Source organism: Psychrobacter celer (genome assembly GCF_016107555.1).
Lineage (GTDB): Bacteria > Pseudomonadota > Gammaproteobacteria > Pseudomonadales > Moraxellaceae > Psychrobacter > Psychrobacter celer.
Map to the genome: position 1 here is coordinate 1 of NZ_JABASU010000006.1, position 57671 is coordinate 57671.

Consider the following 57671-nt stretch of genomic DNA (forward strand, 5'->3'; position numbering starts at 1 on the left):
TACCCGTCTGTCATTATGGACGCGCTTATCGGCATAAAAACTATCAAGACTTAGCGGCTTTTAGCTACTGTGCGGCTAAGCAAGAGAGGTACTATGGCTTTGAGGGACATTTGCTTGTTAATTTATCTGGCATGATTAAAGGCTTTACCGTTGCCCCTGCCAATGTTGATGAAAGAGCGGTTGCGCCTGATATTACTGACCATATCCATGGTTTGCTCGGCGCTGATAAAGGGTATATCAGCCCTAGTCTGACATCGTACTACGACGCTCAAGGAGTGGATTTACAAACGCCACTCAGAGCCAACATGAAAGAGGATAGACCCAAACCTGTGGTAAGACGGCTAATGAAAGCCCGCCGTATCGTTGAAACAGTCATTGGTCAGCTATCAGAACGATTTAATATACAAAGAGTGCGAGCAAGAGATTTATGGCATTTGTCTCATCGATTGATTCGTAAAATTCTGTCGCATAATCTGTGCTTTGTACTCAACAAAAAACTTGGTAATCCGCCTCTTCAGTTTGATTTGCTTATTTCAAGTTGAGAGTGGGGTCAATTAAGTAAATCCAAACCGTGTGTCATTCTAGGGCGTGTCCTCAATTCAATCGATAGCCATCTAAATGGGCTAAAAATGGCCAAACGGTGTCAAATAGCTGACTAATATCTCGATATTATCTGCGCTATTTTCCTTGTTTGACGGCAATTTATCTCATTTTTATCACCATTTTTAAAATGAGGACACGCCCTAAAACCGCGCCTTTACTGTCAGTGGTTTTTATAAAGTGGTGAGTGTGCTTTGCAAATTGTGACAGCAAACCGGCAAAAATTTGCTAGGCTATTTTAGGTTAGAGTATATCTTTGTCTCACATACAGCGATAAGCTTTAGGTAACGCAGCGATGGCTGATATTTGCTGTCGCTTTGATGCGAGCAGGCATCTCACCATGTTTGGCTGTCTTTTATAAGTGATTGACTGATATACGCCTTAAATAAAACATTGACACACATAGAGCGGCTAGAGTGACCATGAGCATACGTTTAAGATACGCACTGATGAGTGATACCAGCTGGCAGCAGATGGCAGAGTGGCAAACGCCAGACACGCCGTTTATGTCATTTGCTTTTTGGCAAGCGCTGGCAGCCACGGGCGCCATCGGTGAGCAGGCAGGCTGGCTGCCGATATATGTCTTGATCCATCAGGTCGATGAGGGTACAACACCGCCAAGCGCCGCTGACATCAAAAACAGCAAGGCACACTCTGACGGTGACAATAAGGCATTAGCGGCAAGCGACAAGGTATCCGTCACGCGTCCTATAGCGCTGCTGCCAGTCTTTATTAAGGGTCATCACCGCGGTGAGTTTGTGTTTGATCATGCTTGGGCAGAGGCCTACGCGCGCTATGGTGTCGACTACTATCCGCGGCTGGTCAGTAGCGTACCTTATACGCCGATTACCGGTCAGCGGTTTTGGCTGGCTGATGGCGAGCGCCTGTGTGCCGATATCATAAAGACCGCCCTAGCAGGTGTAGATGATATTGCTCAGCAAGTGGGGGCATCAAGCTGGCATGGACTGTTTGTCACGCCTGAGTTGGCCGATATTGCAGCAGCCGCCATGCCGACAGATAGCGAGGTCATGAGTGCACTGACGGCGCAAGAGCAGGGCGGCGCAGCGGTGGCCATCGACATACCGATACTGGAGCGTCAGGGCTGTCAGTTTTTGTGGCAAAACCAAGACTTATTAAAAAACGCGCAGCCATTTGCAGATTTTGAGGCATTTTTGGCAACATTAAGAGCCAAAAAGCGCAAGACCATCCGCGCTGAGCGCCGCAAGGTCACCGAGCAAGGCATCCGTTGTCAGCGTAAATGCGGGAATGCGATTTGTGAGGAGGACTGGCACGCTTTTTATCATTGCTATGTGATGACCTATGCGGTGCGCGGCCAGCAGCCTTATTTAACGTTAGATTTTTTTATGGCGTTGGCCGCGAGTATGCCTGAGCACCTGATGCTGGCTCAAGCGCGTGATGCGCATGGTGACATCATTGCCAGTAGTTTATTTTTGTATGATAAGCCCGATAGCAAAGACGCGACTTTATACGGTCGCTATTGGGGCGCGCTGGCGGACTATGATAGCTTGCATTTTGAGCTGTGCTATTATCAAGGCATCGAGTTTGCTATCGAGCAGGGTTTGAGCTATTTTGATCCAGGGACGCAAGGCGAGCATAAGCTGGTTCGCGGTTTTATACCGACGACGACCCATTCGTTGCACCGCGTTTATGATGGGCGGTTTGTGCCAGCCATTGCGGACTTTTGCCGTAGAGACAGAGAGCATATGGCCGAGTATCGCCGGCAAGCATTTGACGCCTTACCGTTTAATGCTGATAATATGCCCGCCGCTGATGCCAGTCGCTAGCGCTGCTCTCATCTATTTTTTTATCCGTCTTTTATCCGTCATCATTAGCCGCTTATTATGCCTAGTAACCACCTGTTTTGCCCTGTACCGCCACCCGCCGAGCTACACGCTTGGCTCAATGTCGAAGGCTCTTTGACTGCTGTACTAGAGGTAAAAGCTCGGCAGCCCTTGCGCGTTGAGCGCAGTTTTGAGGGCTATCGCGCGCTGACACTGGCACAAAAGCGCCAGCTGGGTATACGAGGCGCGCGGCTAAATCGGCCGATGCTGGCGTGGGTACGCGAGGTGTACCTATATGGCAATGATGAGCAGCCGTGGGTCGAGGCACAGAGCATCTTTCCGTTGCCCAGTCTCAAAGGCCGCGCCCGCCGTTTGCAGCAGCTCAAGAGTACGCCCATCGGTTATGTGTTATTTAAGCGCAGTCGCACGTTGCCCAATCAGCGTTTTATCTCGCATACGGCCAAAGGCTGGCAACGGCAAACGCGTTATGACTGGTATGGGCGGACGCTGCTGATCAGTGAGACGTTTTTGCCCGCGTTCAGCCAAAATAGACAATCACAGATAGGCTGCAACAGAGAACAGAAAAATTTATATCCAAGCACATAAATATATCGTGATAAATACTTTATTTTATTGGCTATTTATTTGCAGTATAAGGCCATTTAATTTGTTCAGCTTAGTGTGAGGTTTTTTTGCCCTCACCATACAAATTTTCATGTTACACTTAAACTTTAGCGATGATATCGACGCCTGCGTGTCGATTTGATTGTCGATATAGACACGTCAATGACAGGCCAATTGCCTGTGCTTGCCTGTTTTACCTCATTTTGCTACTCGCTTCTTTTCGATAAACACTACCATTAACGATAGCCACTACCTAGGACATTATTATGTTTAAAGATATTTCTATCAAAGAGTTTGATCCAGTACTTGCAGAAGCCATGGCCGCCGAAAGCGTGCGTCAAGAAAACCATATCGAGCTTATTGCCTCAGAAAACTACTGCTCACAAGCGGTTATGGAAGCACAAGGCACCGACCTAACCAACAAATACGCGGAAGGCTATCCAGGCAAGCGTTACTACGGCGGCTGTGAGCACGTCGATGTGATCGAGCAATTGGCCATCGACCGCGCAAAAGAGCTGTTTGGTGCAGAATACGTCAACGTCCAGCCGCACTCTGGTAGTCAAGCAAACTCTGCCGTATTTTTAGCGTTGCTAGAGGCCAATGACACCGTACTTGGCATGAGCCTAGACGCTGGTGGTCACTTGACTCACGGCGCGCACATCAACTTCTCAGGCCTGAACTACAACGCCGTACAGTATGGCCTCGTCGAAGGCACTGGCCTGATCGACTATGACCAAGTTGATGCTCTGGCTCGTGAGCACAAGCCAAAGATGATCATCGCAGGTTTTTCCGCGTATTCACAAGTCGTTGATTGGCAGCGTTTCCGTGATATCGCCGACGAAGTGGGCGCGTACTTGCTTGTCGATATGGCACACGTGGCGGGTCTGGTTGCAGGCGGCGTTTACCCAAGCCCAGTGCCCTTTGCCGATGTGGTCACCACCACCACGCACAAGACCCTACGTGGCCCGCGCTCAGGTATGATCTTGGCGCGTGATGAGACGCTGGCGAAAAAGCTAAACTCTGCTGTCTTCCCAGGCAACCAAGGTGGCCCGCTCATGCACGTCATCGCGGCAAAAGCGGTTTGCTTTAAAGAAGCGCTAGAAGACAACTTTAAAACCTATCAGCAGCAAGTGGTCAAAAACGCCCAAGCGATGGCAAAAGTCATCCAAGAGCGTGGTTATGAAATCATCTCTGGCGGTACTGAAAACCACTTGATGCTCATCAGCCTCGTCAAGCAAGAAATGACGGGTAAAGAAGCAGACAAATGGCTTGGTGATGCCCACATTACTGTGAACAAAAACGCCGTACCAAACGATCCAAAATCGCCATTTGTTACCTCTGGTATCCGTATCGGTACGCCAGCGATTACCACGCGCGGCTTTAACGAAGCACAAGCAGGCGAGTTGGCAGGCTGGATCTGTGACGTACTAGACAGCCGCGGTGACGAAAAAGTCGCTGCTGAAGTACGCGGCAAAGTAGAAGCTATCTGTAAAGAGTTACCAGTTTACGAAAAAAACCAGTAATTTTCGATTGCTTGATTTTTACAGTTAGGTTGAAAAAAACCGCTTAGCTTAATGGCTAGGCGGTTTTTTATTGCGCGGGCGTTTAGATTTATAACAATTTTAATTTGAACTGACTATACAAAGTTACCTGACACACCTTTTAGCCACCAAGCTGGTTTAAAGCCAATGCTAAGATGAGGCCAATGGTGGTGCTAATACCCGCCCAATGGTTGCTGCGTTTGAAGGCGGTCGGGAAGACCTCGGTGGCCAAAGAGGCAATGACTGCCCCTGCAGCAAAGCAATTGATCGCACTAATAACGGCGTCATCGACATTTTTTAGTAGTATCTTGCCCAAGATAGCCGCCAGTGATAATAAAGCTGCGGCCCCAACCCAAAGCATCAGCACTTTTTTGTTGCTGGCACCGTTGCGGCGCATTTCTTTGGCACCGCCTGCTGCTTCTGGCAGGTTCGATAACAAAATAGAGCCGGCCAGAGCCGCCACTTGCATGACGTTGCCGCTGATTAATGCCACACCCAGCGCTAAGTTTTCTGGGATGCCATCGAGAGTGATGGCCGCCAGCAGCCCCGAGCCGCCATCGGCATTGAGCTTTTCATCGAGTAGATAATCGACACTCGCAAATACCACTGCGCCCAACAGGGCAAAAGCTGCGGTAATCCAAACCCCGCTGTCAGTCACCGCCGGCTGCACCAGCTCGATGACCACTGATATCATCAGCGCGCCGCCAGCGACCGCCAATAAGTTCCCCTCAAGCCAGCTTGGCAAGCGGCCATAAAGCCCCCATAGTGCTCCGATAATCAGAGCACCGGATACCACAACAATCACTGCAAATATCAACATAGTATGCCTCATTATTTTTATAAGGTATTGATAACGGCTCATGGGTTTTGTGTCATTAGAAGTTGCGTAACGATAGGGTTAGGTACTGTTAGCGCTCTGCTTTTTTTATATTAAACGCCTAAAAAAGCCCCAAACGCCCAAAAAAGCCCCGATTATAAAAATAATCGAGGCTTATGAAGCGCAGTTCAGGTTAACTTTTGATTAAATAGCTTACATAAACGGCAGTTTGATAAATATCTGTAATATCGTGGCGTTGACGATATCGACAAAAAACGCGCCAACCATCGGCACAATCAAAAACGCTTTTGGCGAAGGCAAGTAACGATCAGTGACCGCCTGCATGTTGGCAATCGCCGTCGGCGTCGCACCCATACCAAACCCACAGTGCCCTGCTGATAACACCGCCGCGTCATAGTCTTTGCCCATGACCTTAAAGGTAATCAGGTAAACATAGATGATCATAATAGCGGTCTGCACCAATAGGATGATCAGCACAGGGCCTGCCAGATCAGTCAGCTGCCATAGCTTGAGAGACAGTAGCGCCATGGCCAAAAACAAGCTCAAAGAGGCGTTACCAAACACATCGATTGAGCGATCAAACATATCGAAGTTAAATAAAGTGGTGAGTACATTACGAATGATAACACCGCCTGCCAGCGCCCAAACGAAGGTAGGTAGCTCAAACCAAGTGTCGGCGGCCAGCAGCGTCATCACATCGGCAAACGCCAAAGCGGCGGCAAATAGCGCCAACGTCTCAATGGTCGAGGAGGCGGTGATAAAACGCATACTGTCAGGTCTTTCAAAGATTTCTTTGTTGCTATGGGCAGAGTCTTCATCATGTTTGGTGCTATATAGCGATTGCGCCCCAGCGACTTTTTCGATATCACTAGGGTTGGGGTTGGCAGGGGTTGGCTTGAGACCGAGGCGTCGAATCAGGCGGCGCGCCACAGGGCCACCGATGATACCGCCTGCGACCAGACCATAAGTGGCCACTGCGATACCAAGTGTGGTCGCACCCACCACGCCATAGTCTTCTTCTAAAGTAATACCCCAAGCGCCTGCGGTGCCATGTCCGCCCGTCAGAGCAATGGAACCTGTCACCAGCCCAAGCAGAGGATCGAGTCCTAACACGCTGGCCATAGCGACGCCCACGATGTCTTGTAGCACGATAAACACCGACACCACGATCGTAAAAATCAGCAGCGGCGTGCCACCAGCTTTTAGGCGACTAAAATCAGCACTGAGACCGATGGAGGCAAAAAACATCAGCATGGTCGCAGTTTGGAGCCCCTGATGAAAGTTGAAGGTATAGCCCCACACCGTATTGAGAATATAGACCACGATTGCCGCGACCAAGCCGCCAGCCACTGGTTCTGGAATATTAAAATCTTCTAAGAATTTAATCCTTTTGACCAAAAAGCGCCCCATTAGCAGCACTAAAGTGGCCAGTATCAGCGTGTAATAGCCGTTTAAGGTAATTTCCATACGTTAATCCTTTCTATAAAAATAAATTAACCTGAATTCGGGATAAATGTGGCTTTATCTCGAATTCAGGTTTGGTGATGATTTTTGGTTAAGCGGAGTCTGTCGGCGGTGTTATGACCCACAGTTGCGGCTTGCCAAACTCTTTATAGGCGTCCTCAATGATGCGTTGAAACATGGTAAAGTCTTTAGTCGTTATGTTGGTTACCATCGTCAAGTCCAGCACAAGCTTGGTCACATCGCTGTCGGTCAAGCAGTCCCAAGCGCTGTCCCAGTTGTGCGAAAAATAACTGGGAAAGTGGCACACTGCTGCCAGACTGCTTAGCAACGTGTGCTTGTTGAGTACGTCAGCGATAGGGATGACAGTTGCCTGCTGTAGCGCGTTATCGTGCTCGGCGCTGTCAGGATTGACATAATAAATGGCTTGGCTCATGTTATTTTGCTTCCAGTTTATGAAAGCTATCGTAGTGGTCCACGGTCAGATAGTAGATGGTGGGCGGATGACCGCCTGTGACGATACGCCTAGCACCGCGGTGCGATACGCCGGGTGTGGGCACAGTGTACTCACGGTAATAGCCTTGTGTCTGTATCGGTAGCCTGCCTTCACGGTTATAAAAAGTCGAGCCGTCTTTATGCGGATAAGGAAACGGCCCGCCTTGTCGAATCAGCGCGATGGTATGATCTATTTGCGCGTCACCGGTGATAGGGCTGGCGCTGTTAGCTGGCCGCGATAGGGCAGCCGAGTCGATACTCGGATCAGGCTTGGCACTATCGCGATACTCGGCGACCGCAGCACCTTCAGTGTGATCGACCAATGCCCCAGTATTTATATCAGCATTTATATCAGCGAAAAAATAAATCGCCGCGACAATCAGAGCCAACACACCAAATAACGTGGCACGTGGGCTGTTATTGTTTTGCTTGCCGCTTTGCATAAGGGCATCGTCCTTTAGGTGGGTTTATATCGTAAGCTCGGCTCAAAATCAACACCTTGCTCATGGCGGATATCAAGGTAATAACGCGGTAAGAGTATGCTAGGGCGCGTCCTCAACTCAATCGATAGCCATCTAATTGGGCTAAAAATGGTTAAATCTGGTCAAACGGTGTCAAATAGCTGACTAATATTTCAATATTATCTGCGCTATTTTCCTTGTTTGACGGCGACTTATCTCATTTTTGTCGCCATTTTTAAAATGAGGACACGCCCTAGATAGATAAAAGTTATTTTTTATTTGCTACCCCTGGCTGCTGAAAACCACACAGCAGCAATTTAATAAAAAACGCCAGCAACTTAGCTGACGTTTTTGGTGGATTATACGTGAAGTTAGGCGATGGATGATAGGTTTGCGTCCAATTCGCCTTTGATAAGTGGTCGATAAATATGTGATAAGTTACGCGCGCGTCTCGCCGTGACCATAGACGATCCATTTTTGTGAGGTCAGACCTTCGAGCCCTACAGGGCCGCGCGCGTGGATTTTGTCGGTTGAGATACCAATCTCAGCACCCAAGCCATACTCAAAACCATCGGCAAAACGGCTAGAAGCATTGATCATCACACTGGCCGAATCAACCTCACGGATAAAGCGCTGCGACTTGGTATAGTTGTCGGTGATGATAACGTCGGTATGATGGCTGCCATGGGTGTTGATATGTTCAATGGCCTCGTCGATACCAGATACCACCTTGACCGCCAAGATAGGGGCCAGATACTCGGTATCCCAATCCTCGCTAGTGGCTGCTGATAGATGACCTTGCAAGGTCGCATTGTCATTTAAGATGGCTTGTGCCTTATTATCAAGGCGCAGTTGCATGGCGTCATCCGCTTTTATGATGGCTTCGGCAATCTTTGGTAACAGCTCACTTGCGACATGCTCATCGACCAATAGTGTCTCCATGGTATTACAGGTGCCATAACGGTGGGTCTTGGCATTGACACTGACTTTAATCGCCGTTTCGGCATCGGCATCGCTATCGATAAAGGTATGGCAGTTACCATCTAAGTGCTTGATGACCGGTACTTTGGCATCGCGGCTGATGCGCTCGATCAAGCCTTTGCCGCCGCGAGGTACGATGACATCGACGTAGTCTGTCATGGTGATCAGCTCACCGACCGCCGCGCGATCCGTCGTTTGTAAGACCTGCACGCTGTGCTCAGATAGGCCGACCTTTTTTAGTCCTTGTAGGATACATTTGGCCAGTGCTTGATTGGACTCAAAAGCTTCAGAGCCACCGCGCAAGATGATGGCGTTACCTGATTTTAGCGCCAAAGAGGCGGCTTCTAAGGTGACGTTGGGGCGCGACTCATAAATCATACCGACCACACCGAGGGGGACGCGCATTTTGCCTAAATGAATACCAGAGGGGCGGTAGGTCATGTCAGTGACCTCACCGATAGGGTCAGGCAAGGCCGCCACGTCTTTTAGGCCTTGTAACATACCATCGAAGCGCGCGTCGTTTAGCTCAAGGCGATCTAGTAGCGCGGTGTCCAAGTCGTTTTTTTGACCCTTGTCCATATCGATTTTGTTGGCGGTCAAGATGTCTGATTTGGCGTTTTTTAGTACGTCATGAATCGCCATCAGCGCCGCGTTTTTATCGCCAGTATTGGCTGCCGCGAGGGCGCGTGAGGCGGCGCGCGCTTGCTTGCCGACCGTTTGCATGTAAGCGGTAACGTCTGTGGTAGTGGTTTGAGTCATAAATATGTCCTTATGGTTATCAGTGTCTGACAGGGCGATCAATGCCATAAATAATAAAAGCGCCTAGCAAGGCAAAAGTTTAACAAATATAGAAGGTTAAATGCTCAGATGGCATTGTGCTATTTAACATAGAGGAGATTGCGTCGATAGTAAAGACGATTTTGTGAACAGCGCCCGCTTGACCGCATCTATTTGTCGACTTTCAGCGGTGTGTCAGGGGCGGTTACATGATAGTTACCTGTTTTTAACACAATTGTGCTGTAACTACTAAGGTAGTCAAACGACATCGTTAGTATAGTGAAGGGTCAAGTAGGGGGCAGCCGAACGCCCATGCTCCTGTTAAATGAATCAATATACTCTGTATTAATGAGGAAGAATGACATGGCTATGCTCTATAAAATGGACAAAAACTGGCTAACTATTGGATTGGTGGCGGCCGCCTTGACACTCAGCGCTTGTGGCAAAAAAGACGATGCGCCGATGGAGACCGAGCCTGCTGTCGACGCACAAACCACAGTAGAGACCGAGGCGACGGGTGTTGCGACTGCAGAGTCTTCTGATGATGTGGCAGTGGCAAGTGCTGATACCAGTGTCGATGACGCAATGGCGGTAGGTGACAATGATGATGTCGCGGTGGCAACTGCTGACGATGCCGAAGTGCTGGATGGTACAGAGAGTTCAGAGCACATCTCGACTTATTAATCGGTCTGACTAGACAAGATAATTAGATAAGATGATAGATGGTGCCTGATGTTTTTTACAGATAAGTAGGCATCAAAACAAGTAGGCGTCAAAGGCGATAAGATAACAGCACGCCAAGCTTGCTAAAGTGATAAAATAGCGCCCAGTGCTGTCGATGCAGACTGGGCTTTTTTTATGTGGGTAAAGGGCGGCCAACGTGGTACACGGGCCAAACGCCTAGGTACCTGACATAGATAACATTTGCCTTTTTGCTGCGGAATAAGAGACAATGGCACATTTTTATTCGTGTTTTCACTCATATTTATTGGAAGTCTGCTAAACCATGCTTGATACTGCAAAAAATCCGACTCGGCCTATCGCCTTAGATTTACAAGATATCCATAAAAGCTACGGCTCATTAGCAGTGCTAAAAGGGGTGTCGCTCACCGCTTATGATGGTGATGTTATCTCGATTTTGGGTTCGTCCGGCTCAGGCAAATCTACGTTGCTGCGCTGTATTAACCTATTAGAGAAGCCCAATCAAGGTCGTATATTCATCGGTGATGAAGAGCTGATGCTAAAGCCTGCCAAATCAGGCGAGCTACAAGCGGCAGATATCAAGCAGTTAGAAAGCTTGCGCGCGCGCGTGGGTTTTGTCTTTCAAAACTTTAACTTGTGGCCGCACAAGACCATTTTGCAAAACATCATCGAAGGCCCGACGCAGGTCCTAAAAATCAAAAAAGACCAAGCCATCAGTGATGCCGAAAAACTGCTCGACAAGGTAGGGCTGCTTGACAAAAAAGACGCCTATCCGGCCAATCTCTCTGGTGGTCAGCGTCAGCGTGTCGCCATCGCCCGCGCGCTTGCCATGCAGCCGCAAGTACTGCTATTTGATGAGCCGACCTCGGCGCTCGATCCTGAGTTGGTCAATGAGGTGCTGGCGGTGATGCGCGAGCTGGCAGAGGAAGGGCGTACCATGCTCATTGTCACTCACGAAATGCGCTTTGCTCGTGAAGTCTCAAGTAAGGTGGTGTTTTTACACCAAGGCGTCGTCGAGGAGATTGGCACGCCTGAGCAAGTATTTGACAATCCTACCTCTGAGCGCGTTAAGGACTTTATGTCCTCTCACCGCCAAAACTAGCCACATGGCTGCTATGCACTGTATTACAAAACTAAGATAGCATTAAAAAATTAGGGCAGCGCGGCCGTTGCTGTCCTCAAGCGAGTTAACTAATTAACTAAGCCTGAAAATCACCTCTATAATAAAATCTAACGCTTGGACATGATTTTTAGTCATGGCTATGTGGTCATTAACATTGATGGTTTATTACCCAACAATAACAGTCCGTATGTAAAACGTTTGTTTTTGATATTTTACTCAGGTATTATCAGAAGGTTTATAGGCGGCTGTGCATGACGGCTGTCTGTCTATTCTGCTATCTATATTCTATATTGCTTGTCTGGCAGGGACGTCAGAGAACAAAATATCAGAACTCTATATCAAAAACTCATCAGAATTTAAGGAATGTATGATGTCGAATTCTCGCCTATTGTGGTCGTCGATGACCGTTACTGCAGCGTTGATGCTGAGCGCTTGTAGCCAACCAGCCAATGAAGCTGCTGATACCAATGCCGATGCACCGGCAGCAGAAACCGCTGGCAAGACCATTCGTATCGCTACCGAGGGCGCTTACCCTCCTTTTAACTATACCAATGCCGATGGCAGCTTGGGCGGGTTTGATATCGATGTGGCCAATGCGCTATGCGAGCAAATGCAGGCGGATTGTGAAATCGTCGCTCAAGAATGGGACGGTATTATTCCGGGGCTATTGGCACAAAAATACGATGCGGTAGTCGCAGGTATGTCTATCACCGCTGAGCGTCAAGAAAAAGTAGACTTTAGCGAGCCATACTTTGCCAATACCATGGTTTGGCTGACCAAAACCGATGGTAGCTTTGATCCGACCTCGATCAAAAACCTCACGCTCGGTGGTCAGCGCTCGACCACGCCTGGCGCTTATCTACAAGATAACTACGAAGGCAAAGACGGCAACACCGTGCAGTTGTACGACAACTACGACAACGCTTATTTGGACCTAAAATCAGGCCGTAGCGATGCGGTATTGGCCGAAAAAGTCTCAGCCAAATCTTGGCTGGCAGACAATACCGAAGGCTTTGGTATTGTAGGCGATGAAATTGACAATGACGATAATATTGCCATTGCCGTGCGCAAAGGCGACTCACTCAAAGAAGACTTTAACAAAGCTCTGAGCGAAATCCGTAGCAACGGTGAATTGGCGCGTCTTGAGCAGATAAATTTTGGTCAATAAGCTGTCGGGCGTGTCAGCAAACGAATACTAACCCGCCTTATAAACAAACAGTAATCCATAAGTCATGAGTGACAAACGGCTGGTAAATATATTAAGGAATAACCCTATGACAATTTCAATGACTCGCTCTATGAGCAAAAAAGCCCTTTGGCTTGCGCCACTAAGCGCGGCCATGCTAATGCTGGCAGGCTGTAACAATAGCTCGGCACCAGCAGACAGCGCCGAGGCAGATGCAGCAGACGCCCCGTTAAACATCAAAATCGCCACCGAATCGAGCTACAAGCCTTTTAGTTATACCGATGCTGATGGCAATCTGATCGGCTATGAGATTGAGCTGGTCGATGCCTTATGTGCGCAAATGAAAGCAGAATGTGAAGTCATCTCACAAGACTGGGATGGCTTGATTCCAGGGCTCAATGCACAAAAATTTGATGCCGCCATCGCGGGTATGTCTATCACCCCTGAGCGTAAAGAAGTGGTGGATTTTAGTGACCCTTACTTCCACAGCGGTATCATCTTGATCGGTAAAAAAGGCGATGACCTCGCTATCGATGCGCTAAAAGGCCAGCCGATCGCGTCTCAGCGCTCAACCGTTGCCTCACAGTATCTACAAGATGAGCACAGCGATGCGGATATCAAACTCTATGACACACAAGACAACGCGTATCTAGACCTTACCTCAGGTCGCGTGCGCGGTATGATGTCTGATAAAGTGACAGGTGTTGACTGGCTAAAAACAGAAGCTGGGCAAAACTACGAAGTCAAAGGCAATGAAATCAGCAGCGACGATGATGCGATGGGTATTGCTTTTCGTAAAGGCGATCCGCTAGTAGCGAAGTTCAACAAAGCCTTGTCTGAGCTAAAAGCCAACGGCACCTACGATCAAATCACGGGCAGCTATTTTGGCACCAGCTCAACCGCCGCTGCGCAAAAAGCCGTCGCCACAGAAGGTGTGGAAGAAGTGCTGGTCGTTGATGATGGCGATGTCGATGCCAATGCGGTCATCGCTGACCAAGAGCAAGCAGAAGCCGCAACGAACTAATCTTACCGCTCATCGCTATTTGGGCGCATAGGGTCATCTCTGTGACTACTGGCGTAGGGTAGCGATGGGTATTGTTTTTATCACAACTCTCAAGGATGATCATGAATAATCGTTTTGACCACCGCCGCGCCGTCGCCACTGTACCTGCCAAAAGCCCTATCAGCGTGCGACGTTGTTTAGCACCGTTTGTCGCAATAAGTGCGCTTGTTACGTTGGTCGGTTGTGGTACTGGCCAAAACGAAACCGCCTCTGATGACCCTCAAGACACAGCCGCCGCTGCTGCGACAGGTGAAGTGCTGCGTATCGGTACCGAAGGTGCTTATGCGCCGTTCAACTATACCAATGCTGATGGCAGTCTTGGCGGGTTTGATGTCGATATTGCCAATGCCATCTGCGCTGACATGCAGATGACGTGTGAGATCATGGCGCAAGACTGGGATGGCATCATTCCAGGACTCAAGGCGGGTAAGTACGATGCCATCGTCGCGGCGATGTCGGTCACGCCTGAGCGCGCCAAGCAGGTGGCATTTACCGAGCCATACTTTAGTAATGTGCTGGTGTTTTTGGCCAAAAAGGACAGCAGCTTTGATCCTACCAATAGCAGCGACATCAATGCGCACTCTATCGCCGCTCAGCGCTCGACCATCTCATCGCAGTGGCTGGAGAACGCCTATCCAAAGGCCGATATCAAGCTGTATGATACCTTGAGTAATGCCTTTTTGGATTTGGGCTCAGATCGCGTCGATGCCATGATCTCTGATAAACTGCCAGCACTAGAGTGGCTCGGCTCGCCATCAGGCAGCAATTATGCACTCAAAGGCGAGGAGATCGATATCAATGATAACTTTGCGATTGCCGTGCGTCCTAACGATGAAGACTTGCAAGCCAAAATCAATCAGTCGCTGGCCAATCTCAAGGCCAATGGCACTTATGATAAAATCAATGAAAAATACTTTGCCGTGCCTACCAGTGCAGCGGCAACGCCAGCAGTAGATGACGCAGCGCAGTAAGCTTGTCGCCACATGCTTGGTAAAGCCACAGGTCTGCTGAGATATTCTATGGCGTGGTTGTCTTTACAAGGTCATTATAAGACCATTTGCTATTAATTAGTCAGCACAAGGACATTGCCATTGGATTACCAGTGGCGATGTCTTTTTTGTTTTGGGCAGATCGGTGCTTTATGGTTGCAAAGAAAGGTCGATTTTTATCAAATCTATCTGATTTGTTTGCTATTTATCCCGATAAGTGTCTATTTAGGCAACGCTTTTACGTCTTAGTGTTAACATAGCGGCGAGCGAATATGATAAAATCAGCGCTCATTTCTACTGTGTCAATTACCGTCGCCATAGTCGTATGAATATCACGTCACTCTATGACGCAAAAAACCGCCCGTCTATGCGGTTTTTTATACGACTATCAGCCGCGCTCAGCTATTGATGCTGATTCTTTTAACTCATATTTTGCAACTTGCTAATATAAAGAGACTGAGTGGATAATTGTGTTTGATTTACAAGGATTTGGCGCGCTTTTATTAAGCGGCGCTACCGTCACCATAAAGCTTGCGTTGACTAGCCTAGTTATCGGTATGGCTTTGGGCTTGCTCGGCGCGACAGCAAAGATGTCCAATATATGGGTGCTGCGTAAGCTGGCGACTGTCTATACTGCCACGATGCGCGGCATACCTGAGCTGTTGTTGGTGCTGTTTATTTATTATGGCGGCTCCATACTGCTGATGAGCATCCTCAAAAAATTCGGCTATAACGATTATATCGAGATTAGCGCGTTTTGGGGCGGGGTCATGGCGCTCTCGATTGCTTTTGGTGCTTATGCGACCGAAATTTTTCGCATGTCGATTCAAGAGATTCCAGTCGGGCAACGCGAAGCCGCGCAAGCGATTGGTATGCGTCCGCTGCAGACTTTTTATCGTATCACCTTGCCGCAAGTGTGGCAGATTGCCTTGCCAGGTTTGGGTAATTTGTTTTTGGTACTGCTCAAAGACACAGCGCTGGTCTCGGTTGTGGGCCTTAAGGACATCATGTATCAGTCCTCGCGGGCTGCGCAGTCGACACAGCAGCCATTTACGTTTTATATGGCGGCGGCCATTATTTATTTGGGTCTGACCATGTTGATTACCGGTTTTATGATGTGGCTTGAGTGGCGTGCCAATCCAGCGGCGCGCTACGCCAAAAAAATCAGCCGTCAGTCAACACAACGTCAATCGACCATAGGGTAGAGGAGAGAGACTATGGATTGGAATTGGCAGGTCATCTTTGACCATATCCCTGATTTGATGGGTGGTGCGGTGCTGACCGTACAGCTGGTGGTGATATCAGGTATCATCGGATTGTTTTTTGGTCTGATTTTAGCGCTGCTACGCCTATCGAAAAATTGGGCAGTACAGATATTACCGTTTTTATATATTTTCTTTTTCCGTGGTACGCCGCTGCTGGTACAGATATTTTTGATTTATTATGGTCTGGGTCAGTTTGAGGCAGTGCGTGATTCGTTTTTATGGGAGCCGGTACTCAGTCAAGCTTACTGGTGTGCGATCATCGCCTTTACCATGAATACCAGTGCGTATTTGGCAGAGATCATTCGCGGTGCGATTCAGGCCATTCCCGTAGGCGAGCTAGAAGCTGCGGATGCGCTGGGTATGTCGAAGTGGCAAAAGCTGACCCGCGTGACACTGCCGCGCGCCTTTGGTATCGTCATCCCTGCTTATAGTAATGAAGTCATCTTTATGCTAAAGGGTAGTGCGCTGGCCTCGACCATCGCTTTGATGGATATCACAGGGGTGGCGCGGACGATCAGTGCGCGAACCTATACCTTGATGGAGCTGTTTTTTGCAGCAGGTGTCATTTATCTGCTATTAACGTGGGTGATCTTGTTTAGTTTTAGAATGTTTGAAAAACGTATGAATCGCCATGCCAGCTATGTACCACCCGATGTGGTGACCAATACCATCCCTTAAGGATATCAGTCAGCATCGCCACTTTTGATGTTTGTGAATAACTTGCTATGAGAGCCGAGTATGAGTCAATCGCCCCATATGTCGCTGGTCAATGCCATCGCCGCCAATGCCAATAATGATGAGAGCATGACCGATGCCAATCAAAGCCTGCGCGCGCCGATTGGTAAAGTGGTTTGTGTCGGTCGTAATTACGCAGCGCATGCTCGCGAGCTGGGCAATGAGGTACCTACCTCGCCGATGCTGTTTATGAAGCCCGCCTCTTCCGTGGTGTCTATCCGCCAAGGCGTGGTCCGTCCAGATCCGGCAGTATTTGGCGACACGCACTATGAGACTGAGCTGTGTATCCAGCTGGCAACAGACTTATCTGCTGCGACGATGGAGGAAGCAGCGCAAGCCATCGGTGCGGTGACGGTGGGGCTGGATCTGACTTTGCGCGATTTGCAGTCTGAGCTAAAAGCAAAAGGCCATCCATGGGAGCGCGCCAAATGCTTCGATGGCGCTTGTGTGCTGGCTGACTGGCTCGATCCCCAAGCGTTTGGCGACTTTCGCAATGTCGCCTATCAGCTGTATATCAATGATAGCCTCAAGCAAGACGGCGATACTGCTTTGATGCTGTTTCCGGTATATGAGCTGCTGGTCAATATCAGTCATGCCTTTAGCTTACAGGCAGGCGATGTGATTATGACGGGTACGCCAAGTGGTGTTGGGGTGTTACACGCTGGTGATACGCTGACCCTAAAGCTTGGCGCGCATGAGTGGCAGGCAGAAGTACACTAGGACATTGCCTAGCTAGTGCGTACTTTATCTAATAAGATTGTCTAAAAAATCCCAAGTGACCGTTTGGGATTTTTTTATTGGCGCTGTTTTTTATGAAAATGACTTTTGTGGGAGTGGTTTTTATGACAATGGCTTTTATAAGAGTGTTTTAGGAAGCTATTTGATGAGCATGGTTGACGCTTATCACTGTAACAACTTGGCAGCCTTTGGTGGGTCGCTGAGTGATAATTTAGCAGTTATTGTCAACGTACTGTCATAAATGCTCGGTAGACTTGAGCGTAACTTATATCGTTGTGGTGGATTTGATAAAGCCGCAACCCATCCTTTACGCCACTCTAGCCAAATAGCAAGGTGACTGAACATGACGTTATTGAACAAACCACTCGCTCATGAAGCCGTAGAAGATTCAAACACGAGCAATAATATCGAATTTCAAACCATCATCAATCGACGTATGCATCGTCGCCATATCTTAAAAGGCGGTACAGGGCTGACGGCGGCGGCGTTTTTTGGGGCGCTGCCTTTGGTTGGCTGTAGTGACGACGATGACGACAGCCCATCTCGCCTGCCCAGCGACGATGACCAAGCCGCCATCCCAGCACAAGGAAATCTCAAACGTCCCGACACCCTAAAATTCACTGCAGTGGCGCATTCGACAGCCGATACCATGAGTGTGGCGGAAGGCTATCAGGCAGAGATGATATTGCCACTAGGGACACCGCTGATGTCTGGTATCGCCGACTGGAAGGACAACCGTGAGCAGTCCGCTGAGTCGTTTGAGTGGCGTATGGGCGACAACCATGATGGCATGTGGTTTTTTGGCAAAAAAGGCAATACCTACGATGCCAAAGCCTCTAAAAACGGCCTGCTGGTCATGAACCATGAGTATGTCAATAGCAGCGAGCTTAGTCCATTTGGTTATCATGTCATCTCGGATAACAATGCGGCACCCATTTATCAAAACCGTCGTCTGGCCAGTGATGTGCGCCGCGAGGTCAACTGCCACGGGGTCGCTGTCGTTGAGATGACGCGCCGTGCCGATGGATTGGGTTATGAGATGGTCAAGGATTCAAAATACAATCGCCGTATCACCAGCAGTACGCCCGCCCAGCTGACGGGTCCTGTGGCAGGCTCTGATTTGGTCAAGACAAAGTTTGATCCAACAGGGTTGCAGACGCGTGGCATCAACAACAATTGCGGCGCAGGACTGTCGCCGTGGGGTACCTATCTGACGACAGAAGAAAATTTCTTGGGCGTATTTGCGCGTGGTCAAGACGCCGAGCAGCTAAGCACAAGTCATAACTACGGGCGTGAGCGCTATGGGGCCAGCGAAAACTTCTCTGGCTGGGAGTATCTGTGGCATACGCCTTATGCCAAAGATGAAATCATAGCTGATGAGTTTGCCCGCTGGGATATGACCGCGACAGGCACTGATGCTACTGAGGATTATCGCAATGGCTTTAATACCTTTGGTTACATCACCGAAATCGATCCTTTTGATCGGCACTCAGCACCGCAAAAACGCACGGCACTCGGTCGTTTTGCACACGAAAACTGTGCGTATGCGCCCGTCGAGTCAGGTAAACCTGTGGTGTTTTATATGGGGGATGATGCGCGCGGCGAGTATATTTATAAGTTTGTCTCAAAGGCACGATGGTCCAATGCAGATATCGGCGGCGGCCTCAAAGCTGGCGACAAATACCTAAATGAAGGCACGCTGTATGTGGCGGTGTTTCACGAAGACGGTCGCGGCGAGTGGCGGCCACTGGTCCATGGACAAAATGGACTTGATGCGAGCAATGCTGATCTGCCATTTGCTGGGCAAGATGAGGTGTTGGTCTTTGCGCGCGCTGCTGCCGATGCCTTGGGTGCGACCAAGATGGATCGACCAGAGTGGGTGTCGGTGAGCCCCATGACAGGCGAGGTGTATGTGACCTTGACCAACAACAAATATCGCGGCGAGCGTGAGGATCAGCCTCTCTCAGCAGCCAACCCGCGTAGCTATCAAGTCAATGGCAAACCAAGTGGTAATGACAACGGTCATATCATTCGCTGGGCCGAAGCAGGCGGTGACCATGCCGCAACCAGTTTTGAGTGGGATATCTACTTGTTTGCCGCGCCCAATGAGCTGGCGGCAGAAAACTTATCGCAATTAAACAAAAACAATGACTTGTCATCGCCTGATGGCCTGTACTTTGATCCGCGCGGGGTATTATGGATTCAGACCGATGATGGCGCGTATACCGATACCAGCAGTTGTATGCTATTGGCCGCGTTGCCTGGTCAGGTCAGCGATGGCACGCTGATCACCACATCTGCAGGCCAGCAAACCCGCGTCGGAATGCCCGCCCGTGATGACAATATCAAACGTTTTTTTGTCGGTCCCGAAGGCTGTGAGGTGACAGGCATCACCATGACGCCAGATTTTAAAACGTTATTTATCAACATTCAGCATCCTGGCAACACATGGGGCGCGGTGGCTGGAGGTAGTACGCCGCGCTCGGCCACCGTGATGATTACTCGCGAAGATGGCGATGTCATATTGGCAGAATCGTTTACTTAGAGCGCTTGGATGACTCGGCTGCGGTAGTGAAATGGCTGAAATAGTGAACGGCTGCGATGGTAAAGCGGCGGCACGGTGATTACAGATACGGATAGTGATGTTAGCTAAAACCGCAAGCGCTGGCTTGGGGTTTTTTTCTGTGAGTAGCGGCAGATGTCACGACGTTTTATCGTAAAGCGGCTACCAGTTACATCATTTTTTTCTATTGCAAGCGTTTACAGGCTAGTATATAAATATCTTTTGACCAAATGTGTCCATTTTATGAACGCACTAACGAGTAACACTATGGACAGTGTAGAGATTATTTATAAAGACAGCATGAGGCCTGATAGCTCAGATGAAGCAGGTCATGAGCTGGCCGCGCATTTTGCCTCAGAGACTGCCGCCACAGACCACACAGTAGCGCCGCATAGCGACCTGTATGAGCAAATCGATCAGCTAGCCGCCATCGATATCGACGAAATCATCAAACTGCAAGCCGATGATGCCAACGCCGTGACGACACATCCTGTGCTGTATGCCGATTTTTTTGAAGGGCTTGCGCAGCTGGCGACGATGGGCGTGGTGGAGGTGACAGAGATTGTGGAAGCCATTCACCGCGAGGTGATTTTACGCCCTTTGGGACGGTTTAATGAAAACCACCTTAACAATTGGCAACGGGGTATCACGGGGCGTATATATGGCACCATACGCCAAGTCATGCTACTGGTGGGCAACAATCTGGCCACGGTGCTGCGTATCTACAAAACCATGAGGCGCCAAAAAAACACTCAGCCGTTGCCCGACACCCTAAAAAAACTGGTCAATGTGCTAAACGGCGTGATGGGTGATCATCTGATCAATCATAAAAACGCACTGGCCATACCGATGCAGCTCTATGATAGCAATGGTGATACGCAGTTAGCGACGCTCTCAGGGCGAGTGGTGATCTTATGTCATGGCTTATGTATGAGTCATCTCAGTTGGCAATCCGCAGCAGGCAATCATTTGGGGGAGGCCATCGCGCGCAGTCAGCCTGAAGCGACAGTGCTGTACCTTGATTATAATACGGGGCGGCGTATCTCGCGCAGTGGCCGTAAGCTGTGTCAGTTACTACAAGACTTGATCGAGCAGCATCCCAATATCAGTCAGATCGATCTGGTCGGTCACAGTATGGGCGGCTTGGTCGCTCGCAGTGCGCTGTTTTATGGCGAGCAAGACCATCTGGCTTGGGTCAAGCGGGCCGGCAATCTCATCACCCTCGGCTCACCGCACCACGGCGCGGTGCTAGAGCGTATCGGTCATCATGTACAGGATATCATCGCCAAGCTGCCGTTTGCAGGCTCGCTTGCCAAGTTGGGCGAGATGCGTAGCGCAGGTATCATTGATCTGCGTCACGGTAGTATTCGTGATGTAGACTGGCGGGCGCTGGAGGGCCGTAGTGTGCTGCCGCAAGACTTTCGGCATCCTGCGCGCTTGCCAAGTGGTATCAAGACGTATTTTGTCGCCAGTGCATTGGTCGAGACCCATTATGACTCGAAGATGACACACCTGCTGGGCGATGGTCTGGTCTCTGTCGCCTCAGCGCTTGGAGAAGATGATGCCGAACATGCTTTGTTTGTCCCTGAGGGGCATAAAGCACTGTTTTATGGCGTCAGTCATATGAATCTGATTCATAGTAGACGGGTGCGCGAGCAAGTAGTGGCGTGGCTGTTAGCTAATGGCCGCAGTGACTACGCCGAGCAGCCGCGGATATATTCTTATCCCAAAAGTCTGGGACTGATGGTATAAAGGTAGGTTAGGCTAGATTGCCTTTGCTAAGCACAGCATCATAAAAAAAGGCCCTCACACTTTATATTGAGGGCTTTTTATTGAGAGGTGTTTTACCAGATACCGCCTATTTAGCAAAGATAGCGGTCACATCGTCTTTATCAAACGGATAGATCTCACCGCAAAAACCGCAGTCCATCTCAAACGTCCCGCCTTGCTCTTCGACGATATCTAACGCTTCTGCTTCACCGATTTGCTCGATGGCTGTCTCGCACTTTTCGCGTGAGCAAGTACAGCCAAATGATAGCGCCACAGGCTCAGGTGCCACGATGTTTTCTTCATGATACAAGCGGTATAAAATCTCGCTGGTATCGAGTGTGGTCAGCTCTTCTGCTTTTAGCGTACGCGTGAGGACGTTTAAGCGCGGCCATAGGTCATCATCGATGCCGGCATCTTGGTTTTGCTCGACTTCGTAGGTTTCCTCAGCGGTACGTGGCAACATTTGTACCAAAATACCCCCAGCTTGTAGGCCGTCTGATGCTAAGTTGATCAGCGTTGGAATCTGCGCGGACTGTTTTTGATAGTGCGCCAAGCAGTCTGCCAAATTGTCATGACTACGCTCGACGATACCTTGATAAGAGTCGCCGCCGTCAGGCTGAATATTGATAAACAATACGCCTTGGCCCATCGCGCCAAGCTCCGCAAAAGCGTCTTTGGCTGTGGTCATGCTCTCCCACGCTTGTGCTTGCGCGTCGGTGTCGGCCTTCCAGCTGGCAAGCGCGCGGATGATGCCGTCTTGGTCACACTCCGCCATCGCCCAATTGAGCAGGCTCTCAGGGTCTGAGGACTGCAGCTGGATAGACAAACGACCGTTGATTTTGACAGTGCTGATCAGCAAGCTTGCCGCCGTCATCATCTCACCCAATAAGCGTTTAATCGCTTCAGGATAGGGCTTTTGGGCAATCGTGGTCGCATAGCTGCGCGATAGACGCACCACATCACCGCGTACAGGCGAGTCTTCAATAAAAAAGCGCTGGCGAATGTCGTTGTAGCTGGTGGTTTGGGTGTCAGTATTTGGTGCTTGAGTATCTTGAGTCATAACTGGCTTATGTCATTGAGAAGTTGCTAACTTTATGGGGATTGTTGCGTATTTATCAATCTTATCAATTACCCCTGATGGCCGTCGCGGGTTAGATAGGTAATCGCCAAAGACCATCATTCTATATTTTGCACAAAAAAGTTTATCGCCCGTTGCAATTTTGTTGTACAGTAACATTAAGTTGCATTGTGATAAACAATAGCAATAACGACAAGGGTGCATGACAACCAGTCAGTCGATAGGGGGTGATTTATAAACCCTTTATCGTCCAAGCACTCGTTTAATTTAGTGATAATGTGATAAAAAGGATGTATCTCATGAGCTATCTATCTTCCAAACCTCTCTCTAAGGGCTTGACCCTAGCGGCCTTTATGGCGTTTGGCCTCGCTGGGTGTAATAACAGCAACCAAGCGACCAGTGAGACAGCGCCTGCCGATGAGGCGGGTACCGCGACCAGTGCAGTAAACGGCACGCTACAAAAAATCAAAGACTCAGGCACCATCGTGGTCGGTCACCGTGACTCTTCTATTCCTTTTTCTTATATCGCGGACGACCCAAATCAGCCGATAGGCTATGCCCACGACCTAGAGATGAAAGTCGTCGAGGCCGTCAAACAAAGGCTCAATATGCCTGATCTTAATGTCCGCTATAACCTTATTACCTCGCAGACGCGTATTCCCTTGGTACAAAACGGTACTGTGGACTTTGAGTGTGGCTCAACCACCAACAACGAAGAGCGCCAAAAGCAAGTGGCCTTCTCCAATGGCTTCTTTGAGATTGGGACGCGTCTGTTAACCAAAAAAGACTCCGGTATCAATGACTTTGCCGACTTAAAAGGCAAGACGCTAGTCACCACCGCTGGCACGACATCAGAGCGCTATATCCGTCAATATAATGACGACAATCAGATGGACATCAACATCATCTCAGCAAAAGATCATGGCGAGGCGTTTTTGATGTTAGAAAACGGCCGCGCTGACGCCTTTATGATGGATGATGTGCTGCTCGCTGGTGAAAAAGCCAAAGCCAAAAACCCAGATGAATGGGTTATCGTCGGTGAGCCGCAATCGTTTGAGATCTATGGCTGTATGATGCGTAAAGACGACCCTGAGTTTAAAGCGGTGGTCGATGAAGCCTTGGTCAATGTCTTTAGCTCAGGCGAGATCAATAGCATTTATGATAAGTGGTTCTTGAACCCGATCCCGCCAAAGAACGTCAACCTCAACTTTGAGATGTCTGACAACCTAAAGGCATTGATTGCCAACCCGCACGATGGTGCGCAGCCAAAAGCGGCGCCAGCACAGTAATCGTTGTCCCAAACCCTAGCTGGCCTATGCGTATGTCATGTGTTGTTTGACGCATAGGCTCTTTTATCGCTGCTTGGAGAGACAACCATGAATTATAGCTGGAACTGGGGTGTACTGTTTGAGCAGACTGGTATCGGTAGCGAGCTGTATATCCATTGGATGATTACTGGTCTTGGCTGGCTGCTACTGATTGGCAGTATCGCTTGGGCCATCGCCATGATCGTCGGCACCATCTTAGGCATCATGCGCACGTTGCCGAGCAAGACGGCGCGAGCGATTGGTACCGCTTACGTAACGTTTTTTCGTAATATACCATTACTCGTACAGCTGTTTTTTTGGTTTTATATCGCCCCTGGTTGGCTGACACCAACGATACAAGAATGGTGGTATAAAGACCTGTCGCCCAATACCTCAGCCATGCTCTCGGCGAGTATCGGTTTGGGGCTGTTTACTGCCGCCCGTATCGTCGAGCAGGTGCGCACGGGTATCGAGTCGCTACCAGATGGCCAAGTCAATGCTGCCTATGCGCTTGGCTTTAGCATCCCGCAAGTCTACAAAGAAGTCCTACTGCCGCAAGCCTTTCGTATCATCTTGCCGCCGCTCAGCTCTGAGCTGACCAACTGCTTTAAAAACGCCTCAGTCGCCTCGCTCGTTGGGGTGATGGAGCTGATTAGCCAAACCAAAACCATCAGTGAATACACGCAAAACAGCATTGAGATCTATACCTACGCGACGATTATCTACTTGGTATTTAACTTGTCCTTAATCGCGATAATGGGACTGATCGAGCGCAAACTGCGCGTGCCTGGGCTGATTGCAGGAGGTCAAAAATGAATATGATGACTGAGCTTGCCACTGCCTATCCCGGATTGATGGGTGGCATGCTGACCACGCTTAAGGTATTGTTTTTGGCGATTTTGGGCGGTATCAGTTTGGGGACGATACTGGCGCTGATGCGTTTATCGGGTATCAAAGTGCTTGAGATACCAGCAAAACTGTATGTGAATTATTTTCGCTCAGTGCCCTTACTGCTGGTGCTTTTGTGGTTTTATTTTGCTGTACCGATGATTTATTTTTGGATCGTGGGTAAGTATCTACAGCTCGATGCGGCGTTTGCCTCTTGTGTGGTGGCCTTTATGATGTTTGAGGCGGCGTATTTTTCTGAGGTGGTGCGTGCTGGCATTCAATCGATCGGCAGCGGGCAGGTCAATGCTGCCAAAGCGCTGGGCATGACTTATGGGCAGACCATGCGTTTGGTTATCTTGCCGCAAGCCTTTCGCAAAATGCTGCCGCTGATTTTGCAGCAGTGTATTATTTTATTCCAAGACACGACGTTGGTGTTTGCTATTGGTTTGACGGATTTTTTCCGCGCAGCCTACGTGCGCGGTGAGCTGATGGGGCTTCTGACGCCTTATATCTTGGGCGCTGGTGCGATTTATTTTGTCATTAGCTTAAGTGCATCTATGGGCGTGCAGCAGCTACAAAAGCGTTTACGGTTCTGACACACCCTAGACTGCGCGGTCGCGGTTGACGAAATTTTTAAACAATGATTATCAAGATAATGTGGTTAGGAGCCAATAATGAACAATGCTGATACGTATGTAAATGCCTTTGGCGGGTTGGTCACCAATAATGGTCATGCCAGTGATGAGATAGTCATTGAGATGGCAAATGTCAGTAAGTGGTATGGCGACTTTCAAGTGCTGACTGACTGCACCGCCCATGTACACAAAGGCGATGTCGTCGTGGTTTGCGGGCCATCGGGTAGTGGCAAATCAACGCTGATTAAGACGGTCAACGGGCTTGAGCCTTTTCAACAAGGCGAGATTATGGTCAATGGTGTCTCTGTTGGTGCACCTAAGACTAACTTGCCCAAGCTACGTAGCCGTGTCGGTATGGTGTTTCAGCATTTTGAGTTGTTTCCGCATTTGACCATTATCGATAATTTAACCGTCGCGCAAATCAAGGTGCTGGGCCGTAAAGAGTCTGAGGCTAAACAAAAAGCCATGGCTTATCTAGATCGCGTGGGACTGAGTGCGCAGGCACCCAAATATCCCGCCGAGCTATCAGGCGGTCAGCAGCAGCGCGTGGCGATTGCCCGTGCGCTGGCGATGGACCCTGTGGCGATGCTGTTTGATGAGCCAACCTCGGCGCTTGATCCTGAGATGATTCAAGAGGTGCTTGATGTGATGGTCGAGCTGACTCGTGATGGCATGACCATGATGTGTGTGACCCATGAGATGGGCTTTGCCAGTCAGGTCGCCAATCGCATTATCTTTATGGATGAAGGTCATATCGTCGAAAACTGTAGCAAAGATGAGTTTTTTGAAGGGGCAAAAAGTGAGCGCGCCCAGCTGTTTTTGTCCAAGATTTTAAATCATTAATAGCAACGTTTTTGCTGCTACTTTAGCGCCTTGATGTAGAGGCTGTTCAATGAGCTCTAAGCATTTGCCAAAAAGCGTCTATGATTTTAGGCGCTTTTTTTGGGTTTTTTTTGGCCATAACGGTCCAGTAGCGGGGGGATAAGCAAGTAGATGAGTGCATGACTGTTTACTGCTACAATAGCGCTCAAGATACCGACAATGAAAAGTTTATACATTATATTGGAGCTATTATGAGCATAGAAAATGCCGACACCCTCGCAAACTCAACAAACCCCGCCAATGCTAAAAACTCTTTACATACTGAAAACCATGCGTCAGCGGAAAGCCAAGGCATCGTCATCGTTGGTGCCGGCTTGGCAGGTTGGCACGTCATCGATGCCATTCGAGCAAAAGACAAAGACATCGCCATTACTCTCATCACAGCGGATAATGGCGATCGTTACCATAAGCCAATGCTGACAATGGCCATCAGCCAAAACAAGCGGGCGGCAGATTTGGTACGTGCAACTGGCGCTGACGCTGCCAAAGCGGCAAACGTCAATCTACTAGCCAACATGCAGGTCACGGATGTTGACGCCGCTACGCAGCAGTTGCAGCTGGTCTCTGCCCTGCGCGCTGACCCGGTTTATACCAATTATGCCACCATCAGCTATGACAAGTTGGTACTGGCGATGGGCGCGCAGCCGATTTTTCCAAAGAGCCTGCCGGAGGATTTGGTGTGGCATGTCAATCATATTGAGCGCTTTGGGCAGCTACAAGAAAAGCTGGCAGCAGGCAGTCAGCATGTCGCCATCGTTGGCGCTGGTATGGTGGGGACAGAAATCGCCGAAGATTTACTCAAAGCTGGACATGAAGTCACCTTGATTGATTTAAATGACGCGCCTTTATCACAAATGCTACCAGCAAAAGCGTCCGCTCGTATCGCGGCGGCGGTCCAGTCCCAAGGTATTCACTTTTTGGGTGGTTATCAAGTGACTGGCGTTACGCGTCAGGAGGACGGCAGGCTACACGTCCGCTATGCGCCAGTGGCAGGCAGTGCTGACAGCGCGGCCGCTCAGTCATCCGAGCCTTTGGTCGTCGATCATGTGATTGCCAGTACTGGCCTCACGGTCGATGCCAGACTGCCCACTGCTGCAGGGGTAGAGTTTGATCGCCGGACTGGTATCGTGGTGGATGCCACCACCTTACGTACGCAAGCGTCAAATATCTATGCCATCGGTGATTGTATGTCTATCAATGGCGTTGCCTGCCGTTATGTTGCCCCGCTGCGCGCACAGGCGGCGACCATTGCGGATGATATCTTAGAGGTGGCACATGACGGCTATGATCATAAACCGCCAATGATTCGTCTAAAAAACAAAGCCATCTCTGTCATGGCTACTGGCGTACCACAAGCTGCTGGCAATTGGCAGGTAAAGACTGACACTGATGACGAGTTAATCATGGATTTGCTAGATGATAACAATGACGTCAGTGCGACAGTAACGATTAAAGCGCCGCCAATGGTTAAGTCTTAATCAACGCTTAATCGCTGTAAGTTTAACTTTTAGCTTTAATTTCTAGTTTTAATTTTTCTCAAAAGCCAGCTGTGTAACAAATACGTAGCTGGCTTTTTTGCCTACAATAATCGCGGGTTTTCATGCTATCTTTTACGGGGCTAGTATTTTTGGCGGTTAATTTAAATGATACATAATGTATTACTATTATTGACAGTTTCGTTTTAGGCGGTATAGTAGTGAATCATATATGATAGATACTCAAGGAAGAAAAATTGGCCCACGGGCAGTTTTTGAGTAGAATAAAAAGCACAACGAAAGGAATCGTTATGACGCAACCTACTGCATTTGACCACATATTAAGCAACATCCCTACCGTAAATATGGGCGCGCGCTCAGCGAATGCGCCACTGACTCAAAGCTATGATAAAGGCCCTGATGTGCCGCTGATTGAGGCGACCATCGGCGACTTTTTTGATGCCATTGTCTCCAAATATCCAGAGCGTGAAGCGCTGGTCGTCCGTCATCAAAACATCCGCTGGACGTACCGCGAATTGCAGCAACATGTCAACCAGCTGGCCAGCAGTATGATCGAGATGGGGCTTGAGATTGGCGATCGCATTGGCATCTGGTCGCACAACAACGCCGAATGGCTACTTATGCAGCTTGCCACGGCCAAAGTCGGCGTGATCCTCGTCAATATCAATCCTGCCTATCGTACTTTTGAGCTGCAATATGCGCTCAATAAACTCGGCTGCTCGGCACTCGTGCTCATGCGCCATTTCAAAAGCAGCGACTACGCTGGCCTTATCCGTGAGCTGTGCCCTGAGATTTATCATAAAGACTACACCCAGCTGGATTTGGTCGAGATTCCAACCATCGAGCGTATCATTTGGATTGATGAGCCAGACTCTGACGAAACGTTTGGTTTTATGCAAAAATTCTCTGACTGGATGGCGGAAGGCGATGCCAACGATCCGCGCGTGGCCGAGCGTCAAGCGCAGCTAAAAAACACCGACGCGATTAACGTTCAGTTCACCAGTGGCACGACTGGGACGCCAAAAGGCGCGACCTTAAGCCATCGCAATATCCTCAATAACGGCTATTTCATCGGTGAGGCGATGAACCTTACTTTCGAGGATAGACTGTGTATTCCTGTGCCGCTATATCACTGTTTTGGTATGGTGCTCGGCAATTTGGCCATCTTGACGCATGGTGGTTGTATCGTCTATCCAAACGATGGCTTTGAGCCGTTATCAGTCCTACAAGCAGTCGAAGAAGAAAAATGTACGGGGCTGCATGGTGTACCGACGATGTTTATCGCCGAGCTCGATCACCCTGAGTTTGAAAACTTTGATTTATCGACCCTGCGTACAGGCATTATGGCCGGCTCTAGCTGCCCGATTGAGGTCATGCGCCGTGTCATTGATAAGATGCATATGAAAGAGGTGACCATCGCTTACGGCATGACCGAGACCAGTCCAGTCTCTTGCCAGACCAACGAGCACACGCCGCTTGAGAAGCAAGTCTCGACCGTTGGCCTGGTACAGCCTGCGCTTGAGGTGAAAGTCGTCGATACCGAGACGGGTGAGATCGTGCCGTTAGGGGAGACAGGAGAGCTGCTCACACGCGGCTACTCGGTGATGAAAGGCTATTGGGGCAGCCGCTTTAAAACCCGTGAAGCGATCCAAGATGGCTGGATGCATACTGGCGATTTGGCTACCATGGATGAGGACGGCTATGTCAAAATCGTCGGCCGTAGTAAAGACATGGTCATCCGCGGCGGCGAAAACATCTATCCGGTTGAGATTGAGAACTACTTATATCGCCATCCCAAGATTCGCGATGTACAAATCGTTGGCGTACCAGATAAGCGGTATGGTGAAGTGCTGGCCGCTTGGATTATTCCCAAAGAGCCGGGCTGCTTGAGTGAAGACGACGTGCGCCAGTTTTGTAGTGAGCACATTGCTCATTATAAGGTACCGACTTATTATCGGTTTGTTGAAGAATATCCGATGACCATCACCGGTAAAATTCAAAAGTATAAGATTATCGAGCAGATGAAAGCAGAGCTGGGTTTAGACTAAGCGCACTTCTCGGGTACAGAACATCCACGACACCGGTGAGTGATACAAAAGACAAATGGCTACCAACCTATCGGCTAGCAGTCGTATGACCAGCAGTCACTATAAACCATATAATCAATCACTTGCACTTACGCAGCAAAGAAAAGGGATATCATGAGCACTATCATAACCAGTAAACTGAGTCCAAACGCCAGCGATTTTCAGCAAAACCGTGCCGCCATGCAAGAGATGGTCGATGACTTATATGTACACCTGCGTAAAGTCGCTCAGGGCGGCTCAGAGCGGGCGCGAGCCAAGCATTTAGCGCGTGGTAAGCTGTTGCCACGTGAGCGAGTCGAGCGTTTGCTGGATGTCGGCACCCCGTTTTTAGAGGTCGCTCCGATGGCGGCGCACGACATGTATGGCGAAGAGATACCCGCCGCGGGTGTGATTGCCGGTATTGGCCGTATCAATGGTACTGAGTGTATGATTGTCTGTAATGATGCCACGGTAAAAGGCGGTACCTATTATCCAATGACAGTCAAAAAGCACTTGCGCGCGCAAGAGATTGCGCAAGAAAACAATCTGCCTTGCGTGTATTTGGTGGACTCAGGCGGTGCAAACTTGCCCAACCAAGATGACGTATTCCCTGACAAAGAGCACTTTGGTCGTATCTTCTTTAACCAAGCCAATATGAGTGCGGCGGGTATCCCGCAGATTGCGGTGGTTATGGGTAGCTGTACGGCAGGCGGCGCGTATGTACCGGCGATGAGCGATGAATCCATCATCGTCAAAGAGCAAGGCACCATCTTTTTGGGTGGGCCGCCATTAGTAAAAGCAGCAACGGGCGAAGAGGTCAGCGCCGAGGATTTGGGCGGCGGTGATGTACATACCCGTCTGTCAGGAGTCGTCGATCATCTGGCACAAAGCGACACGCATGCGCTATCGATTGCGCGTGATATCGTCAGTCACCTTAACCGTCCTGCCAAGCAAATTCCCAATCAAATCAAACCGCGTCCACCGCGCTACGATGCCAAAGAATTATACGGCATCATTCCGACCGATAAGCGTCAGCCCTTTGATATCAAAGAAATCATCGCTCGCATCGTCGATGACAGTGCCTTTGATGAGTTTAAAGCGCGCTTTGGCAACACGCTGGTCTGCGGCTTTGCTCATATCGAGGGCATGCCAGTTGGCATTATCGCCAATAACGGCATCTTGTTTAGTGAGTCGGCGCAAAAAGGCACGCACTTTATCGAGCTGTGCTGCAAGCGTAAAATCCCGCTGGTATTCCTGCAAAACATCACCGGCTTTATGGTCGGCCGTAAATACGAAAACGAAGGCATCGCCCGTCATGGTGCTAAGATGGTGATGGCAGTGGCCAATGCCAAAGTGCCGAAGTTTACCGTCATCGTCGGTGGCTCATTCGGTGCCGGTAACTACGGTATGTGTGGCCGTGCTTATAGTCCACGCTTCTTATGGATGTGGCCAAATGCGCGCATCTCTGTGATGGGCGGTGAGCAAGCGGCGTCGGTATTGGCCACTGTTAAGCGCGATAACTTCGAGCGTAAAGGCGAGACATGGAGTAGCGAGGACGAAGCGGCCTTTAAAGCACCGATTCGAGATATGTACGAAGCGCAAGGCCATCCCTATTATGCCACCGCGCGCCTGTGGGATGATGGAGTGATTGATCCTGCTGATACGCGTCAAGTGCTGGCATTGGGGCTAAGCGCTGCCTATAACGCTCCGATTGAAGAGACGACGTTTGGGGTCTTTAGAATGTAGATTGGTACTATATTTTCGATGAGAGAATGCGTTGGTTTAAAATAAAAACTGAGTTACTAAGGCCGAGAACATTACGCAAAATTATCCGTAAAAAAAGACATGCAAAAGTTACCACAAAACATTGAGATAACCCTATATGAACAATTATAAAAGCCTATTGGTTGATATCGAACAGCACGTGGCGACGGTGACGCTAAACCGCCCTGAGATACGTAATGCCTTTAACGATGAAATGATCGCTGAGCTGACGGAGGTTTTTACCACGCTTGGCACTGATGATAATGTGCGAGTCATCGTGCTAGCGGCAGCAGGCAAAGCCTTCTGTGCGGGCGCTGATTTAAACTGGATGCGCGCCATGGCGGATTATAGCTATGAAGAAAATCTAGCCGACGCCGATAAACTCGCGCAAATGCTCAAAACCATTTATGAGTGCCCAAAACCAACCGTGGCTGCCATTCAAGGGGATGTCTATGCAGGTGGCATGGGTCTGGTCGCCGTCTGTGATGTGGCCATCGCGGTGAAGATTGCCAATTTTTGCCTCAGTGAAGTGCGTTTGGGACTAGCGCCTGCCACCATTAGTCCGTATGTCGTAAGAGCATTAGGGGCTAGGGCGTCGCATCGCTACTTTTTAAGTGCAGAAGTGTTTGATGCCAAAAAAGCGCGTCAATTAGGCTTTATCCATGAGCGGGTTAGTGAGGAAGCGCTCGACGATGCGGTGGCAACGTTTTGTGCCAAAATGGTCAAAAACAGCCCCGATGCGGTGAAAACCTGCAAGCAGCTATTGCATGATATCGCAGGCGCGCCCATTAGCGACGAGCTGATCGCCGAGACGGTAAAAGGCATCGCTGATATTCGCTCATCCACACAAGGTAAGGAAGGCGTGCAAGCGTTTTTGCAAAAGCGTAAGCCTGATTGGTTGACGGCAGATTAGCGACAAACAACGATAGCCAAGCCGACAAATAAAAACGACAAGACACAGGGATAGTTATGTTTTCTAAAATTTTAATTGCCAACCGTGGTGAAATTGCCTGCCGTGTGGCCGCGACTGCCAAGCGCTTAGGCGTCCGTACCGTCGCTGTTTATTCTGATGCTGACCGCGGCGCCAAGCATGTCGCCGTCTGTGATGAAGCCGTTTATTTGGGCGGCTCATCGCCGAAAGACAGCTATCTAAAAGGCGATGCGATCATTGCGATTGCTCGCGATGTGGGCGCGCAAGCGATCCATCCAGGCTATGGCTTTTTAAGTGAAAACGCCGACTTTGCTCAGGCTTGTCAGGATGCGGGGCTGGTGTTTATCGGTCCATCCGCTGATGCGATTCGCGCGATGGGCGGCAAGTCTGAGTCCAAGCGTTTGATGGAAGCGGCTGGCGTGCCACTGATACCGGGTTATCATGGTGACAATCAAGATGCCCAGTTTTTAAAACAGCAAGCAGACAGCATTGGCTATCCTGTGCTGATTAAAGCCAGTGCCGGCGGCGGCGGTAAAGGCATGCGTATCGTCGAGCAAAGCAGCGATTTTATCGAAATGCTAGACTCTTGTCGCCGCGAAGCCATTACCAGTTTTGGCAATGATCAGGTACTCATCGAAAAATACGCGCTAAAGCCGCGCCATATCGAAATCCAAGTATTTGGTGATACGCATGGCAACTATGTGCATCTGTTTGAGCGCGATTGCTCGGTGCAGCGCCGCCATCAAAAAGTGCTAGAAGAAGCGCCAGCTCCCGGTGTCGATGCAGCGATGCGTGAAGCGATGGGGACAGCGGCGATTGAGGCGGCGCGTGCGGTCAGCTATGTCGGTGCAGGGACGGTTGAGTTCATCGTTGAGCAGCGCGAAGGCACGATGAGCTTTTATTTTATGGAGATGAACACTCGCCTGCAAGTTGAGCATCCAGTCAGTGAAGCCATTACTGGTGTCGATTTGGTCGAGTGGCAGCTCTTGGTCGCCTCCGGTCAGCCATTGCCAAAGTCGCAAGATGATTTGGCGATTAATGGCCATGCGATTGAAGCGCGTATTTGCGCGGAAAACCCTGACAATGATTTTTTGCCAGCGACGGGTACACTCTTTACGTATCAAAAGCCTGAACACAGCACCTTTGATGTTGCCGATGTACGTATCGACGATGGCGTACGCGAAGGCGATGTGATTAGTCCGTTTTATGACTCTATGATTGCCAAGCTTATCGTGCATGCGCCGACTCGCGAGCAGGCATTGGCCAAACTCGATCGCGCATTGGCACAAACGCGTATCGTCGGTTTGCCAAATAACGTGGCGTTTTTGCGTTATATTTTAAATACAGAGTCGTTTAGTCAAGCCAATCTCGATACGGCGCTTATCGAGCGCGAGGCGGACGAGTTATTTGATCAGCATCCACTTGATTTATCGACGCTGGTGGTGACTGCTATCGCCCAGCAGCTGGCTAGTGAAGGCATGGCGCAAGACGCCGATCCGTTTAGTAAGCCGACAGGATTCCGTGCTTATAACGATTATACACGCTCGTTTAGCTTGGTTTATGATGAGCAAGCTTATAGCGCTCGTATCAGTCATTGGTACAACGCCACTGTCACGGGTGGCAAAAAAGGCACAGATAATCTGAGCAGCTTTACACTAGTGATCGAAAAAGAAATCGCGAACGCTGACAAAAATGCCAATGCCAATGTCGCCGCGCCAACCGAAGCGGTATATGAAGGTGAGGTCAGCTACGCCAGCGATGACGTGCACAATCATACATTATGGCTCGATGGCGCACGTATCAATGCCCAGAGCTGGGTGAACCATGAAACCGTCTATGTGTTCACCGATCGTGGCCGTGACGAGATTACACTTGTCGATATTATGGCGCATGTGGGCGAAGAGTCTGCAGCAGTCGGTAGTTTGAAGTCACCGATGCCAGGGCAGGTCGTTGCCTTTAAAGTGGCTGTCGGCGATAGCGTGAAGAAAGGCGAGCCACTCGCCGTCATCGAAGCGATGAAAATCGAGCACACCATTACCGCACCCACCGATGGCGTGGTTGGAGAGTTGTTATTTGCAGCAGGCGATTCGGTGGCTGATGGTGATGAGCTGCTACGTATTGATACAGAAGCTAGCGGCGCTTAAGCGCTGAAGTATAAGAAATGGAATATATAGTCAATTCGATATAAAAACGATACAGTGAGATGAAAAGTTGTTTTTCGTAGCCTCTGTCGGCGTAGGCACAGTACGCAAGAAAAACAACTTTTCATTGAGCGACTTGATAGCCATGTATCTGATTTATGTGGATTCGACTATAAGAACCGAAATATAAGAACAGTAAAAGGATAATAATCATGAGCCATTCGTATCCAGAGCACGTCACCATCGTTGATGTCAGCCCACGTGATGGCTTGCAAAACGAAGCCATGACGGTACCGACGGCGGTTAAGCAAACGCTTATCAACGATTTAATCGCAGCAGGCGTCAAAAAGCTGGAAGCGACCAGCTTTGTCTCGCCAAAGTGGGTACCACAAATGGGCGACAACAGTGAGCTGATGACCGCGCTAGCAGATAATAGGCATAATGACGTTATGTATTCGGTACTGGTGCCAAATATGCGCGGCTTTGATAATGCGATTGCACATCGTCCTGATGAAATCGTTATCTTTGGCTCAGCCAGCGAGACTTTTAGTCAAAAAAACATCAATTGCAGTATCGATGAAAGTATTGAACGTTTTGCACCCGTTGCCGCTGCGGCAAAAGAGCATGGCATCAAAGTGCGCGGCGTCATCTCTTGTACGGTCGGTTGCCCTTATGAAGGCGAGATTGACCCAAGCCAAGTCGCGTATGTGACCAAGCGTTTGGTTGAGATTGGCTCAGAGCAGATTGGTATTGCTGATACTATTGGTGTCGGCACCCCGCTAAAAGTACAGCGCGCCCTACAAGCCGCATTAGAATATGCTGACATCGCTATGCTATCAGGACATTTTCATGATACTTATGGTCAAGCTGTGAGTAATACTTTAGCCGCACTACAGATGGGTGTCAGCGAATTTGATACTTCAGTGGCTGGGCTTGGCGGTTGTCCTTATGCCAAAGGCGCAACGGGCAATGTCGCCACCGAAGATGTCGTCTACATGCTGCATGGTATGGGTATCAGTACTGGCATAGATTTGGATAAATTAGTCGTCGCTGGTGAGCGTATCAGTGAGTTTTTAGGTCGCCGCAATGGCTCAAGCGTGGCACGTGCGCTGATTAATAAGCGTCAGTCTTGACTAAGAAAATAAAGCGAGTCATAAGCTATATGGTCTCTTTTTAAATGGATCTGAATTTTTAAAAAATTAAACATCAAAATACAAGGAATGGTTATGAGTTTACCCGGATTGAATTTTCAGCTTGGCGAGGATATTGACGCACTGCGTGACGTGGTACAGCAGTTTGCGGCTAATGAAATCGCCCCGCGCGCAAGCGAAATCGACAGCAGCGATGAGTTCCCAATGGATCTATGGCAAAAAATGGGCGACTTGGGTTTGCATGGCATTACTGTTCCTGAAGCGTACGGCGGCTCGGACATGGGCTACGTGGCTCATATGGTCGCGATGGAAGAGATCAGCCGCGCTTCTGCCTCTGTAGCACTCAGCTATGGCGCGCACTCAAACCTATGCATCAACCAAATCAAACGCAATGGTAATGAGGCGCAAAAACAAAAGTATTTGCCTAAGCTCATCAGTGGTGAATTCATCGGGGCTTTAGCGATGAGTGAAACGGGCGCTGGCTCAGATGTGGTCAGTATGAAGCTCAAAGCCGAAGAAAAAGACGGCCATTATGTGCTAAACGGCAGCAAAATGTGGATCACCAATGGTCCAGATGCCGACGTGATGGTGGTGTATGCCAAGACCAATCCAGAGCTGGGTGCCAAAGGCATGACGGCATTTATCGTAGAAAAAGGCATGAAGGGCTTTGGCACCGCACAAAAGCTCGACAAGCTCGGCATGCGCGGCAGCCATACCGGTGAGATGATCTTTGATAATGTCGAAGTACCAAGTGATAATATCTTAGGCGGCGTCGGCAATGGCGTCAAAGTGCTGATGAGCGGCCTTGATTATGAGCGTGCGGTACTTGCTGCAGGCCCTATCGGCATCATGCAAGCGGTGATGGATAATGTCGTGCCTTATATTCACGACCGCAAGCAGTTTGGGCAAGCGATCGGTGAGTTTCAGCTTATCCAAGGTAAAGTCGCCGATATGTATACCATCTTGCAGGTGGGACGTAGCTTTTTATACACGGTCGGTAAAAACCTCGATATGCTCGATCAGCGCGGCGCAGGTCATAGCCGAGAAGTGCGCAAAGACTGCGCCAGTGTGATCTTATGGTGCGCCGAAAAAGCCACATGGATGGCAGGCGAGGGCATTCAAATCTTTGGCGGTAATGGCTATACCAATGAATATCCACTAGGTCGCTTTTGGCGTGATGCCAAGCTCTATGAGATCGGTGCAGGCACCAGTGAGATACGCCGTATGCTGGTCGGGCGTGAGTTATTTAACGAGACTAAGTAGAAATACTTACTTTCATATTAAACCAAAAAAGCAGGTCGCTTAAAACGTCCTGCTTTTTTATGCTTATTTTATGTCTTATAAAAATCTTAGATTAAAATTGTTATGTCTGTTTACTATGGTCAAAATAGCGTGCCAGACCAGTTAATAGTAAATCATCACGTAGTCGTACTGGGCGATTGACGTGCTGGGCGATGATGGCGGCATCGCCACCCGTCATGATGACTTCGAAGTTGGGATGACGATGGCTGATCTCGTTGATAGCGCCAACGATAGAGAGCAGTATACCGCGATGCACCGCGTCTTGGGTGGTCATGCCCTGACCGACGCTATCGAAGGCACCGTTAGAGATGGTGATTTGCTTGGTACCAGAAAATAGCGACTCGCGCTGCAAATAAATACTGGGAAAGATATAACCGCCCAAATGTGTAGCATGATCGATCAAGTCAATCGTCACCGCGGTCCCGCAACCTATCACGCACTGGCGCTTTTTTTTATCGACTGCACCCAGCATCTGCAGCCAGCGATCGCAGCCGAGCTGCTGATCGTTATAGTCGCTACGCATCAGCGGGTGCGCGGCATCGACATGGACAAACTCAAACGGGATATTTAGACGGCTGAGGGTTTCGGTGACTTTTATATTGAGCGCTTCGCCGAGCACAGATGAGATACCGATAAAATCGGGCGCATATCGCTCAAAGCGATCGGTGAGACCCATGAGTAATTCGGCAGGCGCTTGCAAATGCTGCTTAGCATCATGGTCGACGATCTGACCGATATCATCGGTGAGCCAGTATTTTAAGCGGGTATTGCCAAGATCTAACCAGAGCATAAAAATCCCTTTATATAGTCAATTCACTAAAAAATGTTATGGCAAAGCTTGTAGATGAAGCTTGTCAATAAAACCCAGAGACTTTTATGCCATAAGGGCGATAGCGCCCGCAGGCTCTATGCGTTAGTCCTGATGAATCACGTCAATGCGTCCAGTAAAAAGCGCAGAAATATTACCGTTATCTTGGCGCAATTGCAAACACCCATGTGTATCGATACCGCAGGCATATCCTGTCACTACAGTGCTATTGCCATGGTGCTCTTGAGTGACGCGTAGGCGCCGTCCTGCGAGAGCATCGACGCCATCAAACTGCTCTAAAAAACGATCCAGATAGTAGGTATGACCGGTGGGTTTTTCTAAACTAAAATATTCAAAACGCGTCATCGCTGCCATCAGCGCTTTGCTCATTTGCTGATAGAATGTTTTGAGATTTGGCAAGCGTATCGTCGCCGCGTCAGGCAGCATCTGACAGATATCTTGTAGACTGATCGCCTGATAGCTCATGCCTTCGCAAGTCTGCGCAGTCAGCGCTGGTGCCGCTTGTACATTTAGCCCCACGCCCATCACCACACCGACCAACTTGCCTGCTATGGTGACAGGCTCTATCAAGATACCCGCAAGCTTTGAGAACGGCTGAGTTTGTATTGCTGGCTCAGAGGGTGTCAGCGCCGGCTTGGATACGGCAGCATAAAAGCCCAAGTCATTGGCCCATTTTACCCCGATAGGCGTCAGCTGGCGCGCGTGCAGTTGCTCATTGAGCGCTTGAATGACAGGCATTTTTGCTAGCTCGACACCGATGACCAAAGACAACAAACCGCTAATCGGCTGATGCACAGGGTGATATAACGACAAGTAAACATTACCAGGTGGCGACTGCCAAGAGCGTCCGTGCTGCCCGCGACCAGCACTTTGGGTATCGGCAGTCAGTAGATGCATCTGTGCAGCATCAAGCGTGCCATTTTGTACCGCTGTGATCAACTCGCTATTGGTCGAGGCGCTACTAGCGAGGTGCCGATGGTTGAGCTCAGGCAAATGTACAAGCGTTGGCGATGTATCTGACGCAGTTGGAGTAGAGGTCTCGGCTAAAGGGCCAAAAGGCGCGGCAGATAAAGGGGCTGATGGCGGCATAAGTTTCGTCGATGTGGTTAAGGTTGTAGGAACAATCTTTGCTATACTGAGCGCGGGTCACGGTTTGGCATGAATAAGCGCGAATGAGCATGAATAAGCATAGTGACGCGGCTTAGTAGCGGTAATCAAATAGCATAAAGATCGGCTGCAGGTTTGGCAAATGGAATATATAGTCAATTGCAAATAAAACGGTTATATAAAGTTAAACGCATTACTGGTATAAATTTTCCTTGCGTGCTGTGCCTGCCCTGCAAATGTGCAGATGCGCTAAAAATACTCCAAAACTCCAAAATAAAAGGCTGAGCTAATGATGTTATATGTGTGGTTTGTGATTGCAGGGGCGTTTGCTGGGGTCAGTGCAGGCTTGTTTGGGGTAGGCGGCGGTATGATTATTGTGCCCGCCTTGGTGTGGATATTTACCGCCTATGACTTTTCGCCTGATGTCATCACCCACCTGGCGATCGGTACCTCGCTTGCGACCATCATTGTCACCTCTATTAGCTCATTGACAGCACATAATAAGCGCGGCGGTGTGCGCTGGGAAGTCTGGCGCAAGATGGCGCTGGGCTTGGTCATCGGAAGCCTTGTCGGTGCCGGTATCGCCGATATGATCGATGGAAAAGTTTTGCAAGCCATCATCGGTGTCGGTGCGTTATTGGTCGCGCTAAAGATGCTGTTTTTGTCTAACAAAGAGCAGCTCGGCAAGCCTTTGCCGCCCGCTGGCGTGCAGTTTGGCGCGGGCACAGGGATTGGTATGGCGTCCTCTATCTTTGGTATCGGCGGTGGTAGCTTGACCGTACCGTTTTTAAACTGGGCAGGACTGCCGATGAAGCAAGCGGTTGGCACCTCGGCCGCGTGTGGTTTGCCGATTGCGGTGGCAGGCGCGGTAGGATTTGCATGGTTTGGTCAAGACGTGGTCAATTTGCCTGAGGGTACGCTCGGTTTTGTCCATATCACAGGGTTTTTGTGCATATCCGTCACCAGCTTTATGATGGCAAAGGTCGGTGCTAAGCTTGCACACGTCTTGCCAGCCGCCACGCTTAAGCGCGCGTTTGGCGTGTTGTTATTGTTTGCCGGCGGGCAGCTGTTGCTGAGTGCGATTGGGGTGATATGACTTATCTTTTTTCAAGCGCATCAAGCCCTAAGCGCATCCATTTCATGGCCAGCTCGTCATGGTCGGTGAGCATATTCCATAACGCATCTTCGCTAAAGATAGAGTGCGCTTCACCCGAGTGCTCGATGGGCAGATCTGCTTCATGATCTTTCATCCACTGTGGATTTAGATAGTAGTCTTTCAACTCATTTTGCAATGCTTCAACTTTTAAGAACTGCTCTTGCGCCTCTAGTTGCTGGCGATATAGCTTGCACCACAGCTCATATTTTTGCTGCAATTCTTGTGGATTATAATCAGTCATTTTAATGCCCTTAACTTTTAGTGTTTAGAGGAATCATTATTATTTTAAGCCTTATTATAGCATCCCGTACAAAGTCCAAAAAATCGTCATCATTTGCGGTAGAATAGCCGCCTGTTTTTGTTAAGTTTGTCGATCCTTCATGCGTCTAAAATCTCTTAAGCTGGCAGGATTTAAATCCTTTGCCAATCCTACGACCTTCACCTTTCGTCATGGCATCACCGCCATCGTCGGGCCAAACGGCTGCGGCAAATCCAACGTCATCGACGCCATTCGCTGGGTGCTGGGTGAGACCTCCGCCAAGCAGTTACGCGGCGGGGCGATGAGCGATGTCATCTTTGCCGGTACACAAGACAAAGCGGCCAAAAGTGTCGCCAGCGTCGAGCTGACCTTCGAGCACACTCAAGATGAGCAAACTGGCATTCGCCATGAATTGAACCTGTACCATGAGCTCTCTGTGCGCCGTCAGGTCAATAAAGAGGGACGCTCGGATTACTTTATCAATGGCACGCGCGCGCGCCGCCGTGATGTGGTCGATGTGTTTTTGGGTACTGGGCTTGGGGCGCGTAGCTATGCGGTGATTGAGCAAGGCATGATTGGGCGTATTGTCGAGTCAAGCCCGATGCAGCTACGTGAGTTTATCGAAGAGGCGGCTGGGGTATCGCGCTATCAGGCACGTAGAATAGAGACACAAAAAAAACTTGAGAAAACCCAAGACAATCTGGCGCGTCTGCATGACATGCAAAGCGAGCTGGCAAGCCAACAAAAACGCCTGTCCAAGCAAGCCGCTAGCGCTGAGCGTTATAAAGAGCTGGCATTGACACTGGCGGACATCAAGCAGCAGCTGGCCATTCAGCAGCTGTATCAGGCCAAGCATAGTCAGCAGCAGCAAAAACGCGCCCATGAGCAAAGTTGTGCTGAAACCGCTCGCTTGCAAGCACAGTATGAGGACCTAAAAGCCAAGCAAGATAAGCTGACGGCTCATATCAATCAAGAGCAATGGCTCAAAGACGATGCACAAAGCCGCCATTACCAGCAGCAGCTCAATTATCAAAATGCCGAGCACGCGCTAAACGATGCCAAATCGCAGCTTGCCAGTTTGGCGCAGCAGATGACCAGCTTGGCGCAGCAGCGCGAGCAGGCCGTCAATGAGATTGAACGCATCACCACCGAGCAAGCCGAGCAGCAAAACGTGCTAGAAAAATTGCGCCCGCAGCTCGATGAGATAGCGAGTAAACGCGAGACGCATCAACGTGACGAGCGGCCGCTACAGCGCGCCTATCATGATGCACAAAACCAGCTGTCACGGCTACAAGACAATCATCGTGTGCTAGAGCAGCAGCAAGCGATTAATAGCCAAGCACAAAAACGCCAGCAGCAAAGCCATGAAAAATGGCAGCGCCGCCAGCAGAACTGGCAAAACCTCTGGCAGCAGCTACAGCAGTCACTGTCTGCCAAAGTAAATGCGGCTAATACACATAGCGCAGATGGACAAAATCCGACCTTAGCGTCGCACATTGATGAGCTGAATAAACAGCTACAACAGATCGAGCGCCAACAAGATAGCGTCGATGAGCGACTCTCCGAGCTACAGCCGCGCGCGCATGAGCTGCAGCAGCTTTTACATAAGCAGCAGCGCGCGCTGGGCGAGGAAGAAAAACGTCATGCAGTGTTGACCAGTGAATACGACACCTTGCACCAGATACTGCATCCAACACCTACGCCAAAATCACAACAGTCTGCTAAGGTAAAAACCACCGATGTAGTAACAACTGATTTAGCAAATCAAGTAGTAAATAACGATAACGACTTAGCCATTACCACCTTGCGCGAGCAGATTGAGCTGAGTGCAGTAGGCAAGCAGCATGCTGAGCTGCTCGATAAGGTGTTAGCACTATGGCTCGATAGTCATGTGCTGGCTTCTAAACAAGCAAGTAATGAAAAAGTTAACGGCGAGGTGCAAAAAGCGAATAGCTTATGGCAAGCGCTTGAGTACAACTTAAGGGATGTGTTTACTTATCAGAATGCGCAAAACGAACAGACTAATACACAGGATAATTCGTCAATAGAAACGGGTCATAGCTTGTGGCTATCTGCTAAGCAAAATGATGTAAACGAAAAGCCATTTGTTGGCGCATTGCCAAATACTTTGATTGATAAGGTACTGCCTTTATCACAGCTGATCGCGGCGCCCAACCTAGCGCTTTGGCAGCAGTGCTATCTATATATCGCAGACCTTACAAACAGCCATCAGACCTTCGATGTGCTGGCAGATATACTCAAAGCTCTCCCGCCGTCAGCGATTTTGCTAACGTCTGATGGCTGGCTTATCAGTCGTCAAGGTACGATAAATCTTGGCAAGCTTGTTGGCGCGCAAGATGGTCAAAATGACAGCAATAGTCAATTTTTGACGCAGCGTCTACAGCAGCGCGAGCGGCTGCAGATCTTAGAAGAGCTGCTTGATGGGCTTGAGAGTAAAATAGAAGAGCAGCGCAAAGCCATTGCTAATAATCAGCGAAGCTATGATGCGTTGACGATTGGCTTAGAGGAGGCGCGGGCGCAAGCTGAGCAGCTGACGCGTGATAAATATAACTATCAGGAGCAGCTGACAACCCAGCGCGCTGCCGCTGAGCGCCTGCAAGCAGATAGCCAGCGCCTAACTGCGGACAAAGCAGCCCTTGAGCAAGAGCAGCAGGAGCTTACGCACGAGCAGCAGGCGCTTACGCATGAGCAGCAGCATATCGCAAGCGAGCTGACAGCCCTTGCGCCGCAAATCACTGAGGCGCAGGCGACTATGCAGCAACTGCAAGCTGAGCGCCGTGAGCAGCAGCAGCGTCAGCAAACAGATGACGACGCTTGGCAAGCCCTGCAGCTGCGTGTACAGCAAAGCCAGATGCGCCTTGAGCACAGTAGCAGTAGCCTAAAACGCGCAAATGCGCAATATGATAAGGCGCAACAAAACGAGGAAAGTCTAAAAACGCAGCATGAGCAGCAACAAAAAAAATTGCCAGCGCTGCAGACCGCCTTGCAGGCACTGCAACAAACGCGCGATGAGCAGCAGGCGCTCTTGGCAGAGCGCGCTGCGGCTTTAACCGCGCTAAAAGAAACCTACAATCAGCAGCAGGCGACTTTAGACACGCTACAGCAGACGCTACAGACGCAGCAAAGCGAGCAGGCCGCACTTGCCACTGAGCTGGCATTGAGCGCCGCGCGTTTAGATGAGGCGACTCGCTATGCTGAAGACGCCATGGCCGAGTATCACCGTATCAGCGAACAGGGTGACACTGCGCAATTGATGAGTGTCTCGAGTTTGTTGGCGGATTTTATCGCCCATGATCGCCGCGTGCGCCCTGATAAAATCGCCGAGCTTGAGCGCGAAAAAGCCAAGCTTGAGCAGCAAATCAGCAAGATTGGCGCGGTCAATCTGGCCGCCGTGGCAGAGTTGGCTGAGGTCAATGAACGTCTAGAGCCGCTCGCGCAGCAGACCACTGACATCACTGCCAGTATGGAGACATTGAGCGAGGCGATAGCCGCTATCGACGAGACCACCAAGACCTTGTTTATCGAGACCTTAGAGGCGGTGAATACCGAGCTTGCCAACTTGTTTGCCAAAGTCTTTGGCGGCGGTCAGGCAAGCTTGACATTAAACTTAGAGGATCTACCAGCAAACACGCCCAAATCAGAGCAGTGGCGGGCAGGGCTGACCTTGATGGCGCAGCCAAAAGGCAAGCGTAATAGCCGCCTTGCGGTACTCTCAGGCGGCGAAAAAACCCTAACAGCACTCAGTCTTATTTTTGCCATTTTTAAGCAGCATCCTGCGCCGTTTTGTGTGCTTGACGAGGTCGATGCGCCGCTCGATGATGCTAATGTCGGGCGTTTTACTAGCCTCATTCATGAGCTGGCAGATGACTTGCAGTTTATCTTTATCAGTCATAACAAGCTGGCCATGCAGATCGCTGACGAGCTCAAAGGTATCACCATGCCAAGCGCTGGGATCTCTCGTTTGGTGAGCGTCTCGCTCGATGAGGCGGCGCGCTATATTAGTGAATAACAAGGAGAATGAGGACAGGCGCTAGACAAAACAAATCACGGAGCAATAAAATAGTAATAACAGCAAGCGGCGAGCAATGGTATAGTAAATAGCACGCCAGCAACGTCACACAACTGTGTCAGGCTGATGATAAACGATGACTATATGATGACGATATTCATAAGCCATGCTAGACTATTGCCATTTATTGTTTCTTGTGTATTCCCTTTTGTCATATATTAGGATGTATCTCTCATGACCGCTATTCAGTTTATCTTGATTGCCATTGCTGCGTTTATCGTGCTCGCAGGACTGTATATGGTCATTCGTAGCTTTAAGCGTCGTAGCAGCGCTGACGCTCCTGTCGTCAATTATGACAAAAACGGCATCCCGATCATACCGCGTCACGAGCGCAGCATCGTCGACCAGCCAGATTTAGAAGACGCTGTCGCCGGCGAGACCAGTATCGGCCCTGATCGCAGTTATTTAGATACGGTGGTTGAGCAAGAGCCTGTGACTGCGCCTCACAATACCGAGACCCCATCAGCCACGGCGCAAAACTTGGCCGATACGCCTGATAGCAATGATGAAGACTATATGCGCTGGCAAGAAGCTGAGCTGCGCCGTGACGATGCAGAGTTTGCCGACACAGCGGCGCAGATGGGCAGTGAGCAAGAGCTCGATGCGTTCTCAAGTTTGGTATCGGCGACTGACAGCTTGATGCCATCGATTGATACGGCAGAAGAGCCAAGCTTTGATAGCAACAGCCCCATACTAGATCAGCACCTCTCAGAGCCAGTCGATGAAGCGCAAAACGCGCCGCTTATCAACGCCAAAGACAACATCAACATCACTATTTTACCAACCCAGTATCGTGATCGCCCAGCGGCGATTATTCGTGGCCGTGATTTGCTGGCATTGATTGACAAGTATGGCCTGCGTTATGGGGCGATGAACATGTTTCACCGCTATGAAAAAAAAGACGGCACAGGCATGCTATGGTTTAGTATGATGGGCATCACCGAAAGCGGTATCGCCCCTTTTGATCCGCATAGCGTCGCGACCAATGTCTATAACGGTGTGGTGGTGTTTTTGTCATTGCCGCATCCACAAGCCGTGCACAGCTTCGATAGCATGATGAGCATTGCTTATATGATGGCAAGCGATTTGGACGCCATCTTACTTGATGAAAATAACGAACCGATCACGCCCGAATACAAGCAGCAGCTACGCAACCAAGTCCGTGACTATGAGGCTTAAGCGCCAACGCTAAATAAATCAATAGAAATTCAAAGCAAAACCAAAAGCAAAAAACATCATGATAGCGTGATGTTTTTTGCTTTTTTTATGGGCGGTTTATCACAATATTAGCCAAACTTGTTATGATATCAGCATCTAGAATAATCAAGACGCTGACTATGACCGACCTGCACTTATCGCCTGCCACGGCACAAAAACAACCTGCCACACCTGATGACATCGTGGCACAGATGCGCACGCTGATCGCCGCTATCAAAAAACACAATTATGCCTATTATGTACTCGACAATCCTATTTTGGACGATAGCGAATACGATCAGTTGCGCCGCGCATTGCTTGAGATCGAAAAAGAATATCCAAATTTGGTGCAGTCCGATAGCCCCATCAACCAAGTCGGCGACATACCGCTGTCGGCGTTTACGCAGGTGACCCATGACATCCCTATGCTATCGCTTGGCAACGTCTTTGATTATGACGAGCTGCACGGCTTTATGCGTCGCGTCAATGATCGCCTGAGCGATGCCCAGCAAAACCCTGAGTACGAGATGGAGCTAAAGCTAGATGGCCTAGCGGTGTCACTCAAATACGAGTATGGGCAATTTGTGCAAGCGGTGACGCGCGGTGATGGGCAGACAGGCGAGGATATCACCCAAAACGCCAAAACCATTCGGAACTTGCCGCTGTATCTTTGTGAAGCAAAAGACATCCCGCTATTAGAAGTGCGCGGCGAGGTGCTGATGCCAAAGGCGGGGTTTTTACGTTTAAACCGTTTGGCAGAAGAAAACGGCGACAAAACCTTTGCCAACCCGCGCAATGCTGCCGCCGGTAGCCTACGCCAACTCGACCCTGCAATCGCTGCCAGCCGTCCGTTGGCGTTTTATGCGTATTCGGTCAATCAAGGTCTGCCGGCGGCGATTGAAACCCAGTCCGATGCACTTGCTTGGTTAAAAAAGCTTGGCTTTACCGTGAGCGCTGTCGAGGTGGTACAGAATCCACGCGAAGCACAAGCCTACTATGAATCGGTGATCAAGAGCCGTGACGCGCTACCGTTTGAAATTGATGGGACAGTGATTAAGGTCAACCGTTTGGCATTGCAGCAGCAGCTTGGGTTTTTGTCGCGTGAGCCGCGCTGGGCGACCGCCTACAAATTCCCTGCCGAGACGGTGATGACGCGCTTAAACGATATCGAATGGCAAGTGGGGCGCACCGGACAGATCACACCTGTGGGTAAGCTTGAGCCGGTGCAAGTCGGCGGCGTGACGGTCAGCAATGTCACCTTGCATAACTTTGGCGAAATTCAGCGCTTGGATGTGCGCGCAGGCGATATGGTCAGTGTGCATCGTGCCGGTGACGTCATCCCCAAAGTCACGCGTGTCTGGCACGACCAGCGTCCAGCAGACGCAAAACCAGTCGAGCTACCATCGGCTTGCCCCGTGTGTGACTCGCCTGTGGTGCTGCCAGAGGGTGAGGCCTTGGCGCGCTGTAGCGGCGGTTTGTTTTGTCCTGCGCAGCAAGTCGAGGCGCTTATCCACTTTGTCTCACGGCGGGCGATGGATATCGATGGGCTGGGCGAGCGCTGGCTGATGAGTTTTTTTGAGCATGGCCTTATCAAAACCGTCGCTGATATCTATGACTTACATAACCATACCGACGAGCTGATCACTTTTGAAAAGCTGGGCGAAAAATCGGTACAAAATCTCATCAGTGCTATCGACGCTAGTAAGCAGACGACACTCGCACGCTTTATCTACGCGCTTGGCATTCGCGGCGTGGGTGAGACTACCGCGCAAAACCTCGCCCAGCAGTTTGGCGAGCTTGATAGTTTGATGGCAGCGGATATCGAGACATTGCTACAAACGCCTGATGTCGGTGCGATAACCGCCGAGCTGATTTATGAGTTTTTCCGAGCGCCGCACAATATCGAGGTCATTACCGCGCTACGCGAGGCAGGCGTGCATTGGGACAAAGTCGAGCAGGTCGCAGCAGAAGGGTTACCACTTGATGGGCAGACGTGGGTCATCACCGGCGCGCTTGATAGCATGGCACGTGATGAAGCCAAAGCCAAGCTGCAAGCGCTCGGTGCTAAAGTCTCCGGCAGTATCTCGGCCAAGACCACCGCATTACTGGCAGGCGAAAAAGCAGGCTCAAAACTCACCAAAGCGGAAAAATTGGGCGTAAAAGTGGTGGGCGAAGAAGAGTTTTTAGCGATGGTTGGTCTTTGATTTTTACGATAATGTCAATGTTAAATGGTATTTTTCTCAGTCTTTAATGTTGTGGAGAAAGTAAGGGAAATACCATTTGAGCTAACTAAAAACAGCAAAGTGCAGTAAAGTTCGCACTAAAATTCCTATCAATATTCCTGGAACGGCATACTTTATCAATCGTATAAACCGATGGTTTAAGCTTAAAAATATGCCTATTCCTGGTAAGTCGAACGTATTTACCAAAAACCCTGCAAAAGTATTAACTTGGGTCGCTGACATTTCTTTTTGTTGAACCAAGTCAATTGCAACGCTTAAATAGGCTGTTCCTCCACCTACGTATTTAGCCAATGTGGGCATAATAAATGTTGAAGATGTATTTGTAGCGGATAACAGGGGAGACAGCGCTTGTTCTAACATCACAATTGCCCCAGCCTCTCTTAAAATACCTACTATCGTAATAGATAAAGTTAACATTGGAATAGCACCAACGGCTAAGCGTATGGCTTCGATACCCGCATCATTGATTACTTTCATAAAGTTACTATCAGAAGGGTCTTTATCAAATAATTGTTCTGACGTATCAGGATGCTCATCGGATAGCATACGCCCTGACAGATACCAAGTTGCTGATGAAGCGCATAAGCCACCGATGATAGAAAAGACGATTGCTGCTGTCCAGTTTAGACCCAGAGGAATCATCGGATATAGAATATTACCTTGCGCCATAGCCAATAACATCGCTAAGGTTGCTGCTAAGTGCCGATCAGAGACGCCTCTACTTTGCATAATCGTGAGGGTAGCGAGTGGTGCAGCAAAGCTGATAAAATTCATTTGAATTAGGGCAAAGGTACTTATTCCTGTTAGACCAAAAGGCTTTAAAAGCGGACTGAGCGCTTTGACGATAATGTCCATGAGACCGTTTTGCTCAATGACTTTCATGATACATAGCATCACAATCATGATAGGAAGCAGTGTATAAAGTGCAATATCAACGGAGGAGCGCCCTGAAGCTAAAATGATTTCTATGAGCGACATGTAAAACTCCTGAGATACCTCTTATTGAGACAGATGTATAAATGAAATAGCGTTATTTGATTAATAAAATGGCATCAACTTGAAGGATCATGCCAAAAGGTAGAGCATTTGCACCCATAACTGAGCGAGTGTGATGACCTTTTGTGCCTAAAACTTCAACCAGTAAATCAGAGCAACCATCGACAACCTTTGCGTGGTCAACAAAGCTATCGCAAGCATTCACGACACCAGACAGCTTTATAACTGAGTCAATACGTGATAAATCTCCTAAGGTATCTTTTGCAATGGACAGTATTTGCAGTGCCACATTACGCCCCGCGCTATAGCCCACCGAGACCGTAATATCACTACCCAAACGTCCTGTTAAAAACTGACCCTCCTCATTTCTTGGTCCTTGTCCAGACAGATAAAGTACGTTCTCAACTAGGTATGCAGGCTGGTATTGACCTGCTGGCTTGGGAGGAGGAGGTAAGATGATATTGAGGGAATCAAGCTTTTCTTCTGGTGATACTGTCATATGTTAACTCTCAGTCATTAGGAGATTTCAATGAATCGACTATATGATAGGTCGTACATTACCTGATACTTTGATACCAGCGCCCATGTGAGGTGATATCTCAGCAGTTAGACATGAGGGCATACCCATATCTTCCCCTTGGTAAATCATAATAGAGCCTGAATGTGGCCAGTTGATATCTCTAAGATACCCAGCCAATGCCGCCGCCGCTGACCCAGTTGCTGGATCTTCGAATACACCGCCTACTGGGAATGGGTTGCGTGAGTAAAAAATTTGATCTTGCTCAGCGTAAATAAGATTGAAGGTCACCAAACTTTCTTGAACCGATAAGTGATGTCCATTTTCTTGGTGATACTGCATTGCTTGCAAAGTTCGTCTATCATTGACTGCCAGTATCAAATGATCACCACCCGCATGCGCAATCGCAGGTGGAATTCTTGGATCCAAATCGGACTCAGTAAGCCCAAACAAACTGAGCGCTTCAGTCAACAACTGGGGACTTATGGGACGACTATGCGTGGATGGTGAAACAAAGGCTGCACCCCAGTTTTTATCAGAGCAATAACCTTCAACACTGATTTGTGCATGGTTTAGAATGAGGTGAAAAACCCCTTGCCCAAAGTGTTTAGCAAGAGTGGCACCAAGCGCAATGGTTGCATGACCACAAAAATCCACTTCTACTTTTGGTGAAAAATATCGAACGCGCCAACCATTATCATGTGGTGCTGCAAATACGGTTTCAGAATAACCAATCTCTGCGGCTAGTGATTGCATTGTGATGGTGTCTGGTATCGATTCACAAAGAACAACGCCAGCAGGGTTGCCTCCTTCTAAACCTTTTGGAAATGCAGCGATACGCTGAATATTCATAATATTTTTCTCCTTAATTCTGAGGTTACAAAAATATTTTAAAATATCAGCGGGTAAGCGCTTCAAACGAAGCCACTAAGTCGATTTCAACCAGTGCTTCTTTAAGCGCAAGCTCTGAGACCACTGTCGAGCGGGTTGGTAAATGATCACCAAATGCGCGTGCAAAAGCACCATCAAATTTTTGAAAATTGTTTCTTTCAGTGATCCATACTCCAGCTTTTACGACGTTTTCTGGGCCTAGGCCATATTCAGCCAAAACTTTAAATTGGTGAGCAAGAATTAAAGCGGTTTGCGCTTCGATGTCACCGTGAATTTCACCGTGTTCATCGAATGCAAGTTGACCAGATAAGAACAGCAATGAGCCTGTTTTGATGGCGGGGGAAAGGTGTGGCATATCAATATCTCCTAGATTTATTTTCTGGAGATGATTGTGTCAATATGCATAATAAGAAGCAATAGCCCAATTATGCATAATACTCATGCATAATTTGCACTAATGTCGTGTGAGGATAGTATCAGCTACTTCCACGGTACAGATTGGAATAACTGCGAGACCCAAGTAGCAAACGCTTCTGTGCGGGCTGGTACATGCTGGCGTGACGCCTTAACTAGGTAAATACCACCGTCACCATCGAAATGCCACTGTGGCATCAGTTGCACTAAAGTTCCTGCCTTAATATCCCGCGCAACAAGCCATTCTCCTGCACCAAGTATGCCGATATCGCCTCGTGCTGCTTCTAGCATAGCAATACTGTCATTACTCAACAATGTACCATTAGTGCGAATCATGGTGAGCTGCTTGCCATCGGATAAACGCCATATTGGGTAAGAATGAAGCGTGGGATTACCAATACAGTTGTGCTCAAGGAGCTGTTCAGGTTGTAGAGGGGTTCCATGATTTTGAAGATAAGCTGGAGAGGCAACGAGAATTCGTTTATGGCTTGTCAGTTTACGGGCAATGAGTCTACTATCGGTCAGGTGCCCAATTCGAATCGCAGCATCAAACCCACCTTCGATAAGGTCAACATAATTATCGCTGTAGCTAATATCCAGCTCTAATTTTGGATACTTTGCCATAAATTTGGGGATTTCAGGTGCCAACCACAAACGCCCCATCGTGGCGGGAAAAGCCAGTTTTAATCTGCCTTTTAGAACATGAGTATGTTCGACCGCTTCTTCTTGCGCCTCCTGTATCATGTCGGTTGCCAGTCTGTACTTTTCAGCAAGACGTCTGCCTGTATCTGTGAGTTGCACTTGACGGGTAGTTCGTTCAACCAGACGTACACCCAAACGGGTTTCTAGTGAAGCAATACGTTTGGAAATAATAGTAGGATGTCTGCCAATAGCTTTTCCAGCCGCAGCAAAGGTTTTATTAGAGGCAATCGCTAATAAGGCAGTTATTTCGTCAATATGTTGACTATTTATGTTCATAATGTAGAGCGTGCTTTTTAGTTAAACAGTATTATATGCTGGCTAAAGCTTTTTAATACATTAAAACCAAATTTGAAAGCGCCCAATACAAAAATTTAGGGGCTGTAGTAGATAAGCACTATGCTAGACTACTTTTATGAAGATAACCCGTTGTAAACTAAGTAAAAAATCACAGAAAAGGCTGTTAGAGTTTTTCACCGCTGAAGTGACTGCTAGAACAGCCGCAGACTTACTTGATATTCAGCCTAACACTGCTGCACTTTTTTACCATAAAATAAGACTTGTGATAGATTACCATCTCTCATTAGAAGCTGATGATCTTTTTGATGGTGAAGTCGAATTAGATGAAAGTTACTTTGGCGGTGTATGCAAAGGCAAAAGAGGTCGCGGGGCTGCTGGCAAAACCGCCGTATTTGGGATTCTAAAACGAAACGGTAAGGTTTATACCATTGTCGTAGCAGACACCAAACAGACTACTCTAATGCCTGTTATTAAGCGTAAAATCAAGCCTGACAGCTTTTTTTATACGGATAGCTATCGAAGTTACAATGCATTAGATGTGAGCGAGTTTAAACACTTTAGAGTCAATCACTCTAAAGAGTTTACTTGCGGTAAAAACAATCACATCAATGGTATTGAGAACTTTTGGAACCAGTCTAAACGAACACTCAGAAAGTATAATGGGATTAATAAGAAGAACTTCCATTTGTTTTTAAAAGAGTGCGAGTTTAGATTTAACTATGGCTCACCATCTAATCAGCTGAAAATTCTGAGAAAATGGTGTGATATTTAATCCTTATCTACTACAGCCCCCTTATAATTATTAATAAAGGCAAGCGAACCCCACCGCTACATAGCTATTGTCTGACATACTCAGAGGGCGACATACCAAAAAAGCGTTTATATTCTCGCGAAAACTGCGACAAACTTTCATAACCCACTTGCAAGCTGGCTGAAGAAATATCGCTATTTTCAGTCATTAATAGCCGCCGCGCTTCAGTTAAGCGCAGCCTTTTTTGATACTGTAGCGGACTCATCGACGTTATATCACGAAAATGCTGATGAAAGCTTGAGGTACTCATCCCTACCGTGCGCGCCAAGGTAGCGACCTGAAATGGCGTGGCAAAGTTCATTTTTAACCACTCAATCGCTTGCACAATACGATGTCCTGTCGTGCCTGCGGCGGCGATACGTTTGAGCCGATTGCCTTGCGGACTCATCAATAAACGATAAAAAATCTCTTTAATAATGAGCGGCGCTAAAATAGCGCGGTCTTGCGGCGCGTCCAGCAGTTTTATCAGTCGTACCAGCGCATCACTGAGCGACGTCGTCATCATTCCAATAGCCACACCTTTTTTGTCATCGCTACTGGGTCTAAAAGAGAGGTGCGCATCGAGCATCAGCTCAGCCAAAACATAGGGGTCAAGTTTTAAAATAACGCCTAAATAGGGGGTTTGTGGCGAAGCCTCAATAATCTGCGCAATGACGGGTAAATCAATCGCGGTAAACAAGAAGTGATTGGCGTCGTAGACGTAGGTTTCCTCACCCAAGATGACCTGTTTTTTCCCTTGCGCAATCATGCATAAGCTGGCATCCAGTACATAGCTGGTCGGCGCCGTTGGTGTATCCCAGCGATGCAAACTTAAGCCGTTAATAGGCGTTTCATATTTATTGGTGTCTTTGGTCTGTGCGTCAACAAGTGCGGCTAAGTTATTTTCCATAAAACGACCTTTTTTATATCATTCGTATTTTTTCGTTATTTAAGTGGTTGTTATTGTAAATTTTTTTAAGCCATAAATCAGTTAAAAATAGGACGGTTTGGAGAAATAGGCAAGTATCTAGGAGAAATGGGACAGCGTGCGGCGGCGTCAGTTTTTATACTAAACCTACGTTATTTTTTAAGCCATGAAAACATAAACGATAGGAAAAACAATGCGTATAACCCTAGCTACGTTGTTAATCACCTCATTTCTCTCTATAGGAGCCAGTGCAATGGACACTCAAAACAATATCGACACGCAAACCATCACCAAAGCGAGCGATTTACCAGAAATTGAAGGTTCGGATGAAAACTTTACAGGTGAGGTGGCGATTACGCCACTGACAAAAGTCACCGATGGCATCAATGCCACGAGCGCCTATGTCAGCTTTAACGCCAGTGCGCGCTCTTTTTGGCACACTCATCCTAAAGGTCAATATTTAGTGGTCACAGAAGGCGAAGGACTGGTGCAAGAGTGGGGCAAAGCCGCTGAAAAAATCGGCGTGGGTGATGTCATTTTTTGCCCGCCTGGTATCAAGCACTGGCACGGTGCCAATGGTAAGACCGCGATGACCCATTTGGCGCTAACAGGATCTGATGAGGATGGTAACAACGTCGATTGGTTAGAGCCTGTCAGTGACGCGCAATATCATGACGCCAACCACTAAAAATATACTGGTAAACCCTACTATTTATAACATGACAAAGGAACAATAATGACTTCATCTGACTCGGATAATCAAACTGCAACGACAGACGCTTGGGACAAAACCTTTAGCAAAAGCGAGCGCGTTGATCATAAAAAAGTGACGTTTAAAAATCGTTATGGCATCACCCTGTGGGCTGACTTGTATCAGCCGAAAGCAGCGACAGACAATATGGCAGCCATTGTGGTTAGCGGTCCTTTTGGTGCAGTAAAAGAGCAGTCTTCTGGACTCTACGCGCAAACGCTCGCCGAGCAGGGTTTTATTACCTTGGCCTTTGACCCATCGTATACAGGTGAGAGTGGTGGCGAGCCGCGCAATATTGCCTCGCCTGATATCAATACCGAAGACTTTAGTGCCGCGGTTGACTGTATTGGTCTGTTGCCGAATGTGGACAAAGAGCGCATTGGCGTTTTGGGCATTTGTGGTTTTGGCGGTATGGCGCTCAGTGCTGCTGCGGTGGATAAGCGCATCAAAGCGGTCGTGACCAGCACCATGTACGATATGACGCGCATGATGGCAAAAGGCTATAACGACAGCTTGACCCTCAATGAGCGTACTGAAACCTTGGCCAAGCTTAGTGAGCAGCGCTGGCAAGATGCCGAAAACGAAGCGCCCGCTTATGGGCCGAAGTCTTTGGAGCTAGAAGGCGGCGAGCCGCAATTTGTGGTGGAGTATGCCGATTACTATAAAACATCGCGTGGCTTTCATCCTCGTGCCATCAACTCTAATGCCGCTTGGTCATTGACCACGCCATTATCATTTATGAATTTGCCCATCTTGACGTACATTGATGAGATTTCGCCGCGCCCGATTTTATTCGTTCATGGTGAAAACGCGCATTCGCTTTATTTTAGCCAAACCGCTTATGAAAAAGCCGCTGAGCCAAAAGAGCTATTGATCATTCCAAATGCCAATCATACGGACCTGTATGACCGTACAGACATCATTCCTTTTGAGAAAATAACGCAGTTTTTTAAAGAAAACCTTACTACTGAAGCTCAGTCTGCATAAATAAGATAGTGTTTTTTAAACATCAAATGGAAGATATAAAAATAAAGAGGGACAGAACATGAATAAACGTCTTGGCGTCAGCCTATTACTGGTCAGTGCATTGGCTGGCGGTACGCTGGCGCAAGCAGCGCCCCAAACAGTACATACGGAGATAAAAAATATGAATGCTTTATCACAGCAGCAACAAGCGCTGATTCCTATCGCCGCATTTGCCGCGACAGGAGACATGGACGCCTTGCGTCAGGCACTCAATGCGGGATTAAATCAAGGTCTCACAATTAATGAGATTAAATCATTATTGGTACAGGTATACGCTTATGCAGGTTTTCCACGTAGCTTAAATGCACTCAATACGTTTATGGCAGTGCTGGATGAACGACAGTCTCAAGGTATTAATGATGCTGAGGGCAAAAGCAGTCAGGCATTGCCAGCAGCGTATGATGCTTTGGCGCAAGGCAGCGATAACCAAACCAAGCTGGTCGGACAGCCAGTCACAGGCGCGTTATTTGACTTTGCGCCTGAGATAGATACCTATCTAAAAGCGCATTTATTCGGCGATATTTTTGCACAAGATGTATTGAGCTGGCAGGCGCGTGAGATTGCTACCGTGAGTATGTTGGCAGCGATGACAGGCACGGACAGTCAATTAAAGTCGCATGTCAATATCAGCAAAAATATCGGCATTACTACAGAGCAACTGCAAGCTATTGAACAGGTTCTGAACGATAAAGTATCAAAAGACGTCAGTCAAAAGTTAACGGATGCTTTTTGATATACAGTTGACAAATACATAAGGTAGATCGTTTTAAGGCCTATTAAAGTATTCTTAGTAGGCTGCTATTTTGTAAAAATCAAAATTTCTGTATATCTAACCAAAACCAACCACTTATCATTAAACCTAACAAAGTTAACAAGACTGATTCAGATCGCCCTTACCGACGCTTATAAGATAATAGTCACAAATATAAAAAAAACTATGATCAAGCAGTGAATAAGCAAAACGTAAGGAGCGCGTTATGGCAGACAATACTAATAATAAATCTAATACCGACACTATAGATAGTAGCCAAAGTCCGCAAGTGCAGCATCTCATCGACACTCTACAAGGCGAGCATATCCAAAAGAAGGGCGGTCAGTCTGCCATCATATTTCGGATGGTGATGCCAGACCATCTATGTCCGTTTGGCCTCAAATCAATTGATGCGCTCAAGCACGCAGACTATGACATCATTGATCGCCATATCACGACCCAAGATGAGAATACACTGGTCAAAGACACGCTTGGGGTCAAGACCACGCCGCAGACGTTTATCGATGGCAAGCGCGTTGGTGGTAATGATGATCTGCAAGTATTTTTGGGCAATCAAGAACCCGAGACAGATGACGACACCACTTACGCGCCCATTATTGCGATATTTGCTGTTACCGCACTCATGACACTGGCATTATGCTGGGCATTTGCCGTTAGTGTCTTTTCAATACAGGCGCTTATGTGGTTTGTCGCGCTCTCCATGTGTGTATTGGCGATTAAAAAGCTTGAGGATTTAGAAGGGTTTACCACTGGGTTTTTGGGCTATGATTTACTCGCGCGCCGCGTGGTACGCTACGCCTATGTATATCCGTTTTTAGAAGCGTTTGCCGGTATCGCTATGCTTGCCGATCAGCCTTGGCTCAATCCGATTGCAGGTTTGGTTGCTTTTATCATCGGCTTAATCGGCGGGGTATCCGTTATTAAAGCGGTCTATATCGATAAGCGCGAGCTAAAATGCGCCTGCGTGGGCGGCGATAGCAATGTACCACTGGGCGCGATCTCTTTAACCGAAAACGTCATGATGTTCGGTATGGGTGGTTATATGCTGATTCGCGCTTTATTATAATCAAGTGGTTTGATGATGCGTAACCAATATATCGAGCTACTCCACCATCTCACCATGCGCTTTTGCGTCGCCTTTTTTGCCATCTGGTTTAATCACAATAGGTAATACCAACCCTTTGGCAAAGTCGTCTGATAACACATAGTCATAGCGACTGGCAGCGACATCGGGTGTGGTATGAATGACCAGTGTCATCTCGTTGCCATCGGTCAGCTCATGTGAGACATAGGTTTCGCTCAGCTGATCCAAGGCTTTGGATAGCGCTTCGTTACTTGCCATACTGATAGT

The 57671-nt window shown here is 48.8% G+C and carries 50 protein-coding genes (1 of these 50 running past the window's edge); 34 read left to right on the forward strand and 16 right to left on the reverse strand.

Going from position 1 to position 57671, the window contains the following annotated elements; translation table 11 throughout:
* The 4 genes from JFC05_RS04455 to glyA all read left to right on the forward strand — a co-directional run.
* Positions 1–542 (forward strand): IS982 family transposase (locus JFC05_RS04455; protein ID WP_198335940.1); only part of this gene is annotated, 542 nt, incomplete at its 5' end.
* Positions 543–1028: 486 nt separating this feature from the next.
* Complete coding sequence (locus JFC05_RS04460) at positions 1029–2405, forward strand: GNAT family N-acetyltransferase (protein WP_198336024.1); 1377 nt, start codon at positions 1029–1031, stop codon at positions 2403–2405.
* A 57-nt stretch (positions 2406–2462) separates the two neighbouring features.
* A complete protein-coding gene (locus JFC05_RS04465) occupies positions 2463–3008 on the forward strand; it encodes a chorismate--pyruvate lyase family protein (protein WP_198335941.1) in 546 nt (181 codons plus the stop codon).
* Positions 3009–3292: 284 nt separating this feature from the next.
* On the forward strand, positions 3293–4549 hold the full coding sequence (gene glyA, locus JFC05_RS04470) for a serine hydroxymethyltransferase (protein ID WP_198335942.1): 1257 nt from the start codon (positions 3293–3295) through the stop codon (positions 4547–4549).
* Positions 4550–4688: 139 nt separating this feature from the next.
* On the opposite strand, the gene JFC05_RS04475 is transcribed toward glyA, so the two are convergent.
* The 5 genes from JFC05_RS04475 to JFC05_RS04495 all read right to left on the reverse strand — a co-directional run bounded on the left by JFC05_RS04475 (position 4689) and on the right by JFC05_RS04495 (position 9562).
* Entirely contained in the window at positions 4689–5387 is a 699-nt protein-coding gene (locus JFC05_RS04475) for a ZIP family metal transporter (RefSeq protein WP_075101748.1), read from the reverse strand.
* 210 nt (positions 5388–5597) lie between these two features.
* Entirely contained in the window at positions 5598–6872 is a 1275-nt protein-coding gene (gene gltS / locus JFC05_RS04480) for a sodium/glutamate symporter (RefSeq protein WP_198335943.1), read from the reverse strand.
* An 88-nt stretch (positions 6873–6960) separates the two neighbouring features.
* The gene (locus JFC05_RS04485; protein WP_198335944.1) at positions 6961–7302 is read right to left on the reverse strand and encodes a barstar family protein; all 342 of its coding nucleotides are present in this window, start codon (positions 7300–7302) and stop codon (positions 6961–6963) included.
* 1 nt (position 7303) lies between these two features.
* A complete protein-coding gene (locus JFC05_RS04490) occupies positions 7304–7804 on the reverse strand; it encodes a guanyl-specific ribonuclease (RefSeq protein WP_198335945.1) in 501 nt (166 codons plus the stop codon).
* A gap of 456 nt (positions 7805–8260) precedes the next feature.
* A complete protein-coding gene (locus JFC05_RS04495; protein WP_198335946.1) occupies positions 8261–9562 on the reverse strand; it encodes a glutamate-5-semialdehyde dehydrogenase in 1302 nt (433 codons plus the stop codon).
* Positions 9563–9943: 381 nt separating this feature from the next.
* On the opposite strand from JFC05_RS04495, the gene JFC05_RS04500 reads away from it, so the two are divergent.
* From JFC05_RS04500 to JFC05_RS04545, 10 genes are all read left to right on the forward strand, one after another.
* Positions 9944–10264 carry a hypothetical protein gene (locus JFC05_RS04500; RefSeq protein WP_192995886.1) on the forward strand — a complete coding sequence of 107 codons (321 nt, stop codon included), beginning with the start codon at positions 9944–9946 and terminating at the stop codon, positions 10262–10264.
* A gap of 322 nt (positions 10265–10586) precedes the next feature.
* Positions 10587–11384, forward strand: a complete 798-nt coding sequence (locus tag JFC05_RS04505; protein ID WP_198335947.1) for an ABC transporter ATP-binding protein — start codon at positions 10587–10589, stop codon at positions 11382–11384.
* 388 nt (positions 11385–11772) lie between these two features.
* The gene (locus JFC05_RS04510; protein WP_198335948.1) at positions 11773–12573 is read left to right on the forward strand and encodes a transporter substrate-binding domain-containing protein; all 801 of its coding nucleotides are present in this window, start codon (positions 11773–11775) and stop codon (positions 12571–12573) included.
* Between the two features lie 106 nt (positions 12574–12679).
* The gene (locus JFC05_RS04515) at positions 12680–13615 is read left to right on the forward strand and encodes a transporter substrate-binding domain-containing protein (RefSeq protein WP_198335949.1); all 936 of its coding nucleotides are present in this window, start codon (positions 12680–12682) and stop codon (positions 13613–13615) included.
* Positions 13616–13716: 101 nt separating this feature from the next.
* Positions 13717–14625, forward strand: a complete 909-nt coding sequence (locus tag JFC05_RS04520) for an ABC transporter substrate-binding protein (RefSeq protein WP_198335950.1) — start codon at positions 13717–13719, stop codon at positions 14623–14625.
* Between the two features lie 488 nt (positions 14626–15113).
* Positions 15114–15848, forward strand: coding sequence for an ABC transporter permease (locus tag JFC05_RS04525; RefSeq protein ID WP_075101739.1), 735 nt, complete (start codon positions 15114–15116; stop codon positions 15846–15848).
* A 12-nt stretch (positions 15849–15860) separates the two neighbouring features.
* On the forward strand, positions 15861–16586 hold the full coding sequence (locus JFC05_RS04530) for an ABC transporter permease (RefSeq protein ID WP_105244776.1): 726 nt from the start codon (positions 15861–15863) through the stop codon (positions 16584–16586).
* A 60-nt stretch (positions 16587–16646) separates the two neighbouring features.
* Positions 16647–17363 (forward strand): fumarylacetoacetate hydrolase family protein, encoded by a 717-nt coding sequence (locus JFC05_RS04535; protein WP_198335951.1) that lies wholly within the window; start codon positions 16647–16649, stop codon positions 17361–17363.
* 361 nt (positions 17364–17724) lie between these two features.
* Positions 17725–19926: a PhoX family protein gene (locus JFC05_RS04540; protein WP_198335952.1), complete on the forward strand. Its 2202-nt coding sequence runs from the start codon at positions 17725–17727 to the stop codon at positions 19924–19926.
* Positions 19927–20187: 261 nt separating this feature from the next.
* Complete coding sequence (locus JFC05_RS04545; protein ID WP_227697405.1) at positions 20188–21696, forward strand: GPI inositol-deacylase; 1509 nt, start codon at positions 20188–20190, stop codon at positions 21694–21696.
* 106 nt (positions 21697–21802) lie between these two features.
* Here the strand turns inward: JFC05_RS04545 and hslO are convergent, their stop codons facing one another.
* Positions 21803–22774, reverse strand: coding sequence for an Hsp33 family molecular chaperone HslO (gene hslO, locus JFC05_RS04550; protein WP_105244780.1), 972 nt, complete (start codon positions 22772–22774; stop codon positions 21803–21805).
* 317 nt (positions 22775–23091) lie between these two features.
* Between hslO and JFC05_RS04555 the strand changes: the two genes are divergently transcribed.
* The 11 genes from JFC05_RS04555 (at position 23092) to JFC05_RS04605 (ending at position 37316) form a co-directional block, all read left to right on the forward strand.
* A complete protein-coding gene (locus tag JFC05_RS04555) occupies positions 23092–24081 on the forward strand; it encodes a glutamate/aspartate ABC transporter substrate-binding protein (protein WP_198335953.1) in 990 nt (329 codons plus the stop codon).
* A gap of 87 nt (positions 24082–24168) precedes the next feature.
* Positions 24169–24915, forward strand: a complete 747-nt coding sequence (locus tag JFC05_RS04560; protein WP_075101980.1) for an amino acid ABC transporter permease — start codon at positions 24169–24171, stop codon at positions 24913–24915.
* Positions 24912–25583 carry an ABC transporter permease subunit gene (locus JFC05_RS04565; RefSeq protein ID WP_198335954.1) on the forward strand — a complete coding sequence of 224 codons (672 nt, stop codon included), beginning with the start codon at positions 24912–24914 and terminating at the stop codon, positions 25581–25583. Before JFC05_RS04560 ends, JFC05_RS04565 begins: the two co-directional genes overlap by 4 nt.
* Before the next feature lie 162 nt (positions 25584–25745).
* On the forward strand, positions 25746–26465 hold the full coding sequence (locus JFC05_RS04570) for an amino acid ABC transporter ATP-binding protein (RefSeq protein WP_198336026.1): 720 nt from the start codon (positions 25746–25748) through the stop codon (positions 26463–26465).
* Between the two features lie 230 nt (positions 26466–26695).
* Complete coding sequence (locus JFC05_RS04575) at positions 26696–27982, forward strand: FAD-dependent oxidoreductase (RefSeq protein WP_198335955.1); 1287 nt, start codon at positions 26696–26698, stop codon at positions 27980–27982.
* A 308-nt stretch (positions 27983–28290) separates the two neighbouring features.
* Complete coding sequence (locus tag JFC05_RS04580; protein ID WP_198335956.1) at positions 28291–30048, forward strand: AMP-binding protein; 1758 nt, start codon at positions 28291–28293, stop codon at positions 30046–30048.
* A gap of 153 nt (positions 30049–30201) precedes the next feature.
* The gene (locus JFC05_RS04585; protein WP_105244785.1) at positions 30202–31812 is read left to right on the forward strand and encodes a carboxyl transferase domain-containing protein; all 1611 of its coding nucleotides are present in this window, start codon (positions 30202–30204) and stop codon (positions 31810–31812) included.
* Between the two features lie 136 nt (positions 31813–31948).
* On the forward strand, positions 31949–32743 hold the full coding sequence (locus JFC05_RS04590; RefSeq protein WP_198335957.1) for an enoyl-CoA hydratase/isomerase family protein: 795 nt from the start codon (positions 31949–31951) through the stop codon (positions 32741–32743).
* A 56-nt stretch (positions 32744–32799) separates the two neighbouring features.
* Positions 32800–34905 carry an acetyl/propionyl/methylcrotonyl-CoA carboxylase subunit alpha gene (locus tag JFC05_RS04595; RefSeq protein ID WP_198335958.1) on the forward strand — a complete coding sequence of 702 codons (2106 nt, stop codon included), beginning with the start codon at positions 32800–32802 and terminating at the stop codon, positions 34903–34905.
* A 209-nt stretch (positions 34906–35114) separates the two neighbouring features.
* Positions 35115–36035 carry a hydroxymethylglutaryl-CoA lyase gene (locus tag JFC05_RS04600; RefSeq protein WP_198335959.1) on the forward strand — a complete coding sequence of 307 codons (921 nt, stop codon included), beginning with the start codon at positions 35115–35117 and terminating at the stop codon, positions 36033–36035.
* Positions 36036–36128: 93 nt separating this feature from the next.
* A complete protein-coding gene (locus tag JFC05_RS04605) occupies positions 36129–37316 on the forward strand; it encodes an isovaleryl-CoA dehydrogenase (protein ID WP_198335960.1) in 1188 nt (395 codons plus the stop codon).
* Between the two features lie 100 nt (positions 37317–37416).
* On the opposite strand, the gene JFC05_RS04610 is transcribed toward JFC05_RS04605, so the two are convergent.
* Both JFC05_RS04610 and JFC05_RS04615 read right to left on the reverse strand, forming a co-directional pair.
* Positions 37417–38145: a pantothenate kinase gene (locus JFC05_RS04610; RefSeq protein ID WP_192995909.1), complete on the reverse strand. Its 729-nt coding sequence runs from the start codon at positions 38143–38145 to the stop codon at positions 37417–37419.
* 123 nt (positions 38146–38268) lie between these two features.
* Complete coding sequence (locus JFC05_RS04615) at positions 38269–39273, reverse strand: biotin--[acetyl-CoA-carboxylase] ligase (RefSeq protein ID WP_198335961.1); 1005 nt, start codon at positions 39271–39273, stop codon at positions 38269–38271.
* Positions 39274–39583: 310 nt separating this feature from the next.
* Here JFC05_RS04615 and JFC05_RS04620 point away from each other — a divergent pair, with 310 nt between their 5' ends.
* The gene (locus JFC05_RS04620) at positions 39584–40387 is read left to right on the forward strand and encodes a sulfite exporter TauE/SafE family protein (protein ID WP_198336027.1); all 804 of its coding nucleotides are present in this window, start codon (positions 39584–39586) and stop codon (positions 40385–40387) included.
* A 1-nt stretch (position 40388) separates the two neighbouring features.
* Here JFC05_RS04620 and JFC05_RS04625 read toward each other — a convergent pair whose 3' ends face one another.
* Positions 40389–40688, reverse strand: coding sequence for a DUF4298 domain-containing protein (locus JFC05_RS04625; RefSeq protein ID WP_198335962.1), 300 nt, complete (start codon positions 40686–40688; stop codon positions 40389–40391).
* 139 nt (positions 40689–40827) lie between these two features.
* Here JFC05_RS04625 and JFC05_RS04630 point away from each other — a divergent pair, with 139 nt between their 5' ends.
* The 3 genes from JFC05_RS04630 (at position 40828) to ligA (ending at position 48197) form a co-directional block, all read left to right on the forward strand.
* The gene (locus JFC05_RS04630; RefSeq protein ID WP_198335963.1) at positions 40828–44736 is read left to right on the forward strand and encodes an AAA family ATPase; all 3909 of its coding nucleotides are present in this window, start codon (positions 40828–40830) and stop codon (positions 44734–44736) included.
* Positions 44737–44970: 234 nt separating this feature from the next.
* Positions 44971–45975, forward strand: coding sequence for a cell division protein ZipA (locus JFC05_RS04635; RefSeq protein ID WP_198335964.1), 1005 nt, complete (start codon positions 44971–44973; stop codon positions 45973–45975).
* Positions 45976–46133: 158 nt separating this feature from the next.
* On the forward strand, positions 46134–48197 hold the full coding sequence (gene ligA / locus JFC05_RS04640) for an NAD-dependent DNA ligase LigA (RefSeq protein ID WP_198335965.1): 2064 nt from the start codon (positions 46134–46136) through the stop codon (positions 48195–48197).
* 81 nt (positions 48198–48278) lie between these two features.
* Here the strand turns inward: ligA and JFC05_RS04645 are convergent, their stop codons facing one another.
* From JFC05_RS04645 to JFC05_RS04665, 5 genes are all read right to left on the reverse strand, one after another.
* Positions 48279–49214, reverse strand: a complete 936-nt coding sequence (locus JFC05_RS04645) for a nucleoside recognition domain-containing protein (RefSeq protein WP_198335966.1) — start codon at positions 49212–49214, stop codon at positions 48279–48281.
* A gap of 52 nt (positions 49215–49266) precedes the next feature.
* Positions 49267–49731 carry a RidA family protein gene (locus JFC05_RS04650; RefSeq protein ID WP_198335967.1) on the reverse strand — a complete coding sequence of 155 codons (465 nt, stop codon included), beginning with the start codon at positions 49729–49731 and terminating at the stop codon, positions 49267–49269.
* Positions 49732–49770: 39 nt separating this feature from the next.
* A complete protein-coding gene (locus tag JFC05_RS04655) occupies positions 49771–50601 on the reverse strand; it encodes a PhzF family phenazine biosynthesis protein (protein ID WP_198335968.1) in 831 nt (276 codons plus the stop codon).
* 46 nt (positions 50602–50647) lie between these two features.
* Entirely contained in the window at positions 50648–50995 is a 348-nt protein-coding gene (locus tag JFC05_RS04660) for a RidA family protein (RefSeq protein ID WP_227697406.1), read from the reverse strand.
* 125 nt (positions 50996–51120) lie between these two features.
* A complete protein-coding gene (locus tag JFC05_RS04665; protein ID WP_198335969.1) occupies positions 51121–52032 on the reverse strand; it encodes a LysR family transcriptional regulator in 912 nt (303 codons plus the stop codon).
* A gap of 136 nt (positions 52033–52168) precedes the next feature.
* On the opposite strand from JFC05_RS04665, the gene JFC05_RS04670 reads away from it, so the two are divergent.
* Positions 52169–52825 (forward strand): IS1595 family transposase, encoded by a 657-nt coding sequence (locus JFC05_RS04670; protein ID WP_198335970.1) that lies wholly within the window; start codon positions 52169–52171, stop codon positions 52823–52825.
* A 64-nt stretch (positions 52826–52889) separates the two neighbouring features.
* On the opposite strand, the gene JFC05_RS04675 is transcribed toward JFC05_RS04670, so the two are convergent.
* A complete protein-coding gene (locus tag JFC05_RS04675) occupies positions 52890–53753 on the reverse strand; it encodes an AraC family transcriptional regulator (RefSeq protein WP_198335971.1) in 864 nt (287 codons plus the stop codon).
* Between the two features lie 211 nt (positions 53754–53964).
* Here JFC05_RS04675 and JFC05_RS04680 point away from each other — a divergent pair, with 211 nt between their 5' ends.
* The 4 genes from JFC05_RS04680 (at position 53965) to JFC05_RS04695 (ending at position 57386) form a co-directional block, all read left to right on the forward strand.
* Positions 53965–54459, forward strand: coding sequence for a (R)-mandelonitrile lyase (locus tag JFC05_RS04680; RefSeq protein WP_198335972.1), 495 nt, complete (start codon positions 53965–53967; stop codon positions 54457–54459).
* A 48-nt stretch (positions 54460–54507) separates the two neighbouring features.
* Positions 54508–55509 carry an alpha/beta hydrolase gene (locus tag JFC05_RS04685; RefSeq protein ID WP_198335973.1) on the forward strand — a complete coding sequence of 334 codons (1002 nt, stop codon included), beginning with the start codon at positions 54508–54510 and terminating at the stop codon, positions 55507–55509.
* 58 nt (positions 55510–55567) lie between these two features.
* The gene (locus tag JFC05_RS04690) at positions 55568–56281 is read left to right on the forward strand and encodes a carboxymuconolactone decarboxylase family protein (protein WP_198335974.1); all 714 of its coding nucleotides are present in this window, start codon (positions 55568–55570) and stop codon (positions 56279–56281) included.
* A gap of 244 nt (positions 56282–56525) precedes the next feature.
* Positions 56526–57386, forward strand: coding sequence for a MauE/DoxX family redox-associated membrane protein (locus tag JFC05_RS04695; RefSeq protein ID WP_244658174.1), 861 nt, complete (start codon positions 56526–56528; stop codon positions 57384–57386).
* 36 nt (positions 57387–57422) lie between these two features.
* Here JFC05_RS04695 and JFC05_RS04700 read toward each other — a convergent pair whose 3' ends face one another.
* Positions 57423–57671, reverse strand: the 3' end of a protein-coding gene (locus tag JFC05_RS04700) for a 3'-5' exonuclease family protein (protein WP_198335975.1). Its footprint extends 297 nt past the window's final position; the window shows 249 of its 546 coding nt (coding positions 298–546); its start codon lies beyond the right edge, outside the window — the gene reads right to left on this strand; the stop codon is at positions 57423–57425.

What these genes read in the sequence shown, in the direction of transcription:
- JFC05_RS04465 (WP_198335941.1), top strand. Translation starts at nt 2,463, where the DNA reads ATGCCTAGTAACCACCTGTTTTGCCCTGTACCGCCACCCGCCGAGCTA.
- glyA (WP_198335942.1), top strand. Translation starts at nt 3,293, where the DNA reads ATGTTTAAAGATATTTCTATCAAAGAGTTTGATCCAGTACTTGCAGAA.
- JFC05_RS04475 (WP_075101748.1), bottom strand. Translation starts at nt 5,387, where the DNA reads ATGTTGATATTTGCAGTGATTGTTGTGGTATCCGGTGCTCTGATTATC.
- gltS (WP_198335943.1), bottom strand. Translation starts at nt 6,872, where the DNA reads ATGGAAATTACCTTAAACGGCTATTACACGCTGATACTGGCCACTTTA.
- JFC05_RS04485 (WP_198335944.1), bottom strand. Translation starts at nt 7,302, where the DNA reads ATGAGCCAAGCCATTTATTATGTCAATCCTGACAGCGCCGAGCACGAT.
- JFC05_RS04490 (WP_198335945.1), bottom strand. Translation starts at nt 7,804, where the DNA reads ATGCAAAGCGGCAAGCAAAACAATAACAGCCCACGTGCCACGTTATTT.
- JFC05_RS04495 (WP_198335946.1), bottom strand. Translation starts at nt 9,562, where the DNA reads ATGACTCAAACCACTACCACAGACGTTACCGCTTACATGCAAACGGTC.
- JFC05_RS04500 (WP_192995886.1), top strand. Translation starts at nt 9,944, where the DNA reads ATGGCTATGCTCTATAAAATGGACAAAAACTGGCTAACTATTGGATTG.
- JFC05_RS04505 (WP_198335947.1), top strand. Translation starts at nt 10,587, where the DNA reads ATGCTTGATACTGCAAAAAATCCGACTCGGCCTATCGCCTTAGATTTA.
- JFC05_RS04510 (WP_198335948.1), top strand. Translation starts at nt 11,773, where the DNA reads ATGATGTCGAATTCTCGCCTATTGTGGTCGTCGATGACCGTTACTGCA.
- JFC05_RS04515 (WP_198335949.1), top strand. Translation starts at nt 12,680, where the DNA reads ATGACAATTTCAATGACTCGCTCTATGAGCAAAAAAGCCCTTTGGCTT.
- JFC05_RS04520 (WP_198335950.1), top strand. Translation starts at nt 13,717, where the DNA reads ATGAATAATCGTTTTGACCACCGCCGCGCCGTCGCCACTGTACCTGCC.
- JFC05_RS04530 (WP_105244776.1), top strand. Translation starts at nt 15,861, where the DNA reads ATGGATTGGAATTGGCAGGTCATCTTTGACCATATCCCTGATTTGATG.
- JFC05_RS04535 (WP_198335951.1), top strand. Translation starts at nt 16,647, where the DNA reads ATGAGTCAATCGCCCCATATGTCGCTGGTCAATGCCATCGCCGCCAAT.
- JFC05_RS04540 (WP_198335952.1), top strand. Translation starts at nt 17,725, where the DNA reads ATGACGTTATTGAACAAACCACTCGCTCATGAAGCCGTAGAAGATTCA.
- JFC05_RS04545 (WP_227697405.1), top strand. Translation starts at nt 20,188, where the DNA reads ATGAACGCACTAACGAGTAACACTATGGACAGTGTAGAGATTATTTAT.
- hslO (WP_105244780.1), bottom strand. Translation starts at nt 22,774, where the DNA reads ATGACTCAAGATACTCAAGCACCAAATACTGACACCCAAACCACCAGC.
- JFC05_RS04555 (WP_198335953.1), top strand. Translation starts at nt 23,092, where the DNA reads ATGAGCTATCTATCTTCCAAACCTCTCTCTAAGGGCTTGACCCTAGCG.
- JFC05_RS04560 (WP_075101980.1), top strand. Translation starts at nt 24,169, where the DNA reads ATGAATTATAGCTGGAACTGGGGTGTACTGTTTGAGCAGACTGGTATC.
- JFC05_RS04565 (WP_198335954.1), top strand. Translation starts at nt 24,912, where the DNA reads ATGAATATGATGACTGAGCTTGCCACTGCCTATCCCGGATTGATGGGT.
- JFC05_RS04570 (WP_198336026.1), top strand. Translation starts at nt 25,746, where the DNA reads ATGGCAAATGTCAGTAAGTGGTATGGCGACTTTCAAGTGCTGACTGAC.
- JFC05_RS04575 (WP_198335955.1), top strand. Translation starts at nt 26,696, where the DNA reads ATGAGCATAGAAAATGCCGACACCCTCGCAAACTCAACAAACCCCGCC.
- JFC05_RS04580 (WP_198335956.1), top strand. Translation starts at nt 28,291, where the DNA reads ATGACGCAACCTACTGCATTTGACCACATATTAAGCAACATCCCTACC.
- JFC05_RS04585 (WP_105244785.1), top strand. Translation starts at nt 30,202, where the DNA reads ATGAGCACTATCATAACCAGTAAACTGAGTCCAAACGCCAGCGATTTT.
- JFC05_RS04590 (WP_198335957.1), top strand. Translation starts at nt 31,949, where the DNA reads ATGAACAATTATAAAAGCCTATTGGTTGATATCGAACAGCACGTGGCG.
- JFC05_RS04595 (WP_198335958.1), top strand. Translation starts at nt 32,800, where the DNA reads ATGTTTTCTAAAATTTTAATTGCCAACCGTGGTGAAATTGCCTGCCGT.
- JFC05_RS04600 (WP_198335959.1), top strand. Translation starts at nt 35,115, where the DNA reads ATGAGCCATTCGTATCCAGAGCACGTCACCATCGTTGATGTCAGCCCA.
- JFC05_RS04605 (WP_198335960.1), top strand. Translation starts at nt 36,129, where the DNA reads ATGAGTTTACCCGGATTGAATTTTCAGCTTGGCGAGGATATTGACGCA.
- JFC05_RS04610 (WP_192995909.1), bottom strand. Translation starts at nt 38,145, where the DNA reads ATGCTCTGGTTAGATCTTGGCAATACCCGCTTAAAATACTGGCTCACC.
- JFC05_RS04615 (WP_198335961.1), bottom strand. Translation starts at nt 39,273, where the DNA reads ATGCCGCCATCAGCCCCTTTATCTGCCGCGCCTTTTGGCCCTTTAGCC.
- JFC05_RS04620 (WP_198336027.1), top strand. Translation starts at nt 39,584, where the DNA reads ATGTTATATGTGTGGTTTGTGATTGCAGGGGCGTTTGCTGGGGTCAGT.
- JFC05_RS04625 (WP_198335962.1), bottom strand. Translation starts at nt 40,688, where the DNA reads ATGACTGATTATAATCCACAAGAATTGCAGCAAAAATATGAGCTGTGG.
- JFC05_RS04630 (WP_198335963.1), top strand. Translation starts at nt 40,828, where the DNA reads ATGCGTCTAAAATCTCTTAAGCTGGCAGGATTTAAATCCTTTGCCAAT.
- JFC05_RS04635 (WP_198335964.1), top strand. Translation starts at nt 44,971, where the DNA reads ATGACCGCTATTCAGTTTATCTTGATTGCCATTGCTGCGTTTATCGTG.
- ligA (WP_198335965.1), top strand. Translation starts at nt 46,134, where the DNA reads ATGACCGACCTGCACTTATCGCCTGCCACGGCACAAAAACAACCTGCC.
- JFC05_RS04645 (WP_198335966.1), bottom strand. Translation starts at nt 49,214, where the DNA reads ATGTCGCTCATAGAAATCATTTTAGCTTCAGGGCGCTCCTCCGTTGAT.
- JFC05_RS04650 (WP_198335967.1), bottom strand. Translation starts at nt 49,731, where the DNA reads ATGACAGTATCACCAGAAGAAAAGCTTGATTCCCTCAATATCATCTTA.
- JFC05_RS04655 (WP_198335968.1), bottom strand. Translation starts at nt 50,601, where the DNA reads ATGAATATTCAGCGTATCGCTGCATTTCCAAAAGGTTTAGAAGGAGGC.
- JFC05_RS04660 (WP_227697406.1), bottom strand. Translation starts at nt 50,995, where the DNA reads ATGCCACACCTTTCCCCCGCCATCAAAACAGGCTCATTGCTGTTCTTA.
- JFC05_RS04665 (WP_198335969.1), bottom strand. Translation starts at nt 52,032, where the DNA reads ATGAACATAAATAGTCAACATATTGACGAAATAACTGCCTTATTAGCG.
- JFC05_RS04670 (WP_198335970.1), top strand. Translation starts at nt 52,169, where the DNA reads ATGAAGATAACCCGTTGTAAACTAAGTAAAAAATCACAGAAAAGGCTG.
- JFC05_RS04675 (WP_198335971.1), bottom strand. Translation starts at nt 53,753, where the DNA reads ATGGAAAATAACTTAGCCGCACTTGTTGACGCACAGACCAAAGACACC.
- JFC05_RS04680 (WP_198335972.1), top strand. Translation starts at nt 53,965, where the DNA reads ATGCGTATAACCCTAGCTACGTTGTTAATCACCTCATTTCTCTCTATA.
- JFC05_RS04685 (WP_198335973.1), top strand. Translation starts at nt 54,508, where the DNA reads ATGACTTCATCTGACTCGGATAATCAAACTGCAACGACAGACGCTTGG.
- JFC05_RS04690 (WP_198335974.1), top strand. Translation starts at nt 55,568, where the DNA reads ATGAATAAACGTCTTGGCGTCAGCCTATTACTGGTCAGTGCATTGGCT.
- JFC05_RS04695 (WP_244658174.1), top strand. Translation starts at nt 56,526, where the DNA reads ATGGCAGACAATACTAATAATAAATCTAATACCGACACTATAGATAGT.